Source organism: Streptomyces sp. NPDC046925, assembly GCF_040644915.1.
GTDB lineage: Bacteria > Actinomycetota > Actinomycetes > Streptomycetales > Streptomycetaceae > Streptomyces.
In genome coordinates this window covers 338,509-394,308 of record NZ_JBEYWZ010000006.1, presented here as the reverse complement: position 1 = coordinate 394,308, position 55,800 = coordinate 338,509, and the positions used below count along the sequence as shown (strand labels likewise).

The 55,800-nt window shown below is 69.7% G+C and carries 55 protein-coding genes and 1 riboswitch (1 of these 56 only partly in view); of the genes, 28 read left to right on the top strand and 27 right to left on the bottom strand.

Going from position 1 to position 55,800, the window contains the following annotated elements:
• A protein-coding gene (locus tag ABZ906_RS26195) for a multifunctional oxoglutarate decarboxylase/oxoglutarate dehydrogenase thiamine pyrophosphate-binding subunit/dihydrolipoyllysine-residue succinyltransferase subunit (RefSeq protein ID WP_361386466.1) crosses the window boundary here: on the top strand, nt 1-1,143 show its 3' portion. It extends 2,670 nt beyond the left edge of the window; only the last 1,143 of its 3,813 coding nucleotides appear in the window; its start codon lies off the left edge, out of view; it ends in the stop codon at nt 1,141-1,143.
• Nucleotides 1,144-1,282: 139 nt separating this feature from the next.
• Complete coding sequence (locus ABZ906_RS26190; RefSeq protein WP_003961784.1) at nt 1,283-1,465, top strand: DUF6104 family protein; 183 nt, start codon at nt 1,283-1,285, stop codon at nt 1,463-1,465.
• A gap of 7 nt (nt 1,466-1,472) precedes the next feature.
• Here the strand turns inward: ABZ906_RS26190 and ABZ906_RS26185 are convergent, their stop codons facing one another.
• A complete protein-coding gene (locus ABZ906_RS26185) occupies nt 1,473-2,309 on the bottom strand; it encodes a hypothetical protein (protein ID WP_361386464.1) in 837 nt (278 codons plus the stop codon).
• Nucleotides 2,310-2,457: 148 nt separating this feature from the next.
• Here ABZ906_RS26185 and ABZ906_RS26180 point away from each other — a divergent pair, with 148 nt between their 5' ends.
• A complete protein-coding gene (locus ABZ906_RS26180) occupies nt 2,458-3,366 on the top strand; it encodes a DUF4097 family beta strand repeat-containing protein (protein ID WP_361386461.1) in 909 nt (302 codons plus the stop codon).
• Between the two features lies 1 nt (nt 3,367).
• Entirely contained in the window at nt 3,368-4,507 is a 1,140-nt protein-coding gene (locus tag ABZ906_RS26175) for a PadR family transcriptional regulator (protein WP_361386458.1), read from the top strand.
• A 110-nt stretch (nt 4,508-4,617) separates the two neighbouring features.
• Here the strand turns inward: ABZ906_RS26175 and ABZ906_RS26170 are convergent, their stop codons facing one another.
• The 4 genes from ABZ906_RS26170 to ABZ906_RS26155 form a co-directional block, all read right to left on the bottom strand.
• On the bottom strand, nt 4,618-5,250 hold the full coding sequence (locus ABZ906_RS26170; protein ID WP_361386455.1) for a Clp protease N-terminal domain-containing protein: 633 nt from the start codon (nt 5,248-5,250) through the stop codon (nt 4,618-4,620).
• On the bottom strand, nt 5,250-5,459 hold the full coding sequence (locus ABZ906_RS26165; protein WP_361386452.1) for a helix-turn-helix domain-containing protein: 210 nt from the start codon (nt 5,457-5,459) through the stop codon (nt 5,250-5,252). The genes ABZ906_RS26170 and ABZ906_RS26165 overlap by 1 nt, the downstream gene beginning before the upstream one ends.
• 61 nt (nt 5,460-5,520) lie before the next feature.
• Complete coding sequence (locus ABZ906_RS26160; RefSeq protein ID WP_361386449.1) at nt 5,521-6,483, bottom strand: zinc-binding dehydrogenase; 963 nt, start codon at nt 6,481-6,483, stop codon at nt 5,521-5,523.
• Between the two features lie 170 nt (nt 6,484-6,653).
• A complete protein-coding gene (locus tag ABZ906_RS26155; protein WP_190081987.1) occupies nt 6,654-7,868 on the bottom strand; it encodes an NADP-dependent malic enzyme in 1,215 nt (404 codons plus the stop codon).
• A 565-nt stretch (nt 7,869-8,433) separates the two neighbouring features.
• On the opposite strand from ABZ906_RS26155, the gene ABZ906_RS26150 reads away from it, so the two are divergent.
• Genes ABZ906_RS26150 through ABZ906_RS26140 form a run of 3 tightly spaced genes read left to right on the top strand, consistent with a single transcriptional unit; the run spans nt 8,434 to nt 11,128 of the window.
• Nucleotides 8,434-9,396 (top strand): ABC transporter substrate-binding protein, encoded by a 963-nt coding sequence (locus ABZ906_RS26150; RefSeq protein ID WP_361181525.1) that lies wholly within the window; start codon nt 8,434-8,436, stop codon nt 9,394-9,396.
• A 29-nt stretch (nt 9,397-9,425) separates the two neighbouring features.
• Complete coding sequence (locus ABZ906_RS26145; protein ID WP_361181527.1) at nt 9,426-10,364, top strand: amino acid ABC transporter permease; 939 nt, start codon at nt 9,426-9,428, stop codon at nt 10,362-10,364.
• 11 nt (nt 10,365-10,375) lie between these two features.
• On the top strand, nt 10,376-11,128 hold the full coding sequence (locus ABZ906_RS26140; protein WP_361182445.1) for an amino acid ABC transporter ATP-binding protein: 753 nt from the start codon (nt 10,376-10,378) through the stop codon (nt 11,126-11,128).
• An 86-nt stretch (nt 11,129-11,214) separates the two neighbouring features.
• On the opposite strand, the gene ABZ906_RS26135 is transcribed toward ABZ906_RS26140, so the two are convergent.
• On the bottom strand, nt 11,215-11,976 hold the full coding sequence (locus ABZ906_RS26135; RefSeq protein ID WP_361386446.1) for a class I SAM-dependent methyltransferase: 762 nt from the start codon (nt 11,974-11,976) through the stop codon (nt 11,215-11,217).
• A 103-nt stretch (nt 11,977-12,079) separates the two neighbouring features.
• Between ABZ906_RS26135 and ABZ906_RS26130 the strand changes: the two genes are divergently transcribed.
• On the top strand, nt 12,080-12,709 hold the full coding sequence (locus ABZ906_RS26130) for a CGNR zinc finger domain-containing protein (protein WP_361181531.1): 630 nt from the start codon (nt 12,080-12,082) through the stop codon (nt 12,707-12,709).
• Here the strand turns inward: ABZ906_RS26130 and sodX are convergent.
• Nucleotides 12,613-13,053, bottom strand: a complete 441-nt coding sequence (gene sodX, locus ABZ906_RS26125; protein WP_361386443.1) for a nickel-type superoxide dismutase maturation protease — start codon at nt 13,051-13,053, stop codon at nt 12,613-12,615. The two genes, ABZ906_RS26130 and sodX, sit on opposite strands and share 97 nt — an antisense overlap.
• Nucleotides 13,054-13,198: 145 nt before the next feature.
• Here sodX and sodN point away from each other — a divergent pair, with 145 nt between their 5' ends.
• A complete protein-coding gene (gene sodN, locus ABZ906_RS26120; protein ID WP_190081992.1) occupies nt 13,199-13,594 on the top strand; it encodes a superoxide dismutase, Ni in 396 nt (131 codons plus the stop codon).
• An 86-nt stretch (nt 13,595-13,680) separates the two neighbouring features.
• Here the strand turns inward: sodN and ABZ906_RS26115 are convergent, their stop codons facing one another.
• Nucleotides 13,681-14,334 (bottom strand): LysE family translocator, encoded by a 654-nt coding sequence (locus ABZ906_RS26115; protein ID WP_361386440.1) that lies wholly within the window; start codon nt 14,332-14,334, stop codon nt 13,681-13,683.
• Nucleotides 14,335-14,508: 174 nt separating this feature from the next.
• On the opposite strand from ABZ906_RS26115, the gene ABZ906_RS26110 reads away from it, so the two are divergent.
• Both ABZ906_RS26110 and ABZ906_RS26105 read left to right on the top strand, forming a co-directional pair.
• Nucleotides 14,509-16,530, top strand: a complete 2,022-nt coding sequence (locus ABZ906_RS26110; protein ID WP_361386437.1) for a translation factor GTPase family protein — start codon at nt 14,509-14,511, stop codon at nt 16,528-16,530.
• Nucleotides 16,531-16,588: 58 nt separating this feature from the next.
• Nucleotides 16,589-17,044, top strand: a complete 456-nt coding sequence (locus ABZ906_RS26105; protein WP_361386434.1) for a pyridoxamine 5'-phosphate oxidase family protein — start codon at nt 16,589-16,591, stop codon at nt 17,042-17,044.
• 59 nt (nt 17,045-17,103) lie between these two features.
• Here the strand turns inward: ABZ906_RS26105 and ABZ906_RS26100 are convergent, their stop codons facing one another.
• From ABZ906_RS26100 to ABZ906_RS26060, 9 genes are all read right to left on the bottom strand, one after another.
• The gene (locus tag ABZ906_RS26100) at nt 17,104-18,345 is read right to left on the bottom strand and encodes a GNAT family N-acetyltransferase (protein ID WP_361386431.1); all 1,242 of its coding nucleotides are present in this window, start codon (nt 18,343-18,345) and stop codon (nt 17,104-17,106) included.
• Nucleotides 18,342-18,866: a hypothetical protein gene (locus tag ABZ906_RS26095; protein WP_361386429.1), complete on the bottom strand. Its 525-nt coding sequence runs from the start codon at nt 18,864-18,866 to the stop codon at nt 18,342-18,344. The genes ABZ906_RS26100 and ABZ906_RS26095 overlap by 4 nt, the downstream gene beginning before the upstream one ends.
• Before the next feature lie 109 nt (nt 18,867-18,975).
• The gene (locus ABZ906_RS26090) at nt 18,976-19,788 is read right to left on the bottom strand and encodes a hypothetical protein (RefSeq protein WP_361386427.1); all 813 of its coding nucleotides are present in this window, start codon (nt 19,786-19,788) and stop codon (nt 18,976-18,978) included.
• A 196-nt stretch (nt 19,789-19,984) separates the two neighbouring features.
• A complete protein-coding gene (locus ABZ906_RS26085) occupies nt 19,985-20,344 on the bottom strand; it encodes a GntR family transcriptional regulator (RefSeq protein WP_361386424.1) in 360 nt (119 codons plus the stop codon).
• Between the two features lie 4 nt (nt 20,345-20,348).
• Nucleotides 20,349-21,392 carry a DUF1648 domain-containing protein gene (locus ABZ906_RS26080; protein ID WP_361386421.1) on the bottom strand — a complete coding sequence of 348 codons (1,044 nt, stop codon included), beginning with the start codon at nt 21,390-21,392 and terminating at the stop codon, nt 20,349-20,351.
• A 513-nt stretch (nt 21,393-21,905) separates the two neighbouring features.
• Nucleotides 21,906-22,595, bottom strand: a complete 690-nt coding sequence (locus ABZ906_RS26075) for a GAF and ANTAR domain-containing protein (RefSeq protein WP_361386418.1) — start codon at nt 22,593-22,595, stop codon at nt 21,906-21,908.
• A gap of 181 nt (nt 22,596-22,776) precedes the next feature.
• A complete protein-coding gene (locus ABZ906_RS26070; protein WP_361386415.1) occupies nt 22,777-23,406 on the bottom strand; it encodes a GNAT family N-acetyltransferase in 630 nt (209 codons plus the stop codon).
• Nucleotides 23,407-23,594: 188 nt separating this feature from the next.
• Nucleotides 23,595-24,722, bottom strand: coding sequence for a family 2 encapsulin nanocompartment cargo protein polyprenyl transferase (locus tag ABZ906_RS26065; protein ID WP_361181552.1), 1,128 nt, complete (start codon nt 24,720-24,722; stop codon nt 23,595-23,597).
• Nucleotides 24,723-24,818: 96 nt separating this feature from the next.
• A complete protein-coding gene (locus ABZ906_RS26060) occupies nt 24,819-26,225 on the bottom strand; it encodes a family 2B encapsulin nanocompartment shell protein (protein WP_361181554.1) in 1,407 nt (468 codons plus the stop codon).
• Nucleotides 26,226-26,449: 224 nt separating this feature from the next.
• On the opposite strand from ABZ906_RS26060, the gene ABZ906_RS26055 reads away from it, so the two are divergent.
• From ABZ906_RS26055 to ABZ906_RS26045, 3 genes are all read left to right on the top strand, one after another.
• Nucleotides 26,450-26,698, top strand: a complete 249-nt coding sequence (locus ABZ906_RS26055) for a hypothetical protein (RefSeq protein ID WP_361181556.1) — start codon at nt 26,450-26,452, stop codon at nt 26,696-26,698.
• A 137-nt stretch (nt 26,699-26,835) separates the two neighbouring features.
• Nucleotides 26,836-27,426 carry an N-acetylmuramoyl-L-alanine amidase gene (locus ABZ906_RS26050; protein WP_361181558.1) on the top strand — a complete coding sequence of 197 codons (591 nt, stop codon included), beginning with the start codon at nt 26,836-26,838 and terminating at the stop codon, nt 27,424-27,426.
• 88 nt (nt 27,427-27,514) lie between these two features.
• Nucleotides 27,515-28,453, top strand: coding sequence for a pyridoxal-phosphate dependent enzyme (locus ABZ906_RS26045; protein ID WP_361386412.1), 939 nt, complete (start codon nt 27,515-27,517; stop codon nt 28,451-28,453).
• Here ABZ906_RS26045 and ABZ906_RS26040 read toward each other — a convergent pair.
• A complete protein-coding gene (locus ABZ906_RS26040) occupies nt 28,432-30,030 on the bottom strand; it encodes a Na+/H+ antiporter (RefSeq protein ID WP_361386409.1) in 1,599 nt (532 codons plus the stop codon). The genes ABZ906_RS26045 and ABZ906_RS26040 overlap by 22 nt on opposite strands.
• Nucleotides 30,031-30,076: 46 nt before the next feature.
• On the opposite strand from ABZ906_RS26040, the gene ABZ906_RS26035 reads away from it, so the two are divergent.
• From ABZ906_RS26035 to ABZ906_RS26025, 3 genes are all read left to right on the top strand, one after another.
• On the top strand, nt 30,077-30,337 hold the full coding sequence (locus tag ABZ906_RS26035) for a UBP-type zinc finger domain-containing protein (protein ID WP_361386406.1): 261 nt from the start codon (nt 30,077-30,079) through the stop codon (nt 30,335-30,337).
• Nucleotides 30,338-30,584: 247 nt separating this feature from the next.
• Entirely contained in the window at nt 30,585-30,998 is a 414-nt protein-coding gene (locus ABZ906_RS26030; protein ID WP_135332116.1) for an anti-sigma regulatory factor, read from the top strand.
• Nucleotides 30,995-32,059, top strand: coding sequence for a SigB/SigF/SigG family RNA polymerase sigma factor (locus ABZ906_RS26025; RefSeq protein WP_361181566.1), 1,065 nt, complete (start codon nt 30,995-30,997; stop codon nt 32,057-32,059). Before ABZ906_RS26030 ends, ABZ906_RS26025 begins: the two co-directional genes overlap by 4 nt.
• Nucleotides 32,060-32,116: 57 nt before the next feature.
• Here ABZ906_RS26025 and ABZ906_RS26020 read toward each other — a convergent pair whose 3' ends face one another.
• The gene (locus tag ABZ906_RS26020) at nt 32,117-32,569 is read right to left on the bottom strand and encodes a hypothetical protein (RefSeq protein WP_361181568.1); all 453 of its coding nucleotides are present in this window, start codon (nt 32,567-32,569) and stop codon (nt 32,117-32,119) included.
• 92 nt (nt 32,570-32,661) lie between these two features.
• Here ABZ906_RS26020 and ABZ906_RS26015 point away from each other — a divergent pair, with 92 nt between their 5' ends.
• A complete protein-coding gene (locus ABZ906_RS26015) occupies nt 32,662-33,630 on the top strand; it encodes a diacylglycerol kinase family protein (protein ID WP_361181570.1) in 969 nt (322 codons plus the stop codon).
• A gap of 318 nt (nt 33,631-33,948) precedes the next feature.
• Nucleotides 33,949-34,206 carry a WhiB family transcriptional regulator gene (locus tag ABZ906_RS26010; RefSeq protein ID WP_016639615.1) on the top strand — a complete coding sequence of 86 codons (258 nt, stop codon included), beginning with the start codon at nt 33,949-33,951 and terminating at the stop codon, nt 34,204-34,206.
• A gap of 204 nt (nt 34,207-34,410) precedes the next feature.
• Here ABZ906_RS26010 and ABZ906_RS26005 read toward each other — a convergent pair whose 3' ends face one another.
• Nucleotides 34,411-35,877, bottom strand: a complete 1,467-nt coding sequence (locus ABZ906_RS26005) for a PAS domain-containing sensor histidine kinase (protein ID WP_361386808.1) — start codon at nt 35,875-35,877, stop codon at nt 34,411-34,413.
• Between the two features lie 393 nt (nt 35,878-36,270).
• Between ABZ906_RS26005 and nagB the strand changes: the two genes are divergently transcribed.
• Nucleotides 36,271-37,056 carry a glucosamine-6-phosphate deaminase gene (gene nagB, locus ABZ906_RS26000; protein WP_361386403.1) on the top strand — a complete coding sequence of 262 codons (786 nt, stop codon included), beginning with the start codon at nt 36,271-36,273 and terminating at the stop codon, nt 37,054-37,056.
• Nucleotides 37,057-37,185: 129 nt separating this feature from the next.
• Here nagB and ABZ906_RS25995 read toward each other — a convergent pair whose 3' ends face one another.
• The 4 genes from ABZ906_RS25995 to ABZ906_RS25980 form a co-directional block, all read right to left on the bottom strand.
• Nucleotides 37,186-38,679: a glycoside hydrolase family 3 protein gene (locus ABZ906_RS25995; RefSeq protein WP_361181574.1), complete on the bottom strand. Its 1,494-nt coding sequence runs from the start codon at nt 38,677-38,679 to the stop codon at nt 37,186-37,188.
• A 7-nt stretch (nt 38,680-38,686) separates the two neighbouring features.
• Nucleotides 38,687-39,493: a carbohydrate ABC transporter permease gene (locus ABZ906_RS25990; protein WP_361386805.1), complete on the bottom strand. Its 807-nt coding sequence runs from the start codon at nt 39,491-39,493 to the stop codon at nt 38,687-38,689.
• A 56-nt stretch (nt 39,494-39,549) separates the two neighbouring features.
• Nucleotides 39,550-40,530 carry a sugar ABC transporter permease gene (locus ABZ906_RS25985; RefSeq protein WP_361181576.1) on the bottom strand — a complete coding sequence of 327 codons (981 nt, stop codon included), beginning with the start codon at nt 40,528-40,530 and terminating at the stop codon, nt 39,550-39,552.
• Between the two features lie 108 nt (nt 40,531-40,638).
• Entirely contained in the window at nt 40,639-41,913 is a 1,275-nt protein-coding gene (locus tag ABZ906_RS25980; protein WP_361181578.1) for an extracellular solute-binding protein, read from the bottom strand.
• Nucleotides 41,914-42,249: 336 nt separating this feature from the next.
• On the opposite strand from ABZ906_RS25980, the gene ABZ906_RS25975 reads away from it, so the two are divergent.
• The 5 genes from ABZ906_RS25975 to mctP all read left to right on the top strand — a co-directional run bounded on the left by ABZ906_RS25975 (nt 42,250) and on the right by mctP (nt 47,468).
• Nucleotides 42,250-43,020: a GntR family transcriptional regulator gene (locus ABZ906_RS25975; RefSeq protein ID WP_361182452.1), complete on the top strand. Its 771-nt coding sequence runs from the start codon at nt 42,250-42,252 to the stop codon at nt 43,018-43,020.
• A gap of 82 nt (nt 43,021-43,102) precedes the next feature.
• Nucleotides 43,103-45,250, top strand: coding sequence for a carbon starvation CstA family protein (locus ABZ906_RS25970; protein WP_361386400.1), 2,148 nt, complete (start codon nt 43,103-43,105; stop codon nt 45,248-45,250).
• Entirely contained in the window at nt 45,247-45,444 is a 198-nt protein-coding gene (locus ABZ906_RS25965) for a YbdD/YjiX family protein (RefSeq protein WP_361181582.1), read from the top strand. Before ABZ906_RS25970 ends, ABZ906_RS25965 begins: the two co-directional genes overlap by 4 nt.
• A gap of 111 nt (nt 45,445-45,555) precedes the next feature.
• Nucleotides 45,556-45,825 (top strand): DUF3311 domain-containing protein, encoded by a 270-nt coding sequence (locus tag ABZ906_RS25960; RefSeq protein WP_361386397.1) that lies wholly within the window; start codon nt 45,556-45,558, stop codon nt 45,823-45,825.
• Nucleotides 45,822-47,468: a monocarboxylate uptake permease MctP gene (gene mctP / locus ABZ906_RS25955; protein WP_361386394.1), complete on the top strand. Its 1,647-nt coding sequence runs from the start codon at nt 45,822-45,824 to the stop codon at nt 47,466-47,468. Before ABZ906_RS25960 ends, mctP begins: the two co-directional genes overlap by 4 nt.
• A 71-nt stretch (nt 47,469-47,539) precedes the next feature.
• On the opposite strand, the gene ABZ906_RS25950 is transcribed toward mctP, so the two are convergent.
• Nucleotides 47,540-48,280 (bottom strand): hypothetical protein, encoded by a 741-nt coding sequence (locus tag ABZ906_RS25950; RefSeq protein ID WP_361386391.1) that lies wholly within the window; start codon nt 48,278-48,280, stop codon nt 47,540-47,542.
• Nucleotides 48,281-48,387: 107 nt separating this feature from the next.
• Nucleotides 48,388-48,529: riboswitch (cobalamin riboswitch) on the top strand.
• Between the two features lie 133 nt (nt 48,530-48,662).
• On the opposite strand from ABZ906_RS25950, the gene ABZ906_RS25945 reads away from it, so the two are divergent.
• The 3 genes from ABZ906_RS25945 (at nt 48,663) to ABZ906_RS25935 (ending at nt 53,328) form a co-directional block, all read left to right on the top strand.
• Complete coding sequence (locus ABZ906_RS25945) at nt 48,663-51,071, top strand: ribonucleoside-diphosphate reductase subunit alpha (RefSeq protein ID WP_361386388.1); 2,409 nt, start codon at nt 48,663-48,665, stop codon at nt 51,069-51,071.
• Nucleotides 51,071-52,093 carry a ribonucleotide-diphosphate reductase subunit beta gene (locus ABZ906_RS25940; protein ID WP_361386385.1) on the top strand — a complete coding sequence of 341 codons (1,023 nt, stop codon included), beginning with the start codon at nt 51,071-51,073 and terminating at the stop codon, nt 52,091-52,093. The genes ABZ906_RS25945 and ABZ906_RS25940 overlap by 1 nt, the downstream gene beginning before the upstream one ends.
• 236 nt (nt 52,094-52,329) lie before the next feature.
• A complete protein-coding gene (locus ABZ906_RS25935; RefSeq protein WP_361181593.1) occupies nt 52,330-53,328 on the top strand; it encodes a helix-turn-helix domain-containing protein in 999 nt (332 codons plus the stop codon).
• Here ABZ906_RS25935 and ABZ906_RS25930 read toward each other — a convergent pair.
• Both ABZ906_RS25930 and cyc1 read right to left on the bottom strand, forming a co-directional pair.
• Nucleotides 53,306-54,652, bottom strand: coding sequence for a cytochrome P450 (locus tag ABZ906_RS25930; RefSeq protein WP_361386382.1), 1,347 nt, complete (start codon nt 54,650-54,652; stop codon nt 53,306-53,308). The genes ABZ906_RS25935 and ABZ906_RS25930 overlap by 23 nt on opposite strands.
• Nucleotides 54,649-55,785, bottom strand: a complete 1,137-nt coding sequence (cyc1, locus tag ABZ906_RS25925; protein WP_361182454.1) for an epi-isozizaene synthase — start codon at nt 55,783-55,785, stop codon at nt 54,649-54,651. Before cyc1 ends, ABZ906_RS25930 begins: the two co-directional genes overlap by 4 nt.
• Nucleotides 55,786-55,800 lie beyond the last annotated feature (15 nt).

Sequence of the window (55,800 nt, the reverse complement as noted above, 5' to 3'; positions counted from 1 at the left end):
GAGTCCCAGGTCAACATCCCCGACCGGGTCACCGTCCACCCGCGTCTGCTGCCGCAGCTGCAGCGCCGCGCGTCGATGGTCGAGGAAGACACGATCGACTGGGGCATGGGCGAGACCCTCGCCATCGGTTCGCTGCTCCTCGAAGGCACGCCGGTCCGGCTCTCGGGCCAGGACTCGCGCCGTGGCACGTTCGGCCAGCGTCACGCGGTCCTCATCGACCGCGAGACGGGCGAGGACTTCACGCCGCTCCTGTACCTCTCCGAGGACCAGGCCCGCTACAACGTCTACGACTCGCTCCTGTCCGAGTACGCGGTCATGGGCTTCGAGTACGGCTACTCCCTGGCCCGTCCCGAGTCCCTCGTGATGTGGGAAGCGCAGTTCGGTGACTTCGTCAACGGCGCGCAGACGGTGGTGGACGAGTACATCTCGGCCGCCGAGCAGAAGTGGAACCAGCACTCCGGTGTCACGCTGCTGCTCCCGCACGGCTACGAGGGCCAGGGCCCGGACCACTCGTCCGCCCGCATCGAGCGCTTCCTCCAGCTGTGCGCGCAGAACAACATGACGGTCGCGATGCCGACCCTGCCGTCGAACTATTTCCACCTCCTGCGGTGGCAGGTGCACAACCCGCACCACAAGCCGCTGGTGGTCTTCACCCCGAAGTCGATGCTGCGCCTCAAGGCGGCGGCCTCGAAGACGGAGGAGTTCACGACGGGTGGCTTCCGCCCGGTCATCGGCGACGACTCGGTCGAGGCGTCGGCGGTCCGCAAGGTCGTCTTCTGCTCCGGCAAGCTGTACTACGACCTCGAGGCCGAGCGGAAGAAGCGCGAGGTCACGGACACCGCGATCATCCGCATCGAGCGTCTGTACCCGCTGCCGGGTGCCGAGCTCCAGGCGGAGATCGCCAAGTACCCGAACGCCGAGAAGTACCTGTGGGCGCAGGAGGAGCCGGCGAACCAGGGGGCATGGCCCTTCATCGCCCTCAACCTCATCGACCACCTGGACCTGGCGGTCGGCGCGGACATCCCGCACGGCGAGCGCCTGCGCCGCATCTCGCGCCCGCACGGCTCGTCCCCGGCGGTCGGCTCGAAGAAGCGCCACGAGCAGGAGCAGGAAGCGTTGCTGCGCGAGGTGTTCGAGGCGTAAGCCCGAGCGGTCCGTTAAGTCGGTGGGCCCGGCTCCTGGTGCCAGTCACCCGGGGCCGGGCCCACCGCCGTACCGGCTTATCCTGAACGTACCGAACACATCGTTCGTCCCGTCCTACGTCCCCTGTGCGGAGCCTGTCTTGTACTTCACCGACCGTGGCATCGAGGAGCTGGAGAAGCGGCGCGGCGAGGAGGAAGTCACCTTCGAGTGGCTCGCCGAGCAGCTCCGCACCTTCGTGGACCTCAACCCGGACTTCGAGGTCCCGGTCGAGCGCCTGGCGACGTGGCTGGCCCGCCTGGACGACGAGGACGAGGACGAGTAGGGGCGGCTCAGCCCCTCCCGAAGCCGCCGTCGGAGGCGCGCACCCTGTCGTACGCAAGACCCAGTGAGCCGTGTACCAGCAGGAGTGCCGCCGTCGCGGCCCAGCCGCCGCTGCGGCGTCGCCATGCCCAGGCCGCCATCGGGAGTCCCGCGGCCAGTTGTGCCGCGGCCAGTGCGCGGGCCCTGGAGCCCCGCAGCCATGGCCCCAGCGGGCCCTGCTCGACCACGTCGAGTTCTGCCCGTACCGCGTCCCGCCAGCCCGACCACTCGACCTCCCGTACGCCCGGCGACACCCGGGCCACCGCGCGCAGCCGGTCGGCGGGCTCGCCCGGGCCCAGCCCGGCCGGCAGCGCCACCCCTGCGCGGGCGAGGACGGCGACCAGGCCCAGGAGCCGGGCCCTGGCGTCGGCCTCCGTGTCGGGGCGGCCCAGCTGCTCCAGGGACTGCACGTCCAGGACGGGGTCGAGCCCGAGGCGCGCGGCGAAGGTGCGCAGTGCCTCGTCCTCGCCGACGGGGGTGCCGTTCGCCAGCCATACGTATTCGACGGTGCGCCGGAAGCCCGCCGCGAGGGTGCAGCCCGCGTGGTCCGCGTCCCACCACAGCGCGAGCACCGGCCAGGTCGACCCGACGGCGAGCGCGGTGGCCCACCCGGTGAGCACCCGGTCCACCGGTTCGTCGCCGTGCACCCAGGGCTTGCCCTCGGGCACGAGCACGCTCCAGCCCTGACCCGCCGGGGCGAGCAGCATCCGTTCGCGCATCAGGCGGGCGACGGGCTCGACCACGTCGGGGGCGGCCCGGCAGAGGAGCAGCGCACCGGCGGCGTGATCGACAGCTTCGGACGGCATGGCCCCACGCTAGGTCAAATCACCGCATTTGGCGCAGAGAAGCGAGGGTGTCTTGACTTTCCGTGACCGCGATATATCGTGTGTATCAGAGACGCGATATGGCGCGTTGCTCGTTCTTCGCCGCAGCCCGCTAGAGGAGGTAGGTCCGATGCCGGAGTGGTCCGTCGCCGAGCCACAGAAGCTCACGTTCGACGCCCCTGTGTCCACGCTCCACGTCCGCGTCGTCAACGGAACGGTGAACGTCGTGGGCACCGACGAAGTTTCCGCCCGCCTCGAGGTCTCCGAGATCGACGGGCCGCCGCTGACGGTCACCCAGTCGGACGGCACCCTGTCCGTCGCCTATGACGACCTGCCCTGGAAGGGCTTCCTCAAGTGGCTCGACCGCAAGGGCTGGCGCCGCAGCGCGGTGATCTCCCTGGCGGTCCCCGCGGGCACCCGCGTGGAGGTGGGCGTGGTCGGGGCGGGCGCCGTGGTCTCGGGAGTCGAGGGGCACACGGAGGTCAAGAGCGTCACCGGCGACACGACCCTCGTGGGGCTCTCCGGACCGGTCCGCGCCGAGACCGTCTCGGGCAGCCTCGAGGCCCAGGGCATAGCGGGCGACCTGCGGTTCCACTCCGTTTCCGGGGACCTGACGGTCTTCGAGGGCGCGGGCTCCTCCGTTCGGGCCGAATCGGTGAGCGGCTCGATGATCGTGGACCTCGACCCGGCGGGCACCCCGACCGACATCGGTCTGACGAGCGTCTCGGGCGAGATCGCCATCCGGCTCCCGCACCCGACGGACGCGGACGTGGAGGCGAACACCGCGAGCGGCGCGGTGTCCAACGCGTTCGAGGATCTGCGGGTCAGCGGCCAGTGGGGGGCGAAGAAGATCACCGGCCGCCTGGGCTCGGGCAGCGGAAAGCTCAGGGCGACGACCGTCTCGGGGTCCATCGCGCTGCTGCGCAGGCCGCCGACGGAGGAGGATGCGTTCGACGGGGCCCCACCGGCCCCCTCGCCCGAGGACACTCCCCCGACCGCGACCGAAGACGCCGCCCCGACCGACAAGAAGGTGCTCTGAGATGGCCCCCGTGTTCGCCCACGGCCGACTGCGCCTGTACCTGCTCAAGCTCCTGGACGAGGCTCCGCGCCACGGCTATGAGGTGATCCGCCTCCTGGAGGAGCGCTTCCAGGGGCTCTACGCACCCTCGGCGGGCACGGTCTATCCGCGCCTGGCCAAGCTGGAGGCCGAGGGCCTGGTCACGCACACCACGGAGGGCGGCCGGAAGGTGTACGCCATCACGGACGCGGGCCGCGCCGAACTGGCCGACCGCAGCGGTGAGCTGGCCGATCTGGAGCTGGAGATCCGTGACTCCGTCGCCGAGCTCGCCGCCGAGATCAGGGACGGCGTGCGGGGTGCGGCCGGTGAGCTCCGCCGTGAGATGCGGGAGGCGGCCAAGGAGGCGCGCGCGGCCGGCGGCGCGTCCGAGGACAAGAGCGGCGCCGGTTCGGGCAAGGCGTTCCCCGACCCCGCCGACTTCTTCGACGGCTCCTGGGGCGACAAGGAGGGCTGGCGCCAGGCCAAGGAGGAGTTCAAGCGCGCCAAGCAGGAGTGGAAGGAGCAGGCGCGGCGCGCGAAGGACGAGACCCGCAGGGCCCGTGAGGACGCGCAGCGCGCCCGCCGCCAGGCCATGGACGCGCAGGAGGCCGCGCGCGCCCAGGCGCAGGAAGAGGTGCAGCGCATCGCACGGCGTGTCCAGGACCAGGTGCAGGACCACTTCACGCGGGGCGACTGGCCGACGGGGGTCCGCGAGGGGCTGACGGAACTGGCCAAGGAGTTCACGGAATTCGGCAGGAACGTGGGCGCGGGGGGCGCCTCGGGCACGGCAGGCACCTCCGGCACGGCAGGCGCCTCGGGCACGGCAGGCGCCTCCGGCAAGGACTTCGGCCGCAAGGGCTCGGGATCCGCCGCGGAGGAGCCCAAGTTCACGGGCGCCCGTGAGGACGAGGTTCCCGCGGAGTATGTCCCGGAGTGGGCCGAGGAGGACTCCACCGGCAACCCGGCCCGCGATCTGGACCGCCTCCTTGACCGCTTCCGGGACGACATCCGCGACGCGGCCCGCGATCACGGGGTGACGGAGGAACAACTCCGCGAGTCCCGCCGCCACTTGTCGTCGGCGGCGGCCCACATCGCGGCGACCCTGCACGCTCCGAAGAGCTGACCCCGGCGGCCGGCGGGAGGAGCGCCGCCGGGCACATGAGGCGCCGCCCGCCGAGAGCAGCCCCGTCGGGAGCAGCCCCGTCAGGAGCAGCCCCGTCAGGAGCAGCCTCGTCAGGCCTGCCCGGCGGCGCCCCCGCCGTACAGCACCCTCTCCACCGCTTCGTGCGTCACGCCGTGGTCCGCGAGGACCTCGCCGACGGGGCCGGGGCGGGCGGTCAGGGCGAACAGAATGTGCTCGTCGCCGATGTGCCGGTCCCGGTGGGCGGTGGCGATGCGCAGGGACCGCACCAGGGTGTCCTTGGCCTCGCGGGTGAAGGGCCGGTGCCCGGACCAGCCGCGGCCGGGGCGCCCGCCCCTGCCGCCGGTCCTGCTTCCACCCTTGCCGCCGCCCTTGCCGCCGCCCTTGCCGCCGCCCTTGCGTGCGCCCGCCAGCGCGCCCACGCCGTGGGTCTCCTCGACGCGGGAGACGATCTCGGAGACGTCGATGCCGAGCTCGGCCAGAGCCTGCGCATCGGCCTGCGACAGGCCTCCGCGGCGCCGCGCCTCGCCCAGGGCGCCCTCGATCGAGTCCCGGCGGCGCGTGGCCCCGAGCGAGGCCAGGGCGAAGGATGCCCGGCTCGCCTCGCGGTCGAGCAGGGCGAGCAGCATGTGCCCGTCGTCGACGGACTGCGCGCCCTCGCCCTCGGCATGCTCCACCGCGCCCTTGACCACGGCGCGGGCGTCCTTCGTGAACCGCTCGAACATCACTGCCTCCCGTACTTCTTGTGCACGGCCTGCCTGCTCACTCCGAGCTCCGCGGCGATCCCCTGCCACGACCAGCCGTGCAAGCGCGCACTGCGCACCTGCACGGCCTCCAACTGCTCCACCAGCCTCCGCAGCGCGGAGACGGCCCGCAGTCCGACTCGTGGGTCACGGTCACCCGCACGCTCGGCGAGATCCGTAGCTTCGGTCATGCATGTCAACTTACGTTGACAGGGAGGGTGTGTCAACGGTGGTTGACACGCAACGGCAGCGTCAGGCCTCCAGCACGATCTTTCCGAACAGGTCGCCCGACTCCAGGCGCTCGAAGCCCTCGCGCGCCCGGTCGAGCGGCAGCACCTCGTCGATGACGGGACGTACGCCCGTGGCGGCGCAGAAGGAGAGCAGGTCCTCCAGTTCGTCCTTGGACCCCATCGTCGAGCCGACGATCTTCAGCTCCAGGAAGAAGACCCGCGTCAGTTCCGCGTGCGAGGGGCGGTCCCCGCTGGTCGCGCCCGAGATCACCAGAGTGCCGCCCGGCTTGAGGGACTTGACGGAGTGCGACCACGTCGCCGCCCCCACCGTCTCGATGACGGCGTCCACCCGCTGCGGCAGCCGCGCGCCGGACTCGACGGCCTCCACCGCGCCCAGTTCGAGGGCCCGCTTGCGCTTGGCCTCGTCGCGGCTCGTGGCGAAGACCCGGAGCCCCGCCGCCTTTCCGAGCACGATCGCGGCCGTCGCGACCCCGCCGCCCGCACCCTGGACGAGGACCGAATCCCCGGGGCGTACACCGGCGTTGGTGAAGAGCATGCGGTACGCGGTCAGCCAGGCCGTCGGCAGGCAGGCCGCCTCGGCGAACGACAGCTCCTTGGGTTTCGGCAGCAGGTTCCACGTGGGCACGGAGACCTGCTCGGCGAACGTCCCCTGGTACTTCTCGGTGAGGATCGAGCGGCCCTCGCCGACGTCGACCCCGTACCCGGTCTGGCCGATGACGGAGTGCAGGACGACCTCGTTGCCGTCCTCGTCGATCCCCGCGGCGTCACAGCCGAGGATCATCGGCAGCCTCCCCTCCGGGAGGCCGACCCCGCGCAGGGACCACAGGTCGTGATGGTTGAGGGAGGCGGCCCGGACCTTCACGGTCGACCAGCCGGACCTGGCGTCGGGGGCGGGACGCTCCCCCAACTCAAGGCCACTGAGCGGCTGGTCACGGTCGATGCGGGCGGCGTAGGCGGCGAACATGAGGCGACGATAGGCCGCGGGCCTACCCGTACGTAACCACGCACGAATGTGACACGCGCCGCGCCCCCCACACCCGCCGCGCCCCCGCTCCGTACACAGCCGCGCCCCCGCCCCGTACACAACACGTGCGTACGAGACGGGGGCGCGGTGTCACACCGAAGGAGCGAGCCTCAGCGGCGGGCAACGCCCTCCGCACGGGCAGCCGCGGCCACGGCGGCCGTCACGGCCGGGGCGACCCGCTCGTCGAACGGCGAGGGAATGACGTAGTCGGCGGAGAGCTCGTCGCCCACCACGCCGGCCAGCGCCTCAGCCGCGGCGATCTTCATCGTCTCGGTGATCCGCGAGGCCCGCACCTGCAGCGCACCGGCGAAGATGCCGGGGAACGCGAGCACGTTGTTGATCTGGTTCGGGTAGTCCGAACGCCCCGTCGCGACGACCGCCGCGTACTTGTGGGCGATGTCCGGGTGCACCTCGGGGTTCGGGTTGGCCATGGCGAACACGAACGAGTTCGGCGCCATGGAGGCGACCGCGGGCTCGGGGACGGTGCCGCCCGAGACGCCGATGAACACGTCCGCACCCGCGAGGGCACTCTCCAGGGAACCGCTGAGGCCGGCCTTGTTGGTGATCTCCGCGAGCTCACGCTTGACCGGGGTGAGGTCGTCCCGGTCCCGGCTCACGACGCCCTTGCGGTCCGCGACCGCCACATCGCCGAGGCCCGCTTCGAGCAGGAACTTGGCGATGGCGACACCGGCCGCACCGGCGCCGGAGATCACGGCACGCAGCTCGCCGAGCGTGCGCCCGGTCAGCCGGGCCGCGTTCCGCAGCGCCGCCAGCGTCACGACCGCCGTGCCGTGCTGGTCGTCGTGGAAGACGGGAATGTCGAGCCGCTCCTGGAGCTTGCGCTCGATCTCGAAGCAGCGCGGGGCCGAGATGTCCTCGAGGTTCACGCCGCCGAAGGACGGCGCGAGCCGCACCACGGTGTCGACGATCTCGTCCGCGTCCGTCGTCGCGAGCGCGATCGGCACCGCGTCCACGCCGCCGAACTGCTTGAACAGAATGGCCTTGCCCTCCATCACGGGGAGGGAGGCCTCGGGACCGATGTCACCGAGACCGAGCACGGCCGTGCCGTCGGTGACCACGGCCACGACGTTCGACTTCCACGTGTAGTCGTTCACCAGCTCCGGCTGCTCGGCGATCGCGGTGCACACTTTCGCGACGCCGGGCGTGTACGCCAGGGACAGGTCGTCCTTGTCCCGCACCGGCACGGTGGCCTCGACGGCCATCTTGCCGCCGCGGTGCAGCGCGAACGCCGGATCGAAGGGCTCTTCTTCGCCTTCGTGACCGGTATCGCTGTCGCTGCGAGGATTGACGATCTCCGCTGCCACTTGTCTGACCCCTTAAGTCTTAAATCATCAGTTGAGGGTGTCCACTCCTGGTTGAGAAGTGGGCGGGCACCGCGTCTGTGCCCCGCCTGTCGGCGGGGGGAGGTACAGACGCGCGAGCGCGCCGCACACGCGCTCCGGGCCCCGGATGAGGGGTGTAACGCACCTTTCTACCTGACGGCAGCGGGCACGGGCGAGTGGGATTGGTTACCTCTGGTGCTCCAGGTCCTTGTAGTGGTCCCACAATTACGGAGCGGTGGTCGGAGCAAGAACGGGCGACGGCCCCATGCCCGAATTTTCCGAAGTACACCCGCGGTCGGTCCACATCGCGAGATTGCCCCGAGTTTCACGGAAGATCTCAAATGGCGGTACTTCGTTCCCCGTCGGTACGGCCCTGTTGTCCCGGCCTGTCTGGGTTCGGGGATCACCCGTTATCCGATTTTGACATCACCGGCACCCAGAATCGGACGGTCCGAATGGCAAGATGCGGTCATCACACGAGGTCGCGACACCCGAAGGTGTGTGCACACGACCGCTCGGCAACTCCCTCATCCGCCGGAGGACCCTCATGACCGCAAGCTTCATCTGTCGTACCACCGCCGGTAAGTCCGCGAAGTCCCGGATGGCCACGGTCGGCGCGATCGCGGTCGCCGGCGCGCTGCTGCTCACCGGCTGCGGTGACCAGACCAAGAGCAAGGACGAGGGCAGCGGCAAGGTGAGCAACGCACCGCTCGCCGACAAGCTGCCCCAGGAAATCCGCGACGCCGGTGTCATCAAGGTCGGTTCGGACATCGCGTACCCGCCCGTCGAGTTCAAGGACAAGTCGGGCAAGACCGTCGGCATCGACCCCGATCTCGGCGACGCCCTCGGCAAGCAGCTCGGCGTGGAGTTCCAGTTCGACAACGGCACCTTCGACACCCTGCTCGGCGGTCTGCGCTCCAAGCGCTACGACCTCGCGATGTCGGCCATGACCGACACCAAGAACCGCCAGGAAGGCGTCGACGAGGAGACCGGCAAGAAGATCGGCACCGGCGTCGACTTCGTCGACTACTTCACGGCCGGCGTCTCGATCTACACCAAGAAGGGCGATGACCAGGGCATCAAGACCTGGTCCGACCTCTGCGGCAAGAAGATCGTTGTCCAGCGCGGCACCGTCTCGCACGACCTGGCCAAGGCCGAGTCGAAGAAGTGCAAGAGCGGCAAGAAGATCGCCATCGAGTCCTTCGACAACGACCAGCAGGCCCAGACCCGACTGCGCTCCGGCGGCGCGGACGCGGGCTCCTCCGACTTCCCGGTCGCCGCGTACGCGGTGAAGACCTCGGGCGGCGGCAAGGACTTCGAGCTGGTCGGCGAGCAGGTCGAGGCCGCTCCGTACGGCATCGCGATCTCCAAGAAGAACCCGGAGCTGCGCGACGCGATCAAGGCCGCACTCGACGCGATCATCAAGAACGGCGAGTACGAGAAGATCATCGCGAAGTGGGGCGTCGAGGACGGCGCGGTCGAGGCAGCCAAGATCAACGGCGGCAAGTGACCGCGACCCGGCGCTGAAAGGCCACCCCTGTGACTACCGACATCTCCAAGAAGGGGCCTGAGGACACACCACCGTCCTCCCGCCCCGAGGCCATCAAGGCCATCCCCGTCCGGCACTACGGACGGTACGTCGCCGCGCTCGCCGCCATCGCGGCGCTCGGCGCGATCGTCTACGCGTTCTCCCAGGGCGACATCAACTGGAACGCGATTCCCGACAACTTCTTCGACGACCGCATTCTGCGGGGCGTGCGCGAGACCCTGATCCTGACGGCCCTGTCGATGCTCATCGGCGTGGTCGGCGGTGTCCTGCTCTCCGTGATGCGGATGTCCCGGAACCCGGTGACGTCGTCGATCGCCTGGTTCTACATCTGGTTCTTCCGCGGTACGCCGGTCCTGGTCCAGCTCTTCGTCTGGTTCAACCTCGGCTTCGTCTTCGACTACGTGAACCTCGGCCCCGTCTACAAGGACGAGTGGTCGGACTTCATGACGCCGTTCCTGACGGCGCTGCTCGGCCTGGGTCTCAACGAGGCCGCGTACATGGCGGAGATCTGCCGCGCCGGTCTGCTCTCTGTCGACGAGGGCCAGACCGAGGCCTCGCACGCGCTCGGCATGAGCCACGGCAAGACGCTGCGCCGGATCGTTCTTCCGCAGGCGATGCGCGTGGTCGTGCCGCCGACGGGCAACGAAGTCATCAACATGCTGAAGACGACGTCGCTCGTCGCCGCGGTCCAGTACTACGAACTCCTGCGGTACGCCCAGGACATCGGCACCTCGTCGGGCGCGACGGTGGAGACCCTGCTGCTCGCCGCGTGCTGGTACCTGATCATGACGTCGATCCTCAGCGTCGGTCAGTACTACCTGGAGCGCTACTACGCGCGCGGTTCGTCGCGCACCCTGCCCGACACCCCGTTCCAGAAGATCAAGGCCAACATGCTGTCCCTCGGCAACCGCGCGGGAGGTGTGCGCTGATGACCACCGCCATGGTGAAGTCCGAAGGCGTCCACAAGTCCTTCGGCAACGTCGAAGTCCTCAAGGGCATCGACCTGGAGGTCAAGTCGGGCGAGGTCTTCTGCCTCATCGGCCCCTCGGGCTCCGGCAAGTCGACGTTCCTGCGCTGCATCAACCACCTGGAGAAGATCAACGCCGGGCGGCTCTACGTCGACGGCGACCTGGTGGGCTACCGGCAGAAGGGGGACAAGCTGTACGAGCTCAAGGACAGCGAGGTCGCCCTCAAGCGCCGGGACATCGGCATGGTCTTCCAGCGCTTCAACCTCTTCCCGCACCTGACCGCCATCGAGAACATCATGGAGGCGCCGGTCCAGGTCAAGGGCGAGACGAAGTCGGCGGCGCGGGAACGCGCCGGCCAGCTTCTGGAGCGCGTGGGCCTGGCCGACAAGGCGAAGAACTACCCCTCGCAGCTCTCGGGCGGCCAGCAGCAGCGCGTGGCGATCGCCCGCGCGCTGGCGATGGAGCCGAAGCTCATGCTCTTCGACGAGCCGACGTCCGCGCTCGACCCGGAGCTGGTCGGTGACGTGCTCGACGTCATGCGCGACCTCGCGGAGTCCGGCATGACGATGATCGTCGTCACGCACGAGATGGGCTTCGCGCGCGAGGTCGGCGACAGCCTCGTCTTCATGGACGAGGGCGTGGTGGTCGAGTCCGGGCACCCGCGCGACGTCCTGACGAACCCGCAGCAGGAGCGGACCCAGTCGTTCCTGTCGAAGGTCCTCTAGCAGGTACACGCGAGGGGCGGTACGGATCTGATGTCCGTACCGCCCCTCTCGCGTGTGCGCACCGCTTCAGGTCTCGCGTGTGCACGCTACTTCAGGCCGAGCACCATCGCGTCGGACGGCGAGGACCACACCGTCCGTGCCTCGCCGAAGCCCGCGTCGCGCAGTGTGCGCGCGTGCCACTCGGGCGGCGGGGTGTCGCCGTCCGCGTGCTCGCCGTAGATCTCGAAGCGCTTGGCGGTGGGTCCGGCGAGGACCGGGTCCTCGGCGGCGAGCTGCCACCATTCCTTCCAGTCCACGGCGCCCTCGGCCTTGGCCCGGTCCATGCGGGCGTGCCGCTGGGCGCGGTCGGCGTCGTTCAGGCGGGGCGTCGCGGGGTCGGGCATGTGGTCGGCGTTCATGAAGACGCCGCCGTCCCGCACGACGCCCGCGATCTGCCCGTAGAGGGTGGTGAGGGGTTCGCTGTGCAGCCAGTGCAGGGCGGTGGCGGTCAGGACCGCGTCGTACGCGTCGTAGGGGAGCTGCGCCGTCCAGTCGGGGTCCTTGAGGTCCGCGGTGACGAACGTGACGCGGTCGTCCCCGGCGAAGGTGCCCTCGGCGATGGCCAGGAGCGCGGGGTCGAGGTCGACGCCGGTGCTGACCGCGTTCGGGAACCTCTTGAGCAGCCGGTCCGTAATACTCCCCGTACCGCACGCGAGGTCGAGGACGCGCGGCTCGGTGCCGACGACGGCCTCGACCATGTCCAGCATCACCCGGAACCGCTCCTCGCGGTCGGGCAGATACCACTCCTGCTGCCGGTCCCAGCTGTCCTGCCAGGCCCGCCAGTCGGTTCCGGACACCGTTTCCGTCATCAGAAGCCCTCCCGTACGTAATACGCTCTCGTAATACCCTCGAACTACGCGCAACCGTTACTCACGCACTGACGAAGATAGCCCGCCCCGGTAAGGACTACAAGTGGAACTGGCCTATTACTCGGACTACGCCGTACGTCTGGTCAACAGCGAGGAGCCGGGTCGCAACAAGGACACGCTGACGTCGGTCGAGGCCGTCCGTGAGCTGTTCGGAGGCAGTTCGCAGGCCGCGCGCCGCGCCACGGACTCCGACGTCACCCGCTTCCGCTCGGTGCGGGCCAGGCTCAGGGCGGTCTTCGAAGCGGCCGACGGCGGCGACGAGACCCTCGCGGTCTCCCTGCTGAACTCACTGCTCATGGAGTTCCCGGTCAGCCCGCAGATCTCGGGCCACGACGACCGCGACGACGACGGCAACCCGCTGTGGCACATGCACCTGGCGGACCACCCGTCGAACGCGACGTCCGGGTACGCCGCGATCGCCGCGATGGGCCTGGCCTTCCACCTCACCGAGCACGGCGTCGACCGCCTCGGCCTGTGCGAGGCGGCGCCCTGCCGCAACGCCTATCTCGATACGTCGACGAACCGCTCCCGGCGCTACTGCTCGGACCGCTGCGCGACCCGCGCCAACGTCGCCGCCTACCGCGCCCGCAAGCGCCTGGAGACGGACCGGTCGGCCAGCACGGGCCGCGCCGCCGAGACGGCCCAGCGCAGCAGGGCCAACGGCGAGCGCTGACCGGACGCGAACCGGGGCGGGCGGTAGCGGAACCGCACCTTCCCCAGGACGAGTTCCTCGGGCACCGTGCCGTAGTCCGTGCTGTCCCCTCCCGCGTACGCGTTGTCCCCGAGCACCCACCAGCCGCCCTCGCGCCGCTCCGCGGCGCGCTTGACCACCAGCAGGTCCTGCTGGAACGGATGGCGTAGCACCACCACGTCACCCGCTCGGACCCGTGCGCCCCACTGCACCACCAGACGGTCCCCGTGGTAAAGCGTGGGCACCATCGACGGACCGGTCACCTCTGCCGCGCCCAACGGCAAGACGGACCTTCTCCGTTCGCTCTCCTGCGACAGCTCCGGCATCACCGGCACCTCCCCGGTCCTATCCTCCACCAGTACGAGTCCGTCCCCGGACTTTTGACCTAAGCCCATGGGGGCACTCGCGAAAACACGTCTCTCACGGAGTAATGTCCCACCTGAGAAGACGATCACGAGGAAGGACCGCTGCATGCTTTCCCGCCTGTTTGCCCCCAAGGTAAAGGTCAGCGCCCACTGCGACCTGCCCTGCGGCGTGTACGACCCGGCTCAGGCCCGTATCGAGGCGGAGTCGGTCAAGGCCGTCCAGGAGAAGATGGCCGGCAACGACGACGCGCAGTTCCAGACGCGTGCCATCGGCATCAAGGAGCAGCGCGCGGAGCTCGCCAAGCACCACGTGTCGGTGCTCTGGAGCGACTACTTCAAGCCCCCGCACTTCGAGAAGTACCCGGAGCTGCACCAGCTGGTCAACGACACCCTCAAGGCCCTCTCGGCCGCCAAGGGCTCGTCGGACCCGGCCACGGGCCAGAAGGCGCTGGACTACATCGCCCAGATCGACAAGATCTTCTGGGAGACCAAGAAGGCCTGACCTCAGGCTTTTAGTCCCTTCAGTACAGACGAAAGCACCCGGCATCCGCGCGGAGCCGGGTGCTTTCGGCATTCCCCGTACCGTTCTCAGGCCCGGTCGTGCAGGGCGAGGTTCGCGGCAAAGCCCAGGAACGCCACCCCGCTGAGCTGTTCCAGACGGCGGCGGAACGACGGGCGGCGCATGCGTTCGCCGAGAGCGGCGGCAGCGTAGGTGACGATCCAGTACCAGAGGGCGAGTTCGACCAGGTCGATCGCCGTGAGCAGCAGTGTCGTGCCGAACACCGGTGCGCCCGCGGGGATGAACTGCGGGATCAGGCTCATGTAGAAGAGACCGGCCTTGGGGTTGAGCAGGTTCGTGCCGAGCCCCGCGCGGAAGGCCGCCCAGCGGTCCCGGGGTGCCGCCGGTTCGGCCGCCGTCTCATCGCCGCGCGCCCGTACCTGCCCGTTCCCCGCCCGGCGGCGGGAGCGCCACAGCGCCGTCCCGCCGAGCCATGCCAGGTAGACGGCGCCCCCGATGCGCAGGGCGTCGTACGCGAGATGCGATGCCGTGAGCAGTGCCGTCAGGCCGATCGCGGTGGCCAGCCCCCAGGCCAGGCACCCGGTGAGGATGCCGAGCGCCGCGGCGAAGCCGCCGTCCCGGCCGTGGGCCACGGACGTGCGCAGGACCAGGAGCGTGTCCAGGCCCGGCGTGACGTTGATGATCGCGGCGACGCCCGCGAACGCGAGTGCGGCGGTGAGCATGACCGGAGATTAGCCGCGCTCCGTGCCGTCGCGCCGCCGGATAAATCAGTTGCCGGGGCGGCCGGGCCCTGCTGCACTCTCCGTACGCCTAGACCCGTCGAGGAGACGCAATGCGCCGTTCGTTCATGTCCAGCCAGAAGGGAATTGCCATCAACCCAGAGGACATGACACTTCGTGCATACGTCGAGCACATCCAAGACCCTGAACCTGGGGATCCTGGCGCACGTTGACGCCGGGAAGACCAGCCTGACCGAGCGGCTTCTGCACGCCGCCGGTGTCATCGACGAGATCGGTCGCGTCGATGCCGGAAACACCCAGACCGACTCACTGGCCCTGGAACGGCAGCGCGGGATCACGATCAAATCCGCCGTCGTCTCCTTCGCCGTCGACGACGTCACCGTCAATCTCATCGACACCCCCGGCCACCCGGACTTCATCGCCGAGGTGGAACGGGTGCTCAGCGTGCTCGACGGCGCCGTACTCGTCGTCTCCGCCGTCGAGGGCGTCCAGGCGCAGACCAGGGTGCTCATGCGGACCCTTCGGCGGCTCCGCATCCCCACGCTCGTCTTCGTGAACAAGATCGACCGACGCGGCGCGCGCCACGAGGATCTGCTGCGCGACATCGCGGAACGGCTCGTGCCGGACATCGTGCCCATGGGGACGGTCACCGGCCTCGGCGGCCGCGAAGGGGCGTTCGTGCCCCGCGCCGCCGGTGATCCCGCCTTCACCGCCCGCCTCGTCGACGTACTCGCCGCGCACGACGACGCCCTGCTCTGCGCGTACGTCGAGGACGAGGCGGGGCTCTCCCCCGAGCGGCTGCGCGCCGAACTCGGCGCACAGACCGCGCGGGCCCTCGTCCACCCGGTGTTCTTCGGCTCGGCCGCCACCGGCGCGGGCATCGGCGAACTCATGTCGGGCATCCGGGAGTTGCTGCCCTCCGAGGACGGGGCGCTGCGGGCCGGCGATCCCGTGTCCGGCACCGTGTTCAAGGTCGAGCGCGGGAGCGCCGGGGAGAAGGTCGCGTACGTGCGGATGTTCGCGGGGACTCTGCGCACGCGGGACCGGCTGCCGTTCGGCGGCGGGCGCGAGGGCAAGGTCACCGCGGTCAGCGTCTTCGACCAAGGGTCCGCCGCCCCGCGCGAAAGTGTCCGCGCGGGGCAGATCGGGAAGGTGTGGGGGCTCGGCGACGTCCGGATCGGTGATGCCGTCGGCGTACCGCACGCGTCGGGGAGGAGTGCCGGCCGGCACCACTTCTCGCCGCCCACCCTGGAGACCGTCGTCGTCCCCGCCCGCCCCGGCGACAAGGGCGCGCTGCATCTCGCGCTCGCCCAGCTCGCCGAGCAGGACCCGCTGATCGATCTGCGGCAGGACGACCTCCGCCAGGAGGTGTACGTGTCGCTGTACGGCGAGGTCCAGAAGGAAGTCATCCAGGCGACCCTCCTCGACGAGTACGGGATCGACGTCACGTTCCGCGAGACCACCACCATCTGCGTGGAGCGCGTGACGGGCAGCGGTTCCGCGTACGAGATCATCGACAAGGACGACAACCCCTTCCTGGCCACCGTCGGGCTGCGCGTCGATCCCGGACCGCCGGATTCCGGCGTGGAGTTCCGCCTGGAGATCGAGCTCGGATCGATGCCGTACGCGTTCTTCCGTGCCGTCGAGGAGACCGTGCGCGAGACGCTGGCGCAGGGGGTCCACGGGTGGGAGGTGAGTGACTGTGTCGTCACCATGACGCACTCCGGTTACTGGCCCCGGCAGAGCCACGCGCACGGCACCTTCGACAAGAGCATGTCGAGCACGGCCGGGGACTTCCGGCAGCTGACCCCGCTGGTGCTGCTCGGCGCGCTGCGGCGGGCGGGCACCGAGGTGCACGAGCCGCTGCACCGCTTCCGGCTCAGCGTCCCCGACGACGTGTTCGGCACGCTCCTGCCCGCGCTCTCCCGGCTGCGGGCGGTGCCGCACACCCAGACGGCGCGCGGCACCTCGTACGTCGTCGACGGCGAGATTCCCGCTGCCCGCGTGCACGAGCTGGAGCAGCTGCTGCCCTCGCTGACGCGCGGCGAGGGCGAGCTGGAGTCCTCCTTCGAGCGGTACAGGGCGGTCCAGGGCGAGGCCCCCGCCCGGCCGCGCACCGACCGCAACCCGCTCTGCCGCAAGGAGTATCTGCGAGAAGTGGCGGGAGTCAGGCGCTGAGCGCCCGAGCCTGGTTATGGTCCATCCGCCACCCCCTGCCACTTGGAGGAGAACAGCAATGAGCGCACCGCGCCCGCCCGAGCAGCGCAAGCAGGACGTCCTGCACCGCCTCACCCACGACGTCGACGCCTGGGTGGCGACCGCCGACGCCGACAGCGGCACCCCGTACCTGATCCCGCTGTCCTTCCAGTGGACCGGCGAGGCCCTGCTCGTGGCCACTCCGGCCAGCAGCGTCACCGGCCGCAATCTCCGGGCGTCCGGCAAGGCGCGGGTCGGCGTCGGGCCGACCCGCGACGTCGTGATGATCGAAGGGACCGTACGCGCTCTCGGCGAGGGCGAGTTGACCTCCGATGACCTCGACGCCTTCGCCGAGCGGACGGAGTTCGACCCGCGCAAGCTCGACACCGTGTACACCTACTTCCGCATCACTCCGCAGCGGATCCAGGCGTGGCGCGAGGCCGATGAGCTGGTGGGACGGGAGTTGATGCGGGGCGGGCGGTGGACGGTGGGGTGAGGTGAGGTGAGGTGAGGTGAGCCTGCCGGGGGCGGGGCGGACCAGGGCCGGGGCCGGGGTCAGTCCCGGCCGAGGATCGGTGCCAGCGCCTCCCGCAGGTCGTCGGGTCCCTTGTAGTGGAGCCCCGTCATGCCGAGCGCGACCGCCGCGTCCACGTTCTCCTTGCGGTCGTCGACGAACAGACAGCGCTCAGCGGGGACCCCGGTCCGCTCCAGGGCGATCTCGTAGATCCGGCGGTCCGGTTTGACGCTGCCGACTCCGGCGCTGCTGACCACCGTGTGCGCGAGTCCGGCGATGCCGAGTTCGGCCAGGTCCTCGTCGAGCCAGGGGGTCGCGTTCGTCACGAGCGCCACATGCAGGTGCGTGCGGGCCCGCCGGAGCAGGTCGACCACGGTGGCGTCGGCGGAGAACCCGGCTCCGGCGAGCGCGGTGCCCAGGGCGTGACCGCGCTCGTACGGCACGCGGTCCGCGAGGCCGCGCGCGATCGCCGCCACCCACTCCTCCCTGCCGGAGCGCCCGAGCATCAGCGGCAGATCGGTCTCGGGCGCGAAGGCGATCTCGGCAGTACTGCCGTGCGGGAGACCGGCGGCGCGCTCCATCGCCTCCAGCTCCGACATGTCGTAGAAGCGGATCACGCCGTCGAGGTCGCAGAACACCGCGTCGAAGGGCAGCGGCGGCTCGGGGGCCGGTGGCGCCACGGCCTCGGGGGCCTGCGGCGCCACGGGCTCGGGGGCCTGCTTCGTCACCGGTTCCGGGGCCTGCTGCTCCATCGGCCAGGTGAAGCGCACCTTCTCCCGGGCTTCGGCGCCGATACGGCCGTAGAAGCGGATCGCGCCCTCGTTCCACGCGGGCGTCTGCCACTGGACCTCGGGGAGGCCCAAGGCGCGTGCTTGGGCCGCCACCGCGTCCGTCAGGCGCTCGCCGAGGCCGAGGCCCCGGTGCCCGTCACGCAGGAAGAGGCAGTCCATGTGCAGGTACTCGGTGCCGTCCCAGGTGGAGATCTGCGGCGCGCACGTGGCATAGCCGACGACCTCGCCGCCGGGCAGCTCGGCCACCAGGCAGCGCAGACGCGGGTCCGGCTCCCCGAAGAGCATGGCGTCCAGCCGCCGGTCGAGGCCGGGGGCGGGCGGCGCGCCCTTCTCGTACGCGGCGTGCTCGGCGATCAGTTCGACGATGCGGGGGAGGTCGGCGGGGCGGGCGTGGCGGATGCGGGGGGCTTCGCCGTTCTGCTCGCCGTCCTGTGCGCGGGGGGATGCGCCGGGCTCTTCGCCGTCCTGTGTGCGCGATCTGTCGTACGTCACCGCAGGTCCCCCTCGATGACGTCCTTGCCCCACGCGGAGAGCCGCTCCGCGAGGGTCCCGCCCCCGTCGAGCACGCACCGCACGTACGCGTCGCGCTCGTGCGTGAGCACGGCCGCCTCCCACACACAGGGCGCGAGACCGGCCCGTCCCGGCCGCAGCCGCCCGGGGTCACCGGCGGGCCCGGTGAAGACGGCGAGGTCCGACATGTACCCCTCGATCCAGCTCTGCACGAGCACATAGTCGCCGTCACCGCCCGCGTGCACGATCAGTACGGCGAGCCCGACCGACCCGCGCGCACGACCGAGCCCCAGGTGCGCCCCCGCGATCGCGAGCGCGGACTCCTCGTCCTGCCCGGTCACCTTCCGCCCCGGCGCCTCGACTGCGTACGCCTTCACCAGATGCCCGCCGGCCTCCCGGACGCCGAGGGGCCGTGCGGTACGGGAGTGGTGGCCGTCGGCGAGGGCAAGCAGTTGATCGGCGTCGACGGCCGACGGAAGTACGTCAAGCTCGGTCATGTCCATCCGCCCATAATGCAACTGTCCGCTGCTTCTTGTGATGCGGGTGGGCACTACCGCTGCTTCTTGTGATGCGGGTGGGCGCTACCGATGCTTCTTGTGACTCGGGCGGGCGCTACCGCTCCCCCAGCACTCGCTTCACGTTGGCCCGCAGCCGGTTCTGGTCCGCGCGCACCGCCTCGTACGTGTCCTTGTGGCGGGCCACGTCTTCACGCTGCTTCTCCTCGCGCACCGCCCACCACACTCCGGCCGTGTTGTGCTCCCGCTTGCACTCGACGTCCGCGGTCGCCGTGGCCCGCTCCTTCGCTGACCGGTCGGTGTTGCCGCCGTGGTCGTTCCCGCGGCTCCACGCCTTGTCGCCGAACGCGTCGTACGGCGTCCTGTAGCGCTTGACGCCTTTGCTCTCCAGGCAGTCGGACCAGGTGTCGAGAGCTTCGCGGACCCGCTTGTCCTTGGCGATCACCTTGTCCAGGCGCCGGCTCCGCTCCGAGACGTACGTGTACATGCGCGTCTTGTCCCGTACGCCTTCGGTGAGGCGCTCGGCACCGCTGTTCGCACAGCCGCTCGCACGCTTGCCGCCCCGGCCGTAGAGCGCCTCCTGCTCCTCCTCGCGCACGGCACGCCCCTCGGGCCACCGGGCGTCGGTCCGGGATCGCGCCGGTTCCCAGCCGTAGCCCCAGCGGCGGGCGCCGTCGAGGTCGAGCGTCCCGTACGGGTACGACGGCATCGCCACCGCGACCATCGCAAGCGAGTTGGCCATCTCCGGCCGCGCGGGACGGAGGGGAAAGTCCTCGAAGCCGCGCTTGCGCATACAGGTCCGCGTCATGCGCTCCTGCGCCTCCGTCTGACGCTCGCTGTCCCGCGTACTGAACTCGTAGCGCTCAAGCGGCAGTTCGGGCAGGTCCTTCTCTTCCCGCACGGAGGGCACACCGGCGCCTCCCGCCCCTCCCCCGGGCGGCTCGGAACCGCACCCCGCGATCCCCACCGCCACAACGCCCGCAACAGCCCACCGGGTCATCCCCCGCAGCCCCATCGGTCCGTCCCCTCCCCGGGCGACTCACGCACCGGAACCGTCGGACCATACCTGCCGCCAGTCCGTACCTGCCGTCAAGCCGTACCTGCCGTCAGGTCCTGAGCGCCGTGTCCACCAGGGAACGCACCTCGTCCTCCGAGAGCCCGAGCTCCAGCGCGTCCGCGACGAACGCCCGTACGCGCTCACCCAGTTGAGCCCGCGCCTGTGCCACCGCGCCGTCCACGACGATCGCACCGCGCCCCCGCCGGAGTTCGATCAGGCCCTCCTCGCGCAGCCGCTGGTAACCACGCAGCACCGTATGGACGTTGACCCCGAGGGAGTCGGCGAGCAGCCGCGCGGAGGGCAGCCGCTCGCCCGGGCGTACCGAGCCGTCGGCGACCGCGCGGCGCGCGCAGGCGGCGATCTGGTCGCCGAGGGGCACCGCTGATGTCGTATCGATCCGGAACAACATGGCGTCAGTGTCGCCCGTCCCGGGCGGATGCCTCGCGGTCCACCAGCGTGTTGAGGAGCGCGGCTGCCGTCGCGGAGTCCTCGACGGTGACGGCGAAGTCGTTTCCGTTGGCCCGGCGCACGACCAGCGCCTCGCCCGACCGCATGATGACGCCGGAGCGTCCGGGGACGATGCGGTATCCCCAGCCCCCGTAGTCCGCGAAGGCGCTGATCCGGCGGGTGTCCGCGCGCTCGATGCGGTCGAGCGGCAACCGGATGCGCGGCCACGGCACAAGGCCCGACGACACCGTGAGCCCGCGCCGGTCCACGGTGACACAGGCCCGCGCGAGGGCGGCGACCAGAATTCCGGGGACGAACAAGGACAGCGGCGTCACCCAGCCCCCGTCCGGCAGCCACAGGGTTGCGACGCCCGCGACCGCCAGCGCGATGCCCGTCCCGCTCAGCAGCCGGGAGCCCGTCTGCCGTACCCACCCGGCGACCTCGTCGCGCCCCAGATCGATGCGGCCGGACCCCGCCTGCTCGTCCGCACCGAGCGGCGGACGCGCGTCGGGCAGCGGCACGAGCCCCGCGGTCGCCGCGCCCGCTCCCGCCGCGAGCGCGGCGACCGCGACCGCGACGGCGAGGTGCCACAGGGGGAACTGCGCCGCCGCGCCGTCGGCGGTGCCGCGGTTGGCGAGCAGGCTCGCACCCATCGGCCAGGCCAGAAACGCGGAGGTCGCGTACACGATCGCGACCAGTCCTCGCAGCCCGCGCCGGTAGGTGGCGAAGTCGCTCCTCACCGCGAGGAAGGCGCTGATCGCGCCGAGCACGACGAACATCCCCACGAGCATCGCGAGGAACCCGCCGTGCCCGACGAAGCCGTCCGCCTCGCCGTCGGCACCGAAGTGCCGGGCCAGCCGATCGGGCAACTGATCACGGACCCTCACGTACACGGCCAGGTCGGCGACGAGCCCGAGCACGAAGGGCAGCGCGGCGAGCAGGGCGATGCGGGGGCGGTTGGGGTGACTGGGGCGGTTGGGGCCCTTGGACGAGCGAGCAGACTGATTCATGGAAACCTCCATTGTTCGCATCCTAGTAGAACAATGAGGCCGCGGGGAAGCACGAGGGCGGAGAAGTGCTGTGCGCACCGGCAAGGTCTCTGAGCTTCAGTCACCATCGGAGCAAGCCGGTGCGGTCTCGGCTCCCGCCCCGGCCTCTTCCCCGGCTTCGGGGCCGACTTCGGCTTCGGCAGCGACCGATCCGGCCTCCCCGCGTTCTTCCCGCCTGCCGCGTCGCCCGCGCCTGCCGCGCTTCCCGCGTTTCCCGGGTTCTTCCGCACACGCGTCGCACTGCGGATTGCGGCACGGGCCGGGTCCCCAGACGGGGACGAACACCCCGAGTGTCTTGCGCCGCTTGATGGCCGTACCGACGGGACGTCCGCAGCTCGCGCACACCGGCTCGCTCTGCGGGCGGGGGCCGGACCGGCGCCCATCGCTGCCCATGCGCCGAGAATATGGCGGGCGACGCGGGCCGGAAAGCCCACCGCCGCCCGCCGCCGCCCGCTGTCAGCGCGGACCGCGTGCCTAGGGCCGGCGGATTCCCTCCGTGTCGAGCTCGCCCGCCACCACCTGTCGCGCGCACTCCGCGAGCCTCATCCGGTTCGCCCGCGCATGGCGTCGCAGCGCCCCGAAGGCGTCGTCGACGGTGCACCGCCAGCGCTCGGCGAGTACGCCCTTGGCCTGCTCGATGGCGACCCGGCTGGTGAGCGCCTCCTGCAACTGGCCGCGCTCCGTCTCGCTGCGTTCCAGGGAGCGGCGCTGGACGATGGCGATCGCGGCGACGTCCGCGAGGGCCTGGGCGAGCGCGACCTCGTCGGGGCTCAGCACCCGCGGCTTCGCCTGGAACAGGTTGAGCGTGCCGAGCATCTGATCGCCCTGTTGCAGGGGAAGCACCTGCGTCATCTCGTAGCCCGCCGCCCTGGCGCGCGTCGAGAACTCCGGCCAGACGGTGGTCGCCTCCAGACCGCCGAGGGCGATGTTCGTGTGCGCCGACCCCGAGCGGTAGCAGTCCAGGCACGGCCCTTGTTCCTGTTGCAGGGCGAACAGATCGAGCACCCAGGTGTGCTCGCCGGACGAGGCGACGAGCCGCAACTCGCCCTGCGAGTCGGCCAGCAGGACGCCCGCCGCCGAAACGCCGAGCAGTTCCACGCAGCGCACGGCCAGGCTCTGCAGGAACGCGGCGACGTCGAAGACGCCGTTCAAGGAGTCAGCCACCTCCACGAACGCCTCCGCCAGACGTCGTTCGCGAGACGTATCACCGGTCACTGCACCGGTCACTTCACGGGTCATTTCGCCGGACACTTCTCGGGTCGTTTCGCGGGACATTTCGCGGGACATGGAGCTCGCGCCCCCCCTTCGGCGTGTCTACGGGCAACACAGAGGTGCTGCAAAGACTTTACGCGAACCGACTCGTCTCGCCACCGTCCGTGACGAAGGGCCGGGGCTCCCGCCACATCGGCCACAGCTGCGGGCCGTCCGGCAGATCGATGGCATGTCCGGTGAAGTGGAACCCGAGCCGTGTGTACAGCGCGCGGCTGCGGCTGTTGCTCGCCTCCAGATAGGCGTGCAGCCCCTCCCGGTCGCACCGTTCGAGCACGGCTTCGATCAGCGCCGTGCCGAGCCCTTCGCCCTGCCGCTCCGGGCTCACGCCGATCATGTGCAGATACTGGTGGGGCCGGTCGGTCGGGTGCGCCTCACCGGTGAGGCGGCCTATCTCCTCGACCCGCTCGTTGTCCGGGTCGACCGCGGCGCGAAGCTGCGCGGGGCCTTCCTCGGCACCCTCGTCCTCGCCCGCGGGGACGGACCACCACAGCGCGACGGCCGTACCGTCCTGCGTGACGTCGACGAAGCCCTCGCTCAGCGCGAGGTCGAAGAAGGCTTCCATCAGGGCCCCGTGCCTGCGGCGGCGGTGCTCCTCGCCGGGGAAGACCCAGCTGCTCACCGGATCGTCCTGGAACGCCTCGTCGAGCAACCGGACCACGTGCGTCCTGTCGCTCTCCCCGGCCCTCCGGATCACTACGCCCACAGCCCGCCCCTTTTGCCCCTCGACCTGCCCCCGGACCACGTTCAACCACAATTGACGCAGTTCAACTGCGTGTGACGCACGACCGGTTGCTTCGGTTGCAGCCTAGGCGATCCGGACCGAGCACACGGGTGAGCCCCGCCCCCTGACCGGTTCTCGGCGGGGTGCGGGGCTCATCAGTCGCGCCTCGTTCAGTACGTACGCCGCGTCACGAACTCCGCGAGCGTCAGAAGGCTGCCGGCCGCCTCCGGGTTCGGCACCGCGCGGGAGAGCTGGTTGAGCGCGCGGGACATCCGGTCGGCGGCGTGCATCAGCGCCCAGTCCTTGCCGCCGGCCGCCTCGACGGCATGCGCCATGCGCTCCAGCTCGCCGTCGTCCCCGGGGCCGGTCGACGGCTGTCCGTACAGCACGGCCAGTTCGGCGGCGGCCGGGGTGCCGGAAGCCAGGGCCGCGACCACCGGCAGGGACTTCTTGCGGGCCGCGAGGTCGGCACGGGCGGGCTTTCCGGTGTGCCCGGGGTCGCCCCAGATGCCGATCACGTCGTCGATGAGCTGGAAGGCGAGCCCCGCCTCGCGGCCGAACCCGTCGAGCGCGTCCACCTCACTGCGCCCCGCACCCGCGTACAGCGCCCCGAGGGCACAGGCGCAGCCGAGCAGCGCTCCCGTCTTGGCCTCGGCCATGGCGAGGCACTCGTCGAGCGTGACCTCGGCCGGGCCGCGCCGTTCGAAGGTGCTGTCCGCCTGCTGGCCCGCGCAGAGCTCCACCACGCAGGCCGCGAGCCGGGCGGCCGCCTCACAGGCACCGGGATGCGGGTCCTCGGCGAGCAGCCGCTGCGCGAGCGCCTGCAACGCGTCACCGGCCAGGATCGCGTCGGGTTCGCCGAACACGGCCCAGGCGGTGGGCCGGTGCCTGCGGGTGGGATCGCGGTCCATGACGTCGTCGTGCAGCAGGGTGAAGTTGTGGGTCAGCTCCACTGCCGCCGCGGCCCTGACGGCCATGGCCTGCTCCCCGCCGAGCGCCCGCACCGCGGCGAGCACCAGCGCAGGCCTGATCGCCTTGCCCGCGTGTCCGGCCGCCGGTGCGCCGTCCGCGTGTTCCCAGCCGAAGTGATAGCGCGCGATGCGGCGCATCGCCGGGGGCAGCGAGTCGACCGCCCTGCGCACCTCAGGGTCGACGCGCAGCCGCGCCGCCGTCAGAAGTTCCGCCGCTTCGGACGCTTCGTACCCTCCGTGCTGGTCGTGAGTCTCGAACTCTTGGGTGGGCCCCTGTTCTGCGGGGCCTTGCGCCATCTCCGTCATGTCCGTCGTCGTGTCCGTCATGAACTCACCCCGGGGAGGATGCGGACGGTGGCGTTTCCTGGGCCTGTGGGCGTGTACGCAAGGGGTGTACCCGGCAGCACGCCCACAGACACGGCCTCAACTCCAGCGGCCGATCTCGACGTTCTCCAGGATGCCCAGCGCGTCCGGCACGAGGACCGCGGCGGAGTAGTAGGTCGACACGAGATACGACATGATCGCCTGCTCGCTGATGCCCATGAAGCGCACGGACAGGCTCGGCTCGATCTCGTCCGGGAGACCGACCTGATGCAGGCCCACGACACCCTGCTCCTCCTCGCCCGTACGCATGCAGATGATCGAGGTGGTGCGGGCCTCGCTGATCGGGATCTTGTTGCACGGGAAGATCGGCACCCCGCGCCAGGTGGGGATGCGGCTGCCCGCCATCTCGATGGTCTCCGGCACGAGTCCGCGCTTGTTGAGCTCGCGGCCGAACGCCGAGATCGCCCGCGGATGCGCCAGGAAGAGCTTCGAATCCCGCCTGCGGCTGAGCAGTTCGTCCAGGTCGTCAGGGGTCGGCGCGCCGTCGTGCGGCTGCAGCCGCTGGTCGTACTCGCAGTTGTTGAGCAGCCCGAACTCGCGGTTGTTGATCAGCTCGTGCTCCTGGCGCTCCTTGAGCGCCTCGACCGTCAGCCGCAGCTGCTGCTCGGTCTGGTTCATCGGCTGGTTGTAGAGGTCGGCCACGCGCGTGTGGACGCGCAGGACGGTCTGGGCGACGCTGAGTTCGTACTCACGCGGTGCCGCTTCGTAGTCCACGTAGGTGCCCGGCAGCACGGCTTCGCCGACGTGGCCCGCGGAGAGGTCGATGGGCGCCTCGCCGAAGTTGTTCGTCCGCTGGGCCGGGATGGCCCGCAGCCGCTGGAGGTGCTCGCGCAGCGAGTCCGTGCGCTCGGCGATCTGCTCCAGGTCCTGGCGGGGCAGCGTGAGCACGGTGCACGCGGTCACCGCGCGCGTCGTGTACTCCCAGATGGCCTCGGGGTCGAGCAGTGCCTGTTCGCCGAAGTACGACCCGTCGGCGAGGGAGCCGAGGACCGTGTCGTCGCCGTACGGACCGGTGCCGATCTTCTCGACCCTGCCGTGCGCGAGCAGGAACACCTCGTCGGCGCGGCTCCCGAAGGACGTGATGACGGCACCGGGGGCGAACTCGCGCTGCTGGCAGCGCTGGGCCAGCTCACCCAGGACCTCGGTGTCCTCATAGTCCCTGAGGACCGGCAGCTCGCCGAGCTCGGCGGGGATGACCTGCACCCGGTCCCCGGTCTTCACGAATGTCACGCGGCCGTCGCCGACCGAGTAACTCAACCTCCGGTTCACGCGATACGTACCGCCCTGCACCTGCACCCAAGGCAGCGTCCGCAGGAGCCAGCGGGAGCTGATCTCCTGCATCTGCGGCACGGACTTGGTGGTGGTGGCCAGATTCCGTGCGGCTGATGTGCCCAAGCTCTGCTGCGGCTCGGCCTGCTCCGCACGGACCTCTTCGCCTACCGACATTTGCGATGCCTCCCGCTCAAGCGCTGATCTGCGCCGACAAGCCTTCCAGCACGGAACGTGCTCGCGCCATTACACAAACGAGCGGGGTTGGATCACGCGAGGACGGGGCATCCGCCCGCGCCTCCGGGGAACCTCAAGATCCGCGCACCCGTTGAACAGGACACAACGACGGATAGCATCTGTACCGATATGCACCACTCCGCACCAATCCGTAGGAGACGGCAATGGCAGGCTTCCTGGATCGCGCCAAGGAACAGGCGCAGCGCGGACTCAACCAGGGCAAGCAGAAGATCGACGAGGTCCAGGCGCAGCGCACGGGCGGCGACCTCCTGAAGAAGCTGGGCGCCGCGTATTACGCGCAGCAGCAGGGCCAGGGCACCCCCCAGGCCACCCAGCAGGCACTTCAGGCACTGGAGGCCCACATCGCGGCGAACGGCGACGCGTTTTTGCACGGCGGCGACCAGCGCGGCTGACGCATTCGACTCGCACGGTGCCCGAACAGCCACGGAATAACTGCGAACGGCTGGTCCGGGCACCGTCGGTTCGGGTAAAAGCGCCGTACAAGACGGTGCGCGACCGGCGGCCGTCGTGCTCCGCGAAGGAGTAGGCCATGGCCCCACCCATGTCCGCAGGCACGTTCCTCGACGCGCTCAAGGACGAAGGCGTCACGGTCGTCGAAGTCGGCGACTGGCCTCACCACAACCGCAACCACAAGGGGCCGTGGGGCCCCGTGCACGGCGTAATGATCCATCACACGGTCACATCGGGCAGCAAGCGGACGGTGGAGATCTGCCGCGACGGGCACCCCTCCCTGCCCGGCCCGCTCTGCCACGGCGTCATCACCAAGGACGGCCGCGTCCACCTCGTCGGGTACGGCCGCGCCAACCACGCCGGCCTCGGCGACGACGACGTCCTGCGTGCGGTCATCGCCGAGAAGGCGCTCCCGCCGGACAACGAGGCGAACACCGACGGAAACCGCCACTTCTACGGCTTCGAGTGCGAGAACCTCGGCGACGGCGAGGATCCGTGGACGGACGCTCAGCTGGAAGCCATCGAAAAGGTCTCGGCGGCCATCTGCCGCCATCACGGCTGGACCCAGCGCTCGGTGATCGGCCACCTGGAGTGGCAGCCGGGCAAGGTGGATCCCAAGGGGTTCACCATGAAAACCATGCGGGAGCGCATCGAGGAGCGCCTGAAGTAGCGGCCACCGCCCGCAGGCGGCCCCGCCCCACACCCACCCCCACGCCCGCGCCCGTGCCCGGCGGCACGGCGCCGGGCAGAATGGCGGGGTGAGCACCACCCCGCCGACCACCCCGCGCCCGCGGCTCCCGTCCCCGCTCCAGGAGCTCGGGGACGAGCGGTTCACGCGGCACGGGGTCACCCTCACCCTCAAGCGGGACGACCTCATCCACCCGGACCTGCCCGGCAACAAGTACCGAAAGCTCTTCCTGAACCTGGACGCCGCCGCCGCAGCGGGCCACAAGGTCCTGCTGACCTTCGGCGGCGCCTACTCCAACCACCTCAGGGCGACCGCCGCGGCGGGCCGCCTGCTCGGCCTGGACACCATCGGCGTGGTCCGCGGCGACGAACTCGCCGGGCGCCCCCTGAACCCGTCGCTGGCGCAATGCGCGGCCGACGGAATGCGCCTGCACTTCACCGACCGCTCGACCTACCGCCGGAAGACCGACCCGGAGGTCCTGGCCGCCCTCGTGCACGCCTCGGGCGCCGACAACCCCTACGTCATCCCCGAAGGGGGCAGCAACTCCCTGGCCGTACGGGGCTGCACCGCCCTGGGCGAGGAGTTGCGCGGCCGCACCGACACGGCGGCGGTGGCCTGCGGCACCGGGGGCACCCTGGCCGGAATGGCGGCGGGCCTCGCCCCGGACCAGCACGCGCTCGGCATACCCGTGCTCAAGGGCGGCTTCCTGGGCCCCGGGATACAGGCGCTGCAACAGCGGGCCCTGGGGACCCCCACCGCCAACTGGCATCTGGACGAACGCTTCCACTTCGGCGGCTACGCCCGCACCACCCCTGAACTCACCGCGTTCGCAAACGACTTCGAGGACCGGCACGGCCTCCCCGTGGAACGCGTCTACGTGGCCAAGCTCCTGTACGCGCTGACGGCCCTCTCCGAAGAGGGTGCCTTCCCCTCCGGCACCAGGGTCACGGCGGTGATCACCGCGACGGAGCCGGAGCCCTCCGCGGCTCAGTCCTCGACCTCCCGGTAGGCCGCCGCCTCCTCCAGGTCCAGCTTGCGCAGCAGCGTCCGCATCATCTCGTCGTCGATGCGCCGCTCGTCCCGCATCGTCACGAACACCTCGCGCTCCGCGGCGATCGCCTCCCTGGCGAGCCTGCGGTAGGTGTCGTCCGCGGACTCCCCCGTCACCGGGTTGGGCTGCCCGAGCCGCTCCCACACCGAGTTGCGGCGCCGTTCGAGTACGGTCCGCAGGCGGTCCTGGAGGGGCTGCGGGAGGCAGTTGCGCTCGTCCTCCATCAGTTCGTCCACCCGCCGCTCCGCGGCCTGCGAGGCGGCGTTCTGCGCCTGTGCCTCCGCGAGCGTCTGTGCCCGCGTGTCCCGCCCCGGCAGCTTCAGGACGCGAATCAGCCACGGCAGCGAGAGCCCGTGCACGACCAGCGTGCCGATCACCGTGGTGAAGGTCAGGAACAGCACGAGGTTGCGCGCGGGGAACGGCTCCCCGTCGTCCATGACGAGCGGGATCGAGAAGGCGATCGCCAGCGACACCACCCCGCGCATCCCGGCCCAGCTGACGATCAGCGGCCGCCGCCAGTCCATGTCGCTCTCGCGCTCCCTGATGCGCGCCGACATCATCCGCGGCAGATAGGTGGCCGGATACGACCACACGAAGCGCGTGAGCACGACGAAGAAGAGGACACCCAGGGCGTACCAGGTGGCCTGAACGCCGCTGTACTCACCGAGCCCCTCGACCACGAGCGGCAGTTGCAGGCCGATGAGCGCGAAGACCGCCGACTCCAGGATGAACGCGACCACCTTCCACACGGCGGCCTCCTGGAGCCGTGTCTCGAAGTCGACCTCCCAGGAGCGGTGCCCGAGGAACAGGGCGACGACGACCACCGCGAGCACTCCGGAGGCACCGACCTGCTCGGCGGCCGCGTACGCGACGAAGGGGATCAGCAGGGAGAGGGTGTTCTGGAGCAGCGCCTCCTTCAGGTGCCGGCGCAGCCAGTGCAGCGGCACCATGAGGATCAGCCCGACACCGACCCCGCCGACCGCGGCCACCAAAAACTCCCTGATGCCGCCCGCCCAGCTCGCGCCCTCGCCGACCGCCGCCGCGAGGGCGACCTTGTAGGCGGTGATCGCGGTCGCGTCGTTCACCAGGGACTCGCCCTGGAGGATCGTGGTGATCCGCGACGGCAGCCCCACCTTCCGCGCGATCGCCGTGGCCGCCACCGCGTCCGGCGGCGCGATCACGGCGCCGAGGACCAGGGCCGCGGTCAGCGGCAGATCGGGGATCAGCAGATACGCGAGCCAGCCGACGGCGAGGGTCGCGAACAGCGTGTACCCGACCGAGAGCAGCGCCACGGGCCTGAGGTTGGCGCGCAGGTCGAGGTACGAGCTCTCCAGGGCCGCGGTGTGCAGCAGGGGCGGCAGGATCAGCGGCAGCACGATGTGCGGGTCCAGGTGGTAGTCCGGGACTCCCGGCACGTACGCGGCGCCGAGCCCCACCGCCACGAGCAGCAGCGGCGCGGGCACCGGTGTCCAGCGCGCGGCTCCTGCCACCGCGGCACTCGCCGCGATCAGTGCCACCAGGGGCAGTACGTCCATGGGTAAGGCCCTCCGCGATACGCGTTCCCGTCGTAACCTGGCAATCATGAACGAGTGCCCGCATGTGGCAACGCTGCCGCACCCTGAGCCCGAGCCGCTGAGCGACACCTGCCCGGAGTGCCTCGCGGCCGGCAGTCACCCGGTGCAACTGCGGCTGTGCCTGGTCTGCGGGCATGTGGGCTGCTGCGACTCCTCGCCCTTCCGGCACGCGACGGAGCACTTCAAGGACACCGGACACGCGGTGATGAGGACCTTCGAACCGGGCGAGAGCTGGCGTTGGTGCTTCGTGGACGGTTCGATCGTCTGAGGCCTGGGTACGTCAACCCGGCGCCCGTACTCTCCAATTGGGACCGTGAGACCCCTAGCCACTCTCCGTACCCTTAGGCTTACTATGAGTGACAGCAACGGAGCGGGGTCCCCGGGACACGGAACTGGGGAGCGCGGTAGCGTCACCGCAGAACTACGTGGTGCGTTACCCGTGTGACGCAGTCCGGACCGCCGCTGGCCGGCGGACCTGGAGCCCCGAAAGTGCTTGTACCACCTTGGAGGTGAGGGTGTCCCAGATCGCAGGCGAGCCCGGGAATCAGGACTTCGTCGAGGTCCGCCTTCCGGCTGCGGGTGCCTACCTGTCGGTGCTGCGTACGGCCACGGCCGGTCTCGCGGCTCGTTTGGACTTCACTCTCGACGAGATCGAGGACCTGCGCATCGCGGTCGACGAGGCCTGCGCGATCCTGCTCCAGCAGGCCGTGCCCGGTTCGGTGCTCAGCTGCGTCTTCAGGCTCGTCGACGACTCGCTGGAGGTGACCGTATCGGCGCCGACCACCGACGGCCGGGCCCCGGAGCGGGACACCTTCGCCTGGACGGTGCTGTCCGCCCTCGCGGGTCAGGTCGACTCCTCCGTGGCCGAGGACAACACCGTCTCGATCAGCCTCTACAAGAAGCGCGGCGCGGGACCCGGGCCGGCGTGAGGGACGGGGAGGGGCCGGTGCGGGAGGAAGAGCGCGGCACACGGGATCTGCCCGATGGTCGGGGAGGGACGCCGACGAGGGGGCGCGAGGCTCCGGTGGAGCCGGCTCTCACGGGCATTCCCGAGCAGCAGGCCAGGCCGCACCCGGAGGATCCGGAGCAGCCGGGTCCGCCGACGGTGGCCGACGCGTCGCAGCAGACAGAGCCGACCGCCCCGGAGGAGCGCGCCAAGCCCTCCGCCCGGGGCGGCGCGCAACGGGCGGGATACATGAGCGAACACGGTGAGCGTCAGCACACCCGGCACGATCCGCAGGACCGCAGTGGCGCACGCGCGATGTTCGTCGAGCTGCGCACGCTGGAGAGCGGCAGCTCCGAGTACGCCGAGCTGCGCAACAAGCTGGTCCGCATGCACCTGCCGCTCGTCGAGCACCTGGCCCGCCGTTTCCGCAATCGCGGCGAGCCCCTCGACGACCTCACGCAGGTCGCCACCATCGGCCTGATCAAGTCGGTCGACCGCTTCGACCCGGAGCGCGGCGTGGAGTTCTCCACGTACGCGACGCCCACGGTCGTCGGCGAGATCAAGCGGCACTTCCGCGACAAGGGGTGGGCGGTCAGAGTGCCGCGTCGCCTCCAGGAGCTCCGGCTCGCCCTGACCACGGCGACCGCCGAGCTCTCCCAGCTGCACGGCCGCTCTCCCACGGTGCACGAGCTCGCGGAGAAGCTGGCCATCTCCGAGGAGGAGGTCCTGGAGGGCCTGGAGTCGGCCAACGCGTACTCCACGCTGTCCCTGGACGTCCCGGACACGGACGACGAGTCCCCCGCCGTCGCGGACACCCTGGGCGCGGAGGACGAGGCCCTGGAGGGCGTCGAGTACAGGGAGTCCCTCAAACCGCTCCTGGAAGACCTTCCACCACGCGAGAAGCGCATCCTGCTGCTGCGGTTCTTCGGCAACATGACGCAGTCGCAGATCGCGCAGGAAGTCGGCATCTCCCAGATGCACGTCTCCCGGCTTCTCGCCCGCACACTCGCGCAGCTGCGCGAGAAGCTCCTCGTCGAGGAGTGACGAAGGAGCAGGCCGCCCCTCCGGGCCTGCTCCTTCGGGACGTCTCGTGCGGGACGGCTACTTCACGTCGTCCTGTGCGTTGCCCGGCCCGCGGATACCGAGGGCCTCGGTCGTGGCGGGATTGACGAGCAGGACGAGCGCGGCCACCGCGACGGCGGCGAGCGCGATGCCCGCCGGGATGGCCATGCTGTCGGCCTGCAGCAGCTGCCAGGCCACCGGAAGCGCCATGATCTGCGTGATGATCGCGGGTCCCCGGCTCCAGCTGCGGCGGCGCAGGAGGCCGCGGGCGGCGAGCAGGGGCAGCAGCGCGAGGACGATCAGCGTGACGCCGCCCGTCGTGGCCTGTTCCGGGTTGTCGGGGTCCCCCGCGAGGCCCATGACGAGCATGTAGACACCGGCGGCGATGAGTGCGACGCCCTCCAGCGCGGCAAGGGCCGCCGCGGCGGTCAGACGTCCGGGACGCGGGCCTGACGCGGGGGCTTCGGGGGTGGGGTTCCGCTGGGTACTCACCCTTGCAGGGTAGCCGTGCGGGTCCGTGGACCGGCCCCCGGTCCGACCCCTCGGTCTAGGCCTGTTCAAGACAGCTAGGTACCCTGCTTCGCATGCGTGCACTTCTTGTGGTCAACCCGGCGGCAACCACCACCAGTGCGCGTACGCGTGACGTACTGATCCACGCGCTGGCGAGCGAGATGAAACTCGAGGCGGTCACCACGGAGTACCGCGGCCACGCCAGAGACCTCGGCAGACAGGCCGCGGAGAGCAAGGACATCGAGCTCGTCGTCGCCCTCGGCGGGGACGGCACGGTCAACGAGGTCGTGAACGGCCTGCTGCACCACGGACCCGATCCGGAGCGTCTGCCCCGTCTCGCGGTGGTCCCCGGCGGCTCCACCAATGTCTTCGCCCGCGCCCTGGGTCTGCCCAACGACGCCGTGGAGGCGACCGGCGCGCTGCTCGACGCGCTGCGTGAAGGAAGCGAACGCACGGTGAGCCTGGGCCAGGTGTCCGGAACGCCGGGCACGGAGGACGAAGCCGTCCCCTCGCGCTGGTTCACCTTCGCCGCGGGATTCGGTTTCGACGCCGGAGTGGTGGGACGGGTCGAACAACAGAGGGAACGCGGGAAGCGGTCCACCCATGCGCTGTATTTGCGCCAGGTGTTCCGTCAGTTCCTCGACGAGCCGCACCGCAGGCACGGAATGATCACGCTGGAACGGGCCGGCGAGGACCCGGTGACCGACCTCGTGCTCTCCATAGTCTGCAACACCTCCCCGTACACCTACCTGGGCAATCGCCCGATGTACGCGTCCCCGCAGGCCTCCTTCGACACCGGCCTCGACGTGCTCGGTCTGAGCAAGCTCTCCACCGGCGCGGTGGCTCGTTACGGGACCCAGCTGCTGACCTCGACGCCCGATCGGGGACCCCACGGCAAGCACGCGGTTACGCTCCATGACCTCACGGACTTCACCTTGCATTCGAAGGTGCCCCTGCCCCTTCAGATGGACGGCGACCACCTGGGACTGCGTACGAGCGTGACGTTCACAGGCGTTCGCCGTGCACTGCGTGTGATTGTGTGAGTAGAAGGGCCCAAAGTCCTTTCACTCGAACGTTTAGGCCAGGCTCCACCCCATGGAAGTACGGCTGTGACCCAGTCGACACTGAGGAATCAAAAAAAACTTTCCTGAAGGGGTTGTATCCGCCGCCGAGGTTTGCGAATCTCTACATGGCGATCGGGACGGCCCGCAACATCGGCCCCACAGAGAGCCAGAACCCCCTCCTCAACGCATAGGACATCGTCGCGTATGTGACGAAAGTCCCTTCCGTCGTCGAGGGATTCGTGAAAGCGTTCACATTCACAAGCAACCTGCATGTAATACCAAGGAGAGGTAGCAGCCATGGACTGGCGTCACAACGCCGTTTGCCGCGAGGAAGACCCCGAGCTCTTCTTCCCCATCGGCAACACCGGTCCTGCGCTGCTGCAGATCGAGGAAGCCAAGGCCGTCTGCCGCCGCTGCCCCGTCATGGAGCAGTGCCTGCAGTGGGCGCTCGAGTCCGGCCAGGACTCCGGCGTCTGGGGTGGCCTCAGCGAGGACGAGCGCCGCGCAATGAAGCGCCGCGCCGCTCGCAACCGTGCACGCCAGGCAAGCGCCTGACGCTCACGCCCCCTACGAGCCTGAGCCCGGCGGCGCGTACAGCGAGTACGCATCTCCCGCCCCCGAGCCGCAGCCGCGCAGTACCCCCGATGCGCAACGCAACGTGAGCAGTGAGCCCCGGACCACTTCGGTCCGGGGCTCACTGCTTTGCGTATGCGGTCGCGGCTTTGCCTATGCGGTCGCGGCTTTGGGTACGCGGTCGCGCTACTTGTCGCCGCGCACCGGAATGTCCAGGACGACCTGCGTGCCGCGCTCCGGGGCCCGGACCATGTCGAACGTGCCGCCCATCTCGCCCTCGACGAGAGTGCGGACGATCTGCAGGCCGAGATTGCCCGAGCGGTGCGGATCGAAGCCCTCGGGCAGACCGACGCCGTCGTCCTGGACGGTGATGAGCAGCCGCCCGCCCTTGCTGGTGCCGCCGCGTACGGCGGAGACCTCGACCGTGCCGGTGTCGCCTTCCTGGAAGCCGTGCTCCAGGGCGTTCTGCAGGACCTCCGTGAGGACCATCGACAGCGGGGTCGCGACCTCGGCGTCCAGGATGCCGAAGCGTCCGGTGCGCCGGCCGGTGACCTTGCCGGGCGAGATCTCGGCGACCATCGCGAGGACGCGGTCGGCGATCTCGTCGAACTCCACGCGCTCGTCCAGGTTCTGGGACAGCGTCTCGTGCACGATCGCGATCGAACCCACGCGCCGTACGGCCTCTTCGAGGGCCTCACGGCCAGTAGCGGAATCGATACGGCGGGCCTGGAGGCGCAGGAGGGCCGCCACCGTCTGGAGGTTGTTCTTCACCCGGTGGTGGATCTCCCGGATGGTCGCGTCCTTGGTGATCAACTCCCGCTCCCGGCGGCGCAGTTCCGTGACGTCGCGCAGGAGTACGAGCGATCCGATGCGCGGCCCCTTGGGCTTGAGCGGGATCGCGCGGAGCTGGATCACGCCGTCGCCGCCCTCGATCTCGAACTCGCGGGGCGCCCAGCCGCTGGCGACCTTGGCGAGCGCCTCGTCCACCGGGCCGCGGGACGGGGCGAGTTCGGCGGTGGCCGTGCCGAGGTGGTGGCCGACCAGATCGGCGGCGAGGCCGAGGCGGTGGTAGGCGGAGAGGGCGTTCGGCGACGCGTACTGGACGATGCCGTCGGCGTCGAGGCGCAGCAGTCCGTCGCCCACGCGCGGGGACGCGTCCATGTCGACCTGCTGGCCGGGGAACGGGAAGGACCCGGCGGCGATCATCTGCGCCAGGTCGGACGCCGACTGGAGGTAGGTCAGCTCCAGGCGCGAGGGAGTGCGCACCGTGAGCAGGTTCGTGTTGCGGGCGATGACACCCAGGACGCGCCCTTCCCTGCGTACGGGAATGGACTCGACCCGCACCGGGACCTCTTCGCGCCACTCGGGGTCGCCCTCGCGCACGATGCGGCCCTCGTCGAGGGCGGCGTCGAGCAGCGGGCGGCGGCCGCGCGGGACGAGGTGACCGACCATGTCGTCCTGGTAGGAGGTGGGGCCGGTGTTGGGCCGCATCTGCGCCACGGAGACATAGCGGGTGCCGTCGAGGGTGGGGACCCACAGCACGAGGTCGGCGAAGGAGAGGTCGGAGAGCAGCTGCCACTCCGAGACCAGCAGGTGCAGCCACTCGAGATCGGAGTCACCGAGAGCGGTGTGCTGGCGTACGAGATCGTTCATGGAGGGCACGTGTGCGAGCGTACCTGGCACGTCCGGCGGGGCCGCCCGGAGAGATTTCCCGACGAGCCGCGGCGCCAGGGCGGGACCCTCAACCCACCCACGGCACCGCAGCCCTTCAGGAACACCGACCACCGGAATGTGCGGTACCGACGGCCGATCGGAGGATCCGACACGGTCAGGGCAGAGAGTGCCGGTTCCTCGGTCCGCCCTCCTGTGCGGGAAGGACGGATGCTTTACCACCGCATTGTGGACTAGACCATTCACCTGTGTCTACGCGTTGGCAGATGTTTGTTGTTGTCTCTTTCTCTCCGGGCGCGGCCGGGCCAGCTCTGCTAGATTGGTCTATACCACATTGACCCCCGTGAGTCCCCTCTCCAGATCGGCAGGCCCAGCGTGGAAGTTGTCATCGTCCCGGACGCCAAGGCAGGCGGCGAGCTCATCGCGGAGGCCATGGCCGCCCTGGTGCGCCGCAAGCCTGACGCCCTGCTCGGTGTCGCCACCGGATCCACCCCGCTGCCCATCTACGAAGCCCTGGCCGCCAAGGTCGCCTCCGGCGCCGTGGACGCGTCGCGGGCGCGGATCTGCCAGCTCGACGAGTACGTCGGACTGCCCCCGGGCCACCCCGAGTCCTACCGCTCCGTCGTGCTGCGCGAGGTCGTCGAGCCGCTGGGCCTCGGCGAGAAGTCCTTCATGGGGCCCGACGGCAGCGCGAAGGACGTCCAGGCGGCCTGCGAGGCGTACGACAAGGCGCTCGCGGATGCCGGCGGCGTCGACCTCCAGCTCCTCGGGATCGGCACCGACGGGCACATCGGGTTCAACGAACCGTGCTCCTCGCTCGCCTCGCGTACGCGCATCAAGACGCTGACGGAGCAGACCCGGGTGGACAACGCGCGGTTCTTCGACGGGGACATCGAGCAGGTCCCGCACCACGTGATCACCCAGGGGATCGGGACGATCCTGGAGGCCCGGCACTTGGTGCTGCTCGCCACGGGCGAGGGCAAGGCGGATGCGGTCGCCGCGACGGTCGAGGGGCCTGTCGCCGCGGTGGTTCCGGCGTCGGCCCTTCAGTTGCATCCGCATGCGACTGTCGTCGTGGACGAGGCGGCTGCCTCCAAGCTGAAGCTTGGGGAGTACTTCCGGGCTACGTATGCGGCTAAGCCGGACTGGCAGGGGCTTTAAGCGGGGTCCGCTTTACGGAAGATGCCGGGTGCCCCCTTTCCTGGGGGCACCCGGCATCTTTCGTTCGTATTCTTCCGCAGGTGCGTGGGGGCTGGTCGCGCAGTTCCCCGCGCCCCTGAGGGGCGCTTCCTACGCCCCCGTGATCACCTCTGCCGCCGCCAATCCGCAGACCCTTGCCGCGCCGTGCGTGGCGATGTGGAGGGAGCCTGTCGGCGGGGACTGGGGGACGCCCATTTCGACCACGATCGTGTCGGGGCGGGCGGACAGGAGGGTGTTCAGGGCCTCCGCCATCCACGCGTGGCGGTGTGCGTCGCGGACGACGGCCACCACGCGCCGCTCCCCCGCCTCGGCAAGGGCGAGCGCCCCCGCGTCCGCGCCGGTGAAGCTGCCGGTCTCCGTGCCGGGGAGCAGGCGCGCCAGTTCGGCGGCCACGCCCCACGGCGTCTCGTCGCCCACCGCGATGTTGGCCATCGGGGTGAAGGCAGCGACGAACGGGGCCTCGGTGAGCGGAGCCGTGTAGGACTCGCCCCGGGTGACCGTCAGGGCGCGGCGGGCCGCGACCAGGCCGATCTCGGTGCCGGGCGCGCCCCCCGAACGATCGGCCGCGCCCGACACCGAAGTCCAGTGGGCAAGGGCCCGTACGCGCGTGGCCGCGTCGGCGAGGCGCTCCTCGGAGAGCTCGCCCGAGCGGACGGCACCGACCAGCGCGTCACGCAGGCGCAGGACCGTGTCGTCGTCCGCGAGGCCGCCGCCCACGCAGATCGCGTCGGCGCCCGCGGCGATGGCGAGGACGCTGCCGCGCTCGATGCCGTAGGTGGCGGCGATGGCCTGCATCTCCATGCCGTCCGTGACGATCAGACCGTCGTAGTTCAGTTCCTCGCGCAGGACGCCCGTCAGGATGCGGCGCGAGAGCGTCGCGGGGTACTCCGCGTCCAGGGACGGGACGAGGATGTGCGCGCTCATCACCGCGCGCGAGCCCGCGGCGATCGCGGCCCGGAACGGCGCGAGGTCACGTGCCCGGAGGACCTCGGGGTCGACCCCGATACGCGGCACGTCATGGTGCGAGTCGACCGCGGTGTCGCCGTGCCCGGGGAAGTGCTTGGTGCAGGCGGCGACGCCGGCGGACTGCATCCCCTCCACATACGCGGCGGTGTGCCGGGCCACCAGGAGCGGATCCGAGCCGAAGGACCGTACGCCGATGACGGGATTGTCCGGGTTGGAGTTGACGTCGGCGGACGGCGCCCAGTTGAGGTTGACGCCGCAGGCGGCGAGCCGGCGGCCCAGCTCGGCGGCCACGTCACGGGTGAGCTGCGTGTCGTCGACCGCGCCGAGCGCGTGGTTGCCGGGGAAGGAGGAGCCGGAGCGGACCTCGAGGCGGGTCACGTCACCGCCCTCCTCGTCGATGGCGACCAGGACGTCGTCGCGCTCGGCACGCAGCTGGGCCGTCAGGGCGGCGAGCTGTTCGGGCGAGGCGATGTTGCGGCCGAACAGGCCGACCGAGGCGAGTCCTTCGCCGATCCTGCGCAGCAGCCACTCGGGCGCGCTGGTGCCGACGAAGCCGGGCTGCAGGACGGTCAGGGCGTCGCGGGTCAGGGTGTCGGTGGGGCTGGTGAGTGTCGTCATATGGCGGTTATCCCTTCACGGCACCGTCGGTCAGACCGCTGACGGCCCTGCGCTGCAGGAAGACGAAGAGGACGAGGATCGGGATGGCGAACAGCGAGGCGGCGGCCATGGTGGCGCCCCAGTCGTCGCCGAAGGCGGTCTGGAAGCCGGACAGCCACACCGGAAGCGTCTTGGACTCCGCCTCCTTGTTGAGGACAAGGACGAGCGGGAATTCGTTCCAGGCGGTGATGAAGCCGAAGAGCGAGGTGGACATCAGGCCCGGCGCGAGCAGCGGCAGGATCACCCGGCGGAACGCCTGCATCCGGGAACAGCCGTCGACCATCGCCGACTCCTCCAGCTCGCGCGGCACCGCGGCGACGAAGCCGCGCAGCGTCAGGAGCGTGAAGGGCAGAATCATCACCATGTAGAAGAGGGTGAGCGGAACCAGGCTGTTCAGCATGTCGGCGTCGCGCACGATGATGTAGATCGCGATGACCATGACTTCCCAGGGCGCCATCTGGGCCAGCATGAAGCCGATGATGAAGCCCTTGCGGCCCTTGAAGCGCATCCGGGCCAGCGCGAACGCCGACGCCAGGCCGATGATCAGCGAGAAGATCACGGCGAGGAGCGTGACGGTGAGGGAGTTGCCGACCATCGTCCAGAAGTGGTCGGCCTCCACGGCCGTCTTGAAGTGCTCGAACGTCACGTCGGTCGGGAACCACACCGGGTCCTCGCTGATGATGTCGCCGGTCGGCTTGAAGGCCGTGGCGAACATCCAGTAGACCGGGAAGACGAAGCCGACGAACAGGACGACGGCCACCGCGTTGGGCCAGATGCGGCGGGCCACCGAAGACCGCGCCGATCGGGATGACGTCGACGATGCGGTGCGGTTCACAGCTCGTCCTCCTCTTGCTTGAGCACGATCCGCAGGTAGAAGGCGGTCAGGGCCAGCAGGATGACGATGGTGAGCAGCGCGATCGCGGCACCCATGCCGAAGTGCTGGTTGCCCATGCCCTCGATGTAGGCGTAGACGGGCAGGATCTCGGTGAGCCGGTCCGGGCCGCCCTCGTTGAGCGCCATGACCTGCGCGAACGCCTTGAAGACCCAGATGATCTCCAGGAACGTCGTCGCGTAGAGGAAGGGCCGCAGGTAGGGCAGCGTGACGTTCGTGAAGCGCTTCCAGGCGCCGGCGCCGTCGAGCGACGCGGCCTCGTAGAGCTCCTTGGGAATCACCGTCGTCGCGGCGTACAGGTTGATCGCCACGAAGGGGATCGACATCCAGACGATCAGGAAGATGACCACGAAGAACGTGGAGAACTGGCTGCCCATCCAGTCGAAGTCGGCCATCGAGTGCCAGCCGGCCTTGTCGAGGACCCAGTTGACGACACCGAAGCGCTGGGCGAAGAGCCACTGGTAGACGGTGGTCGCGGCGATGATCGGCATCGCCCAGGCGAGCACGAGCCCGATCAGCAGGAAGGTCCGCATCCGCTTGCCGAGCCGTGCGAGCAGCAGGCCCACCAGGGTGCCGATCAGCATGATCAGTGCGACGTTGATCGCGGTGAACGCGATCGAGCGTCCTGTGACCCGCCAGAAGTCCTCGCCGCTGAGGACCTCCTTGAAGTTGTCGATCCCGTTCCACTCCGTGAGATGGAGGATGAACTGCCTCATGTTGAGGTTCTGGAACGACAGGATCCCGTTGTTGACCAGCGGCCAGCCGAGGAACAGCAGGGTGGCCACAAGCGCGGGAAGCAGCAGCAAGTAGGGCGCGAACGACCGGGCCCCCGTGCGGGGCTTACCCGGATCCGCCGGCCGTCTGTCCGATTTCAGATCCTCCGTCGGGCCGGAGGGCGGCCGTTCGGTCTGCACGGTCATGCTTCGCCATCTCTTTCGTGGGCATCGCGGAACGCAGCGCTGAGCCGGGGCAGCGGGCCCGGGGGCGGATGACACCCCGGGCCCGAAGTCCCCGGCGAAAGCGCGTCCTTACTGCTTCTGCGACAGGCGCTTGTTGAGCTCGCCCTCGACCTGCTTGGCGGCGGCGTCGTTCGACTTACCGTTCAGCACCGCGGTCATGTAGTTCTTGATCGGGTTCGGCGGGTTCTCCACCGCGGCCCACTCCGGGATCAGCGGGGTCGTGCCGCCGCCGGCGGTGGCGGGCGCGGCTGCCTCGGCGGCCGCGTTGCCCTTGAGGTTGGACTCCAGGGCCTGCTTGTTCGGGATGACGCCGCTTTCCTTGGCGAGCGCGCCCTCGAACTTGTCCGACAGCGCGATCTTCAGGAACTCCTTGGCGAGCTCCTGCTTCTTGCTGGTCGCGGCGACGGCGAGGTTCGAGCCGCCGAGGAAGACGCCCTCGGGCTTGGCCGCGGTGGCGCCGGGGATCGTGAAGTAACCGATGTCCTTCTCGATCTTCGGGTTGGCCTTGATCGCGGTCGCGGCTTCCCAGCTCATGCCGATGAAGGCGCCGGTCTTGCCCTTGGCGAAGACCTCGGCCTGCTGCGGGGTGGCCTCGTCCTTGTTCTTGGGGGCCTTGGAGAGGTCCGCGAACTCCTTGTACGTCTTCATGGCCTTGGCGACCTTGGGGTCGGTCAGGTTGGAGACGTACTTGTCGCCGTCCTTCTTGACGAGCTCGGCGCCCTCACCGATGGTCAGGCCGACGAAGTGGTACCAGTTCTGGCCCGGCAGGTAGATCGGCTCGGCCTCGGTCTTGGAGCCGATCGTCTTGAGGTCCTTGAGGAACTCGGCGCGGGTCTTGGGGGTCTCCTTGATGCCGGCGTCGGCCCAGACCTTCTTGTTGTAGATCACGACGCGGTTCAGGACGAACCACGGGGCGGCGTACTGCTTGCCGTCCACGACCGAGGAGGTGTTGATCGACTCGGTCCAGTCGGCGCCGAGGCCCTTCTTCAGGTCGCTGAGGTCGGCGAGGCCGCCGGTCTTGGCGTACGCGGCGGTCTGGGTGTTGCCGATCTCGAAGACGTCCGGCGGGTTCTCCTCGGAGAGGGCGGTGGTCAGCTTCTGCTGGATGCCGTTCCACTGCTGGACTTCGAGCTTCAGCTTGGCGCCGGTCTTCTTCTCGAAGGCGGCCTTGACGTCCTTGGTCCAGCCGTCGGGCGTGGAGCCGTCCATCGCCCAGAGCGTCAGGGTCTCCCCCTTGAAGCCGTCTGCCCCGGCCTTCTTGTCGTCGCCGTCGTCGCCGCCACAGGCCGCGATCGAGACCAACATGCCCGCGACACCGATGGCCGCAATGAGCTTGCGCTTCACGTCACCCTCCTCAAGGGATGCGCCAGTCAACCCCCCACCCGCAGCGACCAAATGGACCGAGATCTGCCCGTGGGACTGGAACCTGGTCTTTAATGGTGTAGACCAGTACGGGGAGCTTGGCCTAGACCTTTAGGGGTGTCAAGGGTGTATAAGAAGGGCTGTCAGGTCCGTTATCGGACCGACACCTGAGCGGGCACGGTCCCCGCAGCCCGGTACGTGCCACCATGTGAGCCGCGACAGACGGAGGAGCCGGTGACGGCAGCAGCACAGGAGCCGAACCAGCGTGCCGCGCGGAGCGCGTCGTTCAGGGGTGGCGGCCGGGAGACGGGTGGAAGCATGGGCGAGGCAGGGAGTACAGAGACCGACGCGGGCGCGGCACCGAGCGTCGGCCGCACCGCGCGCGTGCCCAAGTACTACCGCCTGAAGCGGCACTTGCTCGACATGACCGAGACGCTGCCGCCCGGCACCCCGGTCCCCCCGGAGCGCACGCTGGCCGCCGAGTTCGACACCTCGCGCACGACGGTGCGCCAGGCCCTCCAGGAGCTGGTCGTCGAGGGCCGCCTGGAGCGGATCCAGGGCAAGGGCACCTTCGTGGCCAAGCCCAAGGTCTCCCAGGCCCTGCAACTCACCTCGTACACCGAGGACATGCGGGCCCAGGGCCTCGAACCCACCTCACAGCTCCTGGACATCGGCTACATCACCGCCGACGACACCCTCGCCGGTCTCCTCGACATCAGCGCGGGCGGCCGGGTGCTCAGGATCGAGCGGCTGCGCCTGGCCAACGGCGAGGCCATGGCCATCGAGACGACGCACCTCTCGGCCAAGCGCTTCCCGGCCCTGCGCCGCTCCCTGGTCAAGTACACCTCGCTCTACACAGCACTCGCCGAGGTCTACGACGTCCACCTCGCGGAGGCCGAGGAGACGATCGAGACGTCACTCGCCACTCCCCGCGAGGCCGGTCTGCTCGGCACGGACGTGGGCCTGCCGATGCTGCTCCTGTCGCGGCACTCCCTGGACGGCGGCGGTCAGCCGGTGGAGTGGGTCCGCTCGGTCTACCGCGGCGACCGCTACAAATTCGTGGCACGCCTCAAGCGGCCCACGGACTGACCCGGGTACGGGGTCTGGCGCGGGGGAACCGTGCTGCTCTACGTTCCTCCCGTCATCGCATGATGAACGGGAGGACGACCCGGTGCGCACAGCGAATCCCCGATCCATCGTCATCTGGACCCTCGTCGCGCTGGTGGGCGCCGCGGGCTGGACCGTACTCGCGCTGGCGCGCGACGAGGAGGTGTCGGCGGCCTGGATGGTGGCCGCGGCCCTCGGCTCGTACGCCATCGCCTATCGCTTCTACTCCACATTCATCGTCAACCGGGTCCTGAAGGTCGACAAGAGCCGGGCCACTCCGGCCGAGCGCCTGAACAACGGCATCGACTTCCACCCGACCGACCGGCGCGTCCTGCTCGGCCACCACTTCGCGGCGATCGCGGGCGCGGGGCCGCTGGTGGGGCCCGTACTGGCCGCACAGATGGGGTATCTGCCCGGCACCATCTGGATCATCGTCGGCGTGATCTTCGCGGGCGCCGTGCAGGACATGGTCGTCCTCTTCTTCTCCACGCGGCGCGACGGCAAGTCGCTCGGCCAGATGGCGCGCGAGGAGATCGGCCCCTTCGGCGGGGCGGCCGCGCTGCTCGCCGCCTTCGCCATCATGATCGTCCTGCTCGGGGTGCTCGCACTCGTCGTCGTGAACGCCCTCGCGGACTCGCCCTGGGGCACCTTCTCCATCGCGATGACCATCCCGATCGCGCTGTTCATGGGCTTCTACCTGCGCGTCCTTCGGCCGGGACGGGTCAGCGAGGTCTCCCTCATCGGGATCACGCTGCTGCTCGTCGCGCTGGTCGCCGGGCGCTGGGTCGCCGAGTCATCGCTCGCGGAAACGTTCACGCTCGCGCCGTCGACACTGGTCATCTGGCTGGTCGCGTACGGATTCGTCGCCTCGATCCTGCCCGTGTGGATGCTGCTCGCGCCGCGCGACTACCTCTCGACGTTCATGAAGATCGGCACGATCCTGCTGCTCGCGCTCGGCGTCGTCTTCACGCTGCCGACGCTGAAGATGGACCCGGTGACCGACTTCGCCTCGCGCGGCGACGGGCCCGTGTTCGCCGGATCGCTCTTCCCGTTCGTCTTCATCACCATCGCCTGCGGCGCCCTCTCCGGCTTCCACGCGCTGATCTCCTCGGGCACGACGCCGAAGATGGTCCAGAAGGAGACGCAGATCCGGATGATCGGCTACGGCTCCATGCTGATGGAGTCGGCGGTCGCGGTCATGGCGCTCGTCGCGGCGAGCATCATCGACCCGGGTCTGTACTTCGCGATGAACGCGCCCGCGGGCGTCATCGGGGACAACGTCCAGGCCGCGTCCCAGGCCGTCGCGGGCCTCGGGTACTCCATCTCGCCCGAGGACCTGGCGCAGGCCGCCAAGAACGTCGAGGAGTCCTCGCTGCTCTCGCGCACCGGCGGTGCGCCCACCCTCGCGGTCGGTGTCTCCGAGATCTTCTCGAAGGTCACCGGCGACTCCATGAAGGCGTTCTGGTATCACTTCGCGATCATGTTCGAGGCGCTGTTCATCCTCACCGCGCTCGACGCGGGCACGCGGGTGGGCCGCTTCATGCTCCAGGACATGCTCGGGAACGTCTACAAGCCGTTCAAGAAGGTCAGCTGGAAGCCCGGACTCATCATCACGAGCGCGGTCGTCACCGGCCTGTGGGGCTACTTCCTGTGGGTCGGCGTCCACGAGCCGCTCGGCGGGATCAACCAGCTCTTCCCGATCTTCGGCATCTCCAACCAGCTCCTCGCCGCGGTCGCGCTCGCCGTCTGCACGACGCTCCTGGTGAAGTCGGGGCGCCTCAAGTGGGCCTGGATCACCGGAATCCCGCTCGCCTGGGACGCCACGGTGACCCTGACCGCCAGCTGGCAGAAGGTCTTCTCCAGCGACCCGCGCGTCGGCTTCTTCAAGCAGCGCTCGATCTACCAGGACGCGATCGACGACGGCAAGGTCCTGCCGCCCGCCAAGTCCATGGACGACATGCACACCGTCGTCACCAACTCCACGGTGGACGGCGTCCTGACGGCCGCGCTCGCCCTGCTCATCGTCGTCGTGATCGCGGACGCGGCCCGCATCTGCGTGAAGCACGTCCGCAACCCCGGCTCGTCGAAGCTCAGCGAGGCCGCATACGTGGAGTCGAAGCTGACCGCGCCGGCCGGGCTCGTGGCGACCCCGGAGGAGAAGGCGGAACTGGCGGCGGCGAAGGCGGCCGACGACGCGCGGGTCCCGTCATGACGTGGGTCCTGCGCGGGCTGCGCTGGGTGCGGTGGTACGCACGGGAGCTGACCGACGAGTCCGCGTACGACCGCTATGTCGCCCATACGCGCAAGACGCATCCCGGTGCATCCGTCCCCTCTCGCCGGGAGTTCGAACGAATGCGGACGGACCAGCAGGAGGCGGACCCCCGACAGGGGTTCCGCTGCTGCTGAACAGGTGCTTTGACCCCGTCCGGTATCCGGACGGGGGTTCCATTGATCGAAACTCTCGCTTAGATTTCCCGCACGTTAAAGGTGGGATAAGCGAGGGAGCTGAGCCGCGAAGTGTCAGATGCGCCTGAAGTGAGCAGACCGGTGATCACGCCGGTCCGCGTGGTCATTGCCCTCTGTCTCGTCGCGCCGTTCGTGGCGATGCTCTGGGTGAGCTCCTACGCGAAGGTCGACCCGACCTTCATCGGCATCCCTTTCTTCTACTGGTACCAAATGCTGTGGGTGCTCGTCTCCACCGGCCTCACGATGATCGCTTACAAGCTGTGGCAGCGTGACCAGCGCGCCCGCAAGGCCGAGCAGGCCCAGGGGGGTGCGACCCGATGAACGAGCTCGCAGCGGAGGGCGGCGTCAACGGCATCGCCCTCGGTGTCTTCATCTTCTTCTTCGCCGCCGTCACGGCGATGGGCTTCCTGGCCGCGCGCTGGCGCAAGGCCGAGACCGAGAGCCTGGACGAGTGGGGCCTGGGCGGTCGTTCGTTCGGCACCTGGGTCACGTGGTTCCTGCTCGGCGGCGACCTCTACACGGCCTATACGTTCGTGGCCGTCCCGGCGGCGATCTACGCGGCGGGCGCGGCCGGCTTCTTCGCCGTGCCGTACACGATCCTGGTCTACCCGCTGATCTTCACCTTCCTGCCGCGTCTGTGGTCCGTCTCGCACAAGCACGGATACGTGACCACCTCGGACTTCGTGCGCGGGCGCTTCGGCTCCAAGGGGCTCTCGCTGGCCGTCGCGGTCACCGGCATCCTCGCCACGATGCCGTACATCGCGCTCCAGCTGGTCGGCATCCAGGCCGTGCTCGACGTCATGGGCGTCGGCGGCGGTCCCGACACCAACTGGTTCATCAAGGACCTGCCGCTCCTGATCGCGTTCGCGGTGCTCGCCGCGTACACGTACTCGTCGGGTCTGCGCGCCCCCGCGCTGATCGCGTTCGTGAAGGACGGCCTGATCTACCTCGTCATCGCCGTCGCGATCATCTACATCCCGATCAAGCTCGGCGGATTCGACGCGATCTTCTCGGCGGCGAACGACAAGTTCTCCGCGGCCAACGAGGCGGCGGGCAAGCCCGTGGCGGGTCTCGCGCCGGGGCACACCGGGCAGTGGACCTACGCCACGCTCGCGCTCGGGTCCGCGCTCGCGCTGTTCATGTACCCGCACTCGATCACGGCGACGCTCTCCTCCAAGAGCCGCAACGTGATCCGCCGCAACACCACGATCCTGCCGCTCTACTCGCTGATGCTGGGCCTGCTGGCGCTGCTCGGCTTCATGGCGATCGCGGCCGGGGTCAAGGTGGAGAACGGGCAGCTGGCCATTCCGCAGCTGTTCGAGAACATGTTCCCCGACTGGTTCACCGGCGTCGCGTTCGCCGCCATCGGCATCGGCGCCCTCGTGCCCGCCGCGATCATGTCGATCGCGGCCGCGAACCTCTTCACCAGGAACATCTACAAGGACTTCCTCAAGCCGGACGCGACGCCCGAGCAGGAGACGAAGGTCTCCAAGCTGGTCTCGCTCCTGGTGAAGGTGGGCGCGCTCGCCTTCGTCCTCACCATGGACAAGACGGTCGCGATCAACTTCCAGCTCCTGGGCGGCATCTGGATCCTGCAGACCATGCCCGCACTGGTCGGCGGCCTGTTCACGCGCTGGTTCCACCGCTGGGCGCTGCTCGCCGGCTGGGCGGTCGGCATGGTCTACGGAACGGCCGCCGCGTACGGTGTCGCCTCGCCGACGCAGAAGCACTTCGGCGGCTCGTCGGACGAGATCCCCGGCATCGGCGAGATCGGCTACATCGGCCTCACGGCGTTCGTCCTGAACGTGTTGGTCACCGTGGCCCTCACCTTCGTCCTGCGCGCCGTGAAGGCCCCTGACGGCATCGACGAGACCTCCCCCGGCGACTACACCGCGGACGTCGGCGACCCCGGCGTCGTGGAGGAGCTTCCCCCGGCCACGGCGGGAGCGCCGGTCGGGCACTGAGCCGTCCTACGCAAGCGAATGACACGGGCCGCCGGAGCAATCCGGCGGCCCGTCGTCGTATGCGTACGGCGTCACGAGGTCCTGTAGAGATCCGTCCGGACGTGTGCGGCCGCCTTGGCCGCCGCGAGTATCGCCACGTCCTTGTCGGTGCCCGCGTCCACCAGGACGAGCACGCCGCCGACCCGCACCTCGACCTTGTGGCGCGCGGTGCCGTCGTACTCGTCGCCGCCCGTGGTCCGCGTGCTCTCCACGATGGCTTCGTCGCCGAGGTCCGGCAGCTTCCCGGCCGTGTGGTGCTCCCGAACCGGAGCCGCCTCGGTGTCGACGGTGACGCGGGGGCATGCGTCGTTGAGCTGCCTGCGCAGCGTGACGTGGCGCTTCGCCCGCTCGACCGGCATCGAGACCAGGGCCACGTGGACGAACGGGTCCTTGTCCTCGATCGCGCCCGGGAAGGGCCGCACCGTGTGGCCCGCGCTGTTCCCCCGCAGTCGCGCCAACTCCTCGCGCGCGTCCTTGCCGGGAGCGCAGCTGCCCCAATCGCCGCCGCCGTACTGCTGACCGAAGGCGCCGGTGGTGACGTCGTATGCCTTGGCCTTCGGCCCGACCTCCTTCGCGGGCAGCAGAGCGGCCTTGAGTTCGGCCTCCGTGAAGACCTTGCGGGGATCGGCCTCGCCGTCGACCCCGACCTCCCCGGTCCGCTTCTGCGTCGGCACGGGCTTCGGATCGGCCGCCTTCACCTGGTCCTCACCGCCGCCGCACGCGCTGAGCAGCGTCATCAACAGCGCGGCACAACCCGCGACCCGAGCTCGCACACCGACTCCCCCCGTTGGGCCATCAGTTCGGCCTCCAGTTCGGCCTTCAGTTCGGCCGCCACCCTAGAGGATCCACGCACCGACACAAGATATGGGGCTGCCGCTCAGAGCCAGCACAAGATGTATGCTCGTGCTCGCTGTCGCCGCAGGGGAATCCGGTGCAAGTCCGGAACTGTCCCGCAACGGTGTATGAGTACGTATTTGTCGTACCCATGAGTCCGAGGACCTGCCGACAGTGCACCCGTTCCGTCCGGTTCGGGTGCCGACGACGTCCGGGCCTCGTGGAATGGGCTGGTGGACGCGGAGCACCGCCCTGCCCGGGCGCGCCCGTGTGTCACTCCTGCCCTCCCTCAAGGCTCCGAGCCGAGCGAGGGAGTGCTCCGTGACCATCGCGCCAGCCGAACCTGCGTCAGCGCAGACCACCGACGGTCAGCAGACCGCCGACGGCCCGGGAACCGCGCTGCTGCGTACCCTGACCGAACTGACCGCCGACCTCCCCGACGCCGACCCCGGCAGAGTCGCCGCCGCCGCGCTGCGGGGCCGCTCGGCCAAGGCCGATGTGGCGGAGCTGCGGGAGCTGGCGACCGAGGCGGCTGCCGGGCTCATCTCCGAGGACCCCACGTACTCGCAGCTGGCGGCCAGGCTCCTCACGCTCAGCATCCGGGAGGAGGCCGCGTCGCAGGGCGTGCGCAGCTTCTCCGACTCGGTCGCCGTGGGGCATCGCGAGGGCCTGATCGCGGACCGCACCGCCGCGTTCGCCGTGGACCACGCGGAGCGCCTGGACGGTCTCGTGGACGACGCCATCGAGGACGGCGCCGACTTCCGCTTCGGCTACTTCGGCCTGCGCACCCTGCACAGCCGCTATCTCCTGCGCCATCCGATCACCCGGCACGTCATCGAGACCCCGCAGCACTTCATGCTGCGCGTGGCGAGCGGCCTCGCCGAGGACGGCAGCGCCCGCTCGGTGGACGAAGTCGCCTCCCTGTACCGCCTGATGAGCCGCCTGGACTACCTGCCGTCGTCGCCGACGCTCTTCAACTCCGGCACGCGGCATCCGCAGATGTCGTCCTGCTACCTCCTCGACTCCCCGCTGGACGAGCTGGACTCCATCTACGACCGCTACCACCAGGTCGCGCGCCTCTCCAAGCACGCGGGCGGCATCGGCCTCTCGTACTCCCGCATCCGCGCCCGCGGTTCGCTGATCCGCGGCACGAACGGGCACTCCAACGGCATCGTGCCGTTCCTGAAGACCCTGGACGCGTCGGTCGCCGCCGTGAACCAGGGCGGCCGGCGCAAGGGCGCGGCCGCCGTCTACCTGGAGACGTGGCACTCCGACATCGAGGAGTTCCTGGAGCTGCGCGACAACACGGGTGAGGACGCCCGTCGCACGCACAACCTCAACCTCGCGCACTGGATCCCGGACGAGTTCATGCGCCGGGTCGCCGCCGACCAGGACTGGTCGCTGTTCTCCCCGGCCGACGTGCCCGAGCTCGTCGACCTGTGGGGCGACGACTTCGACGCCGCCTACCGCAAGGCCGAGGCCGCCGGGCTGGCCCGCAAGACCATCCCGGCCCGCGACCTCTACGGCCGCATGATGCGCACCCTCGCGCAGACCGGCAACGGCTGGATGACGTTCAAGGACGCCGCCAACCGCACCGCCAACCAGACGGCGGAGCCCGGCCACACCGTCCACTCCTCCAACCTCTGCACGGAGATCCTGGAGGTGACGGACGACGGGGAGACGGCCGTCTGCAACCTGGGCTCGGTGAACCTCGGCGCGTTCGTGGACACGGCTGCCGGTGACATCGACTGGCAGCGGCTGGACGAGACCGTCCGTACCGCCGTCACGTTCCTCGACCGCGTCGTGGACATCAACTTCTACCCGACCGAGCAGGCGGGCCGCTCGAACGCCAGGTGGCGTCCGGTGGGCCTGGGCGCGATGGGCCTCCAGGACGTCTTCTTCCAGCTGAAGCTGCCCTTCGACTCCCCCGCCGCGCGCGCCCTCTCGACGCGCATCGCCGAGCGGATCATGCTCGCCGCATACGAGGCGTCCGCCGACCTCGCCGAGCGCAACGGTCCGCTGCCCGCCTGGGAGAAGACCCGCACCGCGCGCGGCGTCCTGCACCCCGACCACTACGGCGTCGAGCTGACCTGGCCGGAGCGCTGGGCCGCGCTGCGGGAACGTATCGCCACGACCGGCATGCGCAACTCGCTGCTCCTGGCCATCGCGCCGACCGCCACCATCGCGTCCATCGCGGGCGTCTACGAGTGCATCGAGCCGCAGGTCTCCAACCTCTTCAAGCGCGAGACGCTGTCCGGCGAGTTCCTCCAGGTCAACTCCTACCTGGTGCAGGAGCTGAAACGGCTCGGCGTCTGGGACGCCCAGACCCGCGAGGCGCTGCGCGAGTCCAACGGCTCCGTGCAGGGCTTCGGCTGGATCCCCGCCGAGGTGCGCGAGCTGTACCGCACCGCGTGGGAGATCCCGCAGCGCGGCCTGATCGACATGGCCGCCGCGCGCACGCCGTTCCTGGACCAGGCGCAGTCCCTGAACCTGTTCCTGGAGACGCCGACCATCGGCAAGCTCTCCTCGATGTACGCCTACGCCTGGCAGCAGGGCCTGAAGACCACGTACTACCTGCGTTCACGCCCGGCGACCCGCATCGCCCGCGCGGCGGCCGGCAAGACCGCCGAGCCCGCTCCCGCCCCCTCCCCTGTACCTGCGCAGGTGTCGGCCGAAGACGCCGTCGCCTGCTCCCTGGAAAACCCCGAGTCCTGCGAGGCCTGCCAGTAATGAGCTCCACCACCAACGCCGAGAAGAACCTCCTCGACCCGGGCTTCGAGCTGACCCTGCGTCCCATGCGCTACCCGGACTTCTACGAGCGCTACCGGGACGCGATCAAGAACACCTGGACCGTCGAGGAGGTCGACCTCCACTCGGACGTCGCCGACCTGGCCAAGCTCTCGCCGGGCGAGCAGCACATGATCGGCCGTCTGGTCGCGTTCTTCGCGACCGGCGACTCGATCGTCTCCAACAACCTGGTGCTCACGCTCTACAAGCACATCAACTCCCCCGAGGCCCGGCTCTACCTGAGCCGCCAGCTCTTCGAGGAGGCCGTGCACGTCCAGTTCTATCTGACGCTGCTCGACACCTATCTGCCCGACCCGGAGGACCGCGCGGCGGCCTTCGACGCGGTCGAGGAGATCCCCTCCATCCGCGAGAAGGCCGAGTTCTGCTTCAAGTGGATCAACGAGGTCGAGAAGCTGGACCGTCTGGAGACGCAGGCGGACCGGCGCCGGTTCCTGCTGAACCTGATCTGCTTCGCCGCCTGCATCGAGGGCCTCTTCTTCTACGGTGCCTTCGCGTACGTCTACTGGTTCCGCTCGCGCGGTCTGCTGCACGGCCTCGCGACCGGCACCAACTGGGTGTTCCGCGACGAGACGATGCACATGAGCTTCGCCTTCGACGTCGTCGACACCGTCCGCAAGGAGGAGCCCGAGCTCTTCGACGACGCGCTGCGGACGCAGGTCACGGACATGCTCAAGGAGGCCGTCGAGGCCGAGCTGCAGTTCGCGCGCGACCTCTGCGGCGACGGCCTGCCCGGCATGAACACCGACTCCATGCGCGAGTACCTCCAGTGCGTCGCCGACCAGCGGCTCCAGCGGCTCGGGTTCGCGCCGGTCTACGGCTCCTCAAACCCGTTCTCGTTCATGGAGCTCCAGGGAGTCCAGGAGCTGACCAACTTCTTCGAGCGGCGTCCTTCGGCCTACCAGGTCGCGGTCGAGGGTTCGGTCTCCTTCGACGACGAGTTCTAGCCCCGCCGGGCCGCGGGTGGCGGCGGACGCCGCCTCCCGCAGCTCGCGGTCGATCCGGCGGTCGTGGACGTACCCGACGAGCGAGGGTGCGGCCAGGAGAAGGAGGACGGTCAGGACGGTCGCGTAATCGAGGATTGCGTTCATGTCCTCACTGTCCTGCGCGCCGGACGGACGCGTCAGTGGCAGGACTGCCACACACCATCGACTTACTGCCAGACCTGCGGGACACTGCCGACATGGTGGATTCCGGCACTCTGAAGAACGTGGCCGTCGCGCTGCTCGACGGCGTGAACCCCTTCGAACTCGGCGTCGTCTGCGAGGTGTTCGGCCTCGATCGGAGCGAGGACGGCCTGCCCGTGTACGACTTCGCGGTGGTCGCCGGCGAGAGCGGGCCCCTGAGCAATCACGCCGGGTTCACGATCACCACCCGGCACGGCCTCGACCGGCTCGAAGAGGCCGACCTCATCGCCGTCCCCGCGGGCCAGTCGTTCGCGAGCCGCGACTACCCCGAGGATCTGCTCGCCGCCCTGCGCCGCGCGGTGGACCGCGGGGCCCGCGTCCTGTCCGTCTGCTCCGGCGTCTTCGTGCTCGGCGCCGCCGGCCTGCTCGACGGCCGCCGCTGCGCCGTGCACTGGCGGCACGCCACGGAGCTCGCCGTGCAGTATCCGCGCGCCCGGGTCGAGCCCGACGTCCTGTACGTGGACGAGGGCCCGGTCATCACGTCGGCGGGCACCGCCGCCGGGATCGACGCCTGCCTGCACATCGTGCGCCAGGCGCACGGCATCGAGGTCGGCAACGCCATCGCCCGGCGCATGGTCGTACCACCCCACCGCGACGGCGGGCAGGCCCAGTTCGTGGAGCGCCCCCTGCCGCGCACGCAATGCGACACCGTGGGCGGGGTCCTTGCCTGGATGGAGCGGCATCTGGACGCCGACGACATCACCGTCGAGCGGCTCGCCGAGCGCGCGCACATGTCGCCGCGCACCTTCGCCCGCCGCTTCCAGCAGGAGACCGGCACCACGCCCTACCGCTGGCTCCTGCGCCAACGGGTCGTGCTTGCGCAGGAGTTGCTCGAGGCTTCGGACGAGACGGTGGACGCCATCGCCGGGCGTGCCGGTTTCGGCAACGCCGCGGCGATGCGCCACCAGTTCCTGCGGTCGCTCGGCACCACGCCGAACGCCTACCGCAGGACCTTCCGCGGCCCTGTGGCCGTCAGCGCCGCTCGGCCCGCATGACGAGCTTCTTCGGTTGCAGGGTGATGCCGATCTTCGTCTCGGCGTCGGTCTCCGCGACCGGTGCCAGGTGCCACTTCGGGGCCACGGTCGCCAGGATGATGGCGAGTTCGGCCAGGCTGAAATGGTCTCCCGGGCACTTGCGGTTACCGGTGCCGAACGGCATCATCGCGAACTCCGGTACGTCTGAAGCCCGTTCCGGATTCCAGCGGTCCGGGTCGAACCGGAGATGTTGCTCGAAGGAACGCGGATCGCGCTGCATCGCGTACACGCTGTAGACGATGTCGGCGTCGGCCGGAATGCGATAGCCACCCAGGTTGGTTTCGCCCACCGAACGCCGTGTGAATATCCAGGCAGCCGGCTGTATACGCATGGCCTCGGTGACGACATTCCGCGTGTGCGGAAGGTCCTTGAGGTCGGCGAATGTGATCTCCCGGTCCGGGGCGACGGCATTTACCTCTTCAACCAATCGCCTTTCCTGCTCGGGGTGTTCGGCCAACAGGTGGAACGTCCACGCCAGGGTCGACGCGATATTCTCGGCGCCCGCCACGATGAGGGAGACCACATGGTCGTGGACTTCTTGAGCGCTGAGCGGCTGCCCTGATTCATCGCGGGCCCGCAGCATTTCGGCCAACAAGTCGTCGCGGTCCGCGTCCGCTGCCCGGGCGGCGGCGATGATCTCGTCGACCACCGCGTGCAGATCGGCGAGCGCGCTCTGGAAGCGCCGGTTGCCCTGGGTCGGCACGCGGTACAGCGGCCCGACCGAGAGGACCATCCTGCGGTAGAGCCCCTCGAAGACGGTGTGCAGCGACTCGGCGATGCGGTCCGCCTGCTCGCCGATCGCGTCGACCTCGAGGAGCGAGCGGGAGATGACGCGTACGGCCGTGCGGAACATCTCCGACCCTATGTCGACCGTTTCGCCCGGGCCCCAGCGTGCGGCCGTGGCACGGGCTTCCTCCTCCATCACTTTGGCGTAGTCCGCGATCCGCTCGCGCTTGAACGCGGGCTGCATCATGCGCCGCTGGCGCCGGTGCAACTTGCCGTTGCTGGTCGCCACGCCCTTGCCCAGGAGGACCTCCAGGGTGTCCCAGAGCGGCCCTCCGACGATGTAGTCGGGGCTGCGCAGGAGCTGCCCGACGAGCTCCGGATCGCAGACCGCGTACGCCGTCTTGGGGCCCAGCCTGATGCGTACGAGATCACCGTGGTCCCGCAGTGCGGCGAAGAAGCCGAGCGGGTCGCGCACGAGATTCCAGGCGTGGCCTATGAGCGGGGCGCCGCCGCTGACAAGCGGAGGAGTTGTCGCGGATATGACGGATTCGACGCTCATTCCTCACCTACCAATTCAATTTCGGCCATGTCGCTGATTCCTGTTTCGCCGATCGCCGCGTCGCTCACGTAGGGGGGAATGGACCTGTCGTCCCAGCTGTCCACCCGATAGCGGCCGGATTCATGGTGGAACCAGTACACGGAAGAGAACCAGTTCCGCATGTTGAAGACACAGGATTCCACCGCGTCCGAGAGTTTCTTTCCGTACGCACTTCCGTCCGCCAGCTGACCTGCGAGCCGCAGGACTTCTTTTTCCGCCGCGAGGAAATCCGATATGCATCGGGTCACTCGGCTGTGCACTTCCGCAACGGCTTCTTCGAGCGAAAGGCCCTCATGCTGGATGAGACTGATCCCGAGATTGTGCAGTTCATCTCCCGCGAGTTCTTTGGGGAGTGAACACAGGTCGTTGTACCAGGCGGAGAAATCCTGCGTGGCGAGCGCGGCCCGCCGGTATGCCGGATGCTTCCGCACCTCCCTCGGCAGCTCGTGCCGCGCCGTGGGTTCGAGCAGGTCGATCCACGCCCAGTGCGCGAACGTCAGCCTGCGCAGCTCGATGTACGCCTCGACCGTCGGGACCGTGCCGGTCCTGCGGTTCCTGAACTCCAGGTCGTACGCCTCGATCACGCTGTGGAAATGCCGGGCGAACCGGGCGTTCCAACTGGGCCCGAGCTGCGAGTACAGCCGCAGGACGCAGTCGGCGAACCCCGCGACCAGAGGGTCACGGTGGTGCAGTTGCTGCCGGGGCGCCCGGAGCGTCTCGTGCAGACCCCGGCACAGGCGCCGCCACTGCGCCGCCCTGCCGTGCACCGAGTCGCGGTCGTGCCGGTCGTCCCACGCGAAGAACCAACTGCTGAGGTCGGCTATCGCGCTGAGCAACTCGTCCGGCGCGCCAATGTAGTACCCGGCCACCAGATCCGTGTAGCACAGGCTGTCTGCGTACCGCTCCACCTTGTCCGGGGGCATCAGGCGCATTTCGCGCAGCCATGTCCTGGACGTTTCCTGAAGCTTCGGCCAATACGGATGTAGCCGTCGTGGGAAATCTGCCTCGATCACCGGGAGTGCCAACGCCGGCGGCACGGAGACCGCCGGTGTCTGTGGCTGTGTCGGTGAAGTGCCATATGAATATGCAGGCACGAACAAGCCCCTCTC

Coding starts and splice junctions, on each gene's coding strand:
- ABZ906_RS25965 (WP_361181582.1), top strand. CDS start 45,247: ATGACGTGGGTCCTGCGCGGGCTGCGCTGGGTGCGGTGGTACGCACGG.
- ABZ906_RS25995 (WP_361181574.1), bottom strand. CDS start 38,679: ATGACGACACTCACCAGCCCCACCGACACCCTGACCCGCGACGCCCTG.
- ABZ906_RS26165 (WP_361386452.1), bottom strand. CDS start 5,459: ATGACCGAAGCTACGGATCTCGCCGAGCGTGCGGGTGACCGTGACCCA.
- ABZ906_RS26050 (WP_361181558.1), top strand. CDS start 26,836: ATGGCCCCACCCATGTCCGCAGGCACGTTCCTCGACGCGCTCAAGGAC.
- ABZ906_RS26065 (WP_361181552.1), bottom strand. CDS start 24,722: ATGACGGACACGACGACGGACATGACGGAGATGGCGCAAGGCCCCGCA.
- ABZ906_RS26080 (WP_361386421.1), bottom strand. CDS start 21,392: ATGAATCAGTCTGCTCGCTCGTCCAAGGGCCCCAACCGCCCCAGTCAC.
- ABZ906_RS25940 (WP_361386385.1), top strand. CDS start 51,071: ATGAGCTCCACCACCAACGCCGAGAAGAACCTCCTCGACCCGGGCTTC.
- ABZ906_RS26160 (WP_361386449.1), bottom strand. CDS start 6,483: ATGTTCGCCGCCTACGCCGCCCGCATCGACCGTGACCAGCCGCTCAGT.
- ABZ906_RS26085 (WP_361386424.1), bottom strand. CDS start 20,344: ATGTTGTTCCGGATCGATACGACATCAGCGGTGCCCCTCGGCGACCAG.
- ABZ906_RS26180 (WP_361386461.1), top strand. CDS start 2,458: ATGCCGGAGTGGTCCGTCGCCGAGCCACAGAAGCTCACGTTCGACGCC.
- ABZ906_RS26060 (WP_361181554.1), bottom strand. CDS start 26,225: ATGTCGGTAGGCGAAGAGGTCCGTGCGGAGCAGGCCGAGCCGCAGCAG.
- ABZ906_RS26105 (WP_361386434.1), top strand. CDS start 16,589: ATGAGCGCACCGCGCCCGCCCGAGCAGCGCAAGCAGGACGTCCTGCAC.
- ABZ906_RS26150 (WP_361181525.1), top strand. CDS start 8,434: ATGACCGCAAGCTTCATCTGTCGTACCACCGCCGGTAAGTCCGCGAAG.
- ABZ906_RS26115 (WP_361386440.1), bottom strand. CDS start 14,334: ATGCTCACCGCCGCACTCGCGTTCGCGGGCGTCGCCGCGATCATCAAC.
- ABZ906_RS26175 (WP_361386458.1), top strand. CDS start 3,368: ATGGCCCCCGTGTTCGCCCACGGCCGACTGCGCCTGTACCTGCTCAAG.
- ABZ906_RS26140 (WP_361182445.1), top strand. CDS start 10,376: ATGGTGAAGTCCGAAGGCGTCCACAAGTCCTTCGGCAACGTCGAAGTC.
- mctP (WP_361386394.1), top strand. CDS start 45,822: ATGAACGAGCTCGCAGCGGAGGGCGGCGTCAACGGCATCGCCCTCGGT.
- ABZ906_RS26170 (WP_361386455.1), bottom strand. CDS start 5,250: ATGTTCGAGCGGTTCACGAAGGACGCCCGCGCCGTGGTCAAGGGCGCG.
- ABZ906_RS26055 (WP_361181556.1), top strand. CDS start 26,450: ATGGCAGGCTTCCTGGATCGCGCCAAGGAACAGGCGCAGCGCGGACTC.
- ABZ906_RS26005 (WP_361386808.1), bottom strand. CDS start 35,877: ATGAACGATCTCGTACGCCAGCACACCGCTCTCGGTGACTCCGATCTC.
- ABZ906_RS26095 (WP_361386429.1), bottom strand. CDS start 18,866: ATGGACATGACCGAGCTTGACGTACTTCCGTCGGCCGTCGACGCCGAT.
- ABZ906_RS26185 (WP_361386464.1), bottom strand. CDS start 2,309: ATGCCGTCCGAAGCTGTCGATCACGCCGCCGGTGCGCTGCTCCTCTGC.
- ABZ906_RS26015 (WP_361181570.1), top strand. CDS start 32,662: ATGCGTGCACTTCTTGTGGTCAACCCGGCGGCAACCACCACCAGTGCG.
- sodX (WP_361386443.1), bottom strand. CDS start 13,053: ATGCCGGAGCTGTCGCAGGAGAGCGAACGGAGAAGGTCCGTCTTGCCG.
- ABZ906_RS26035 (WP_361386406.1), top strand. CDS start 30,077: ATGAACGAGTGCCCGCATGTGGCAACGCTGCCGCACCCTGAGCCCGAG.
- ABZ906_RS26010 (WP_016639615.1), top strand. CDS start 33,949: ATGGACTGGCGTCACAACGCCGTTTGCCGCGAGGAAGACCCCGAGCTC.
- ABZ906_RS25975 (WP_361182452.1), top strand. CDS start 42,250: ATGGGCGAGGCAGGGAGTACAGAGACCGACGCGGGCGCGGCACCGAGC.
- ABZ906_RS26040 (WP_361386409.1), bottom strand. CDS start 30,030: ATGGACGTACTGCCCCTGGTGGCACTGATCGCGGCGAGTGCCGCGGTG.
- ABZ906_RS25930 (WP_361386382.1), bottom strand. CDS start 54,652: ATGAGCGTCGAATCCGTCATATCCGCGACAACTCCTCCGCTTGTCAGC.
- ABZ906_RS26135 (WP_361386446.1), bottom strand. CDS start 11,976: ATGACGGAAACGGTGTCCGGAACCGACTGGCGGGCCTGGCAGGACAGC.
- ABZ906_RS25985 (WP_361181576.1), bottom strand. CDS start 40,530: ATGACCGTGCAGACCGAACGGCCGCCCTCCGGCCCGACGGAGGATCTG.
- sodN (WP_190081992.1), top strand. CDS start 13,199: ATGCTTTCCCGCCTGTTTGCCCCCAAGGTAAAGGTCAGCGCCCACTGC.
- ABZ906_RS25935 (WP_361181593.1), top strand. CDS start 52,330: ATGGTGGATTCCGGCACTCTGAAGAACGTGGCCGTCGCGCTGCTCGAC.